The 56,269-nt window shown below is 55.2% G+C and carries 56 protein-coding genes (2 of these 56 running past the window's edge); 35 read left to right on the forward strand and 21 right to left on the reverse strand.

The annotated features are described in order from the left end of the window. Window positions 1–113: the 3' portion of a pentapeptide repeat-containing protein gene (locus CQ011_RS01360; RefSeq protein ID WP_105673935.1), read on the forward strand. 553 nt of this gene lie to the left of the window's left edge; only the last 113 of its 666 coding nucleotides appear in the window; its start codon lies off the left edge, out of view; its stop codon occupies window positions 111–113. Between the two features lies 1 nt (window position 114). On the opposite strand, the gene CQ011_RS01365 is transcribed toward CQ011_RS01360, so the two are convergent. Continuing rightward, the gene (locus CQ011_RS01365) at window positions 115–1,050 is read right to left on the reverse strand and encodes a LysR family transcriptional regulator (RefSeq protein WP_105673937.1); all 936 of its coding nucleotides are present in this window, start codon (window positions 1,048–1,050) and stop codon (window positions 115–117) included. Between the two features lie 78 nt (window positions 1,051–1,128). Here CQ011_RS01365 and CQ011_RS01370 point away from each other — a divergent pair, with 78 nt between their 5' ends. Beyond that, window positions 1,129–2,868: an FAD-binding protein gene (locus CQ011_RS01370; protein WP_105673939.1), complete on the forward strand. Its 1,740-nt coding sequence runs from the start codon at window positions 1,129–1,131 to the stop codon at window positions 2,866–2,868. Window positions 2,869–2,948: 80 nt separating this feature from the next. Here CQ011_RS01370 and CQ011_RS01375 read toward each other — a convergent pair whose 3' ends face one another. After that, a complete protein-coding gene (locus CQ011_RS01375) occupies window positions 2,949–4,631 on the reverse strand; it encodes an ABC-F family ATP-binding cassette domain-containing protein (protein WP_105673941.1) in 1,683 nt (560 codons plus the stop codon). 374 nt (window positions 4,632–5,005) lie between these two features. Between CQ011_RS01375 and CQ011_RS01380 the strand changes: the two genes are divergently transcribed. The 3 genes from CQ011_RS01380 to CQ011_RS01390 all read left to right on the forward strand — a co-directional run bounded on the left by CQ011_RS01380 (window position 5,006) and on the right by CQ011_RS01390 (window position 9,572). After that, window positions 5,006–7,597: an esterase-like activity of phytase family protein gene (locus CQ011_RS01380; protein WP_286161040.1), complete on the forward strand. Its 2,592-nt coding sequence runs from the start codon at window positions 5,006–5,008 to the stop codon at window positions 7,595–7,597. Window positions 7,598–8,064: 467 nt separating this feature from the next. Further along, window positions 8,065–8,559, forward strand: coding sequence for a DUF1801 domain-containing protein (locus CQ011_RS01385; RefSeq protein ID WP_105673945.1), 495 nt, complete (start codon window positions 8,065–8,067; stop codon window positions 8,557–8,559). A gap of 281 nt (window positions 8,560–8,840) precedes the next feature. Next, window positions 8,841–9,572 carry a Type 1 glutamine amidotransferase-like domain-containing protein gene (locus CQ011_RS01390; RefSeq protein WP_105673947.1) on the forward strand — a complete coding sequence of 244 codons (732 nt, stop codon included), beginning with the start codon at window positions 8,841–8,843 and terminating at the stop codon, window positions 9,570–9,572. Between the two features lie 161 nt (window positions 9,573–9,733). Here the strand turns inward: CQ011_RS01390 and CQ011_RS01395 are convergent, their stop codons facing one another. Continuing rightward, window positions 9,734–10,093 (reverse strand): hypothetical protein, encoded by a 360-nt coding sequence (locus tag CQ011_RS01395; protein ID WP_105673949.1) that lies wholly within the window; start codon window positions 10,091–10,093, stop codon window positions 9,734–9,736. Between the two features lie 217 nt (window positions 10,094–10,310). Here CQ011_RS01395 and CQ011_RS01400 point away from each other — a divergent pair, with 217 nt between their 5' ends. Then, window positions 10,311–11,393 carry a PLP-dependent cysteine synthase family protein gene (locus CQ011_RS01400; RefSeq protein WP_286161041.1) on the forward strand — a complete coding sequence of 361 codons (1,083 nt, stop codon included), beginning with the start codon at window positions 10,311–10,313 and terminating at the stop codon, window positions 11,391–11,393. Here the strand turns inward: CQ011_RS01400 and CQ011_RS01405 are convergent. After that, entirely contained in the window at window positions 11,390–12,004 is a 615-nt protein-coding gene (locus CQ011_RS01405; protein WP_105673951.1) for a DUF2249 domain-containing protein, read from the reverse strand. The genes CQ011_RS01400 and CQ011_RS01405 overlap by 4 nt on opposite strands. Window positions 12,005–12,138: 134 nt before the next feature. Between CQ011_RS01405 and CQ011_RS01410 the strand changes: the two genes are divergently transcribed. From CQ011_RS01410 to CQ011_RS01455, 10 genes are all read left to right on the forward strand, one after another. Further along, complete coding sequence (locus CQ011_RS01410) at window positions 12,139–12,918, forward strand: YggS family pyridoxal phosphate-dependent enzyme (RefSeq protein WP_105673953.1); 780 nt, start codon at window positions 12,139–12,141, stop codon at window positions 12,916–12,918. Window positions 12,919–13,001: 83 nt separating this feature from the next. Further along, window positions 13,002–14,726: a ubiquinone-dependent pyruvate dehydrogenase gene (gene poxB / locus CQ011_RS01415; protein WP_105673955.1), complete on the forward strand. Its 1,725-nt coding sequence runs from the start codon at window positions 13,002–13,004 to the stop codon at window positions 14,724–14,726. Window positions 14,727–14,822: 96 nt separating this feature from the next. Continuing rightward, entirely contained in the window at window positions 14,823–15,572 is a 750-nt protein-coding gene (locus tag CQ011_RS01420; RefSeq protein WP_105673957.1) for a YggS family pyridoxal phosphate-dependent enzyme, read from the forward strand. Next, window positions 15,569–16,375, forward strand: a complete 807-nt coding sequence (locus CQ011_RS01425) for a PfkB family carbohydrate kinase (protein WP_105673959.1) — start codon at window positions 15,569–15,571, stop codon at window positions 16,373–16,375. Before CQ011_RS01420 ends, CQ011_RS01425 begins: the two co-directional genes overlap by 4 nt. A 444-nt stretch (window positions 16,376–16,819) precedes the next feature. Further along, window positions 16,820–17,050, forward strand: a complete 231-nt coding sequence (nrdH, locus tag CQ011_RS01430) for a glutaredoxin-like protein NrdH (RefSeq protein ID WP_096254696.1) — start codon at window positions 16,820–16,822, stop codon at window positions 17,048–17,050. Window positions 17,051–17,117: 67 nt separating this feature from the next. Then, a complete protein-coding gene (gene nrdI / locus CQ011_RS01435; protein WP_105673961.1) occupies window positions 17,118–17,600 on the forward strand; it encodes a class Ib ribonucleoside-diphosphate reductase assembly flavoprotein NrdI in 483 nt (160 codons plus the stop codon). 2 nt (window positions 17,601–17,602) lie between these two features. Continuing rightward, complete coding sequence (gene nrdE / locus CQ011_RS01440) at window positions 17,603–19,741, forward strand: class 1b ribonucleoside-diphosphate reductase subunit alpha (RefSeq protein WP_105673963.1); 2,139 nt, start codon at window positions 17,603–17,605, stop codon at window positions 19,739–19,741. Between the two features lie 213 nt (window positions 19,742–19,954). After that, window positions 19,955–20,929, forward strand: a complete 975-nt coding sequence (gene nrdF / locus CQ011_RS01445; protein ID WP_096254699.1) for a class 1b ribonucleoside-diphosphate reductase subunit beta — start codon at window positions 19,955–19,957, stop codon at window positions 20,927–20,929. A gap of 254 nt (window positions 20,930–21,183) precedes the next feature. Further along, the gene (locus CQ011_RS01450) at window positions 21,184–22,461 is read left to right on the forward strand and encodes an MFS transporter (protein WP_181147947.1); all 1,278 of its coding nucleotides are present in this window, start codon (window positions 21,184–21,186) and stop codon (window positions 22,459–22,461) included. A gap of 51 nt (window positions 22,462–22,512) precedes the next feature. Then, window positions 22,513–23,742, forward strand: a complete 1,230-nt coding sequence (locus CQ011_RS01455) for an FAD-dependent oxidoreductase (RefSeq protein WP_105673965.1) — start codon at window positions 22,513–22,515, stop codon at window positions 23,740–23,742. A 77-nt stretch (window positions 23,743–23,819) separates the two neighbouring features. Here CQ011_RS01455 and CQ011_RS01460 read toward each other — a convergent pair whose 3' ends face one another. The 3 genes from CQ011_RS01460 to CQ011_RS01470 all read right to left on the reverse strand — a co-directional run bounded on the left by CQ011_RS01460 (window position 23,820) and on the right by CQ011_RS01470 (window position 26,526). Then, window positions 23,820–24,023: a cold-shock protein gene (locus tag CQ011_RS01460; RefSeq protein ID WP_096254701.1), complete on the reverse strand. Its 204-nt coding sequence runs from the start codon at window positions 24,021–24,023 to the stop codon at window positions 23,820–23,822. A gap of 534 nt (window positions 24,024–24,557) precedes the next feature. Then, window positions 24,558–25,550, reverse strand: coding sequence for a MerR family transcriptional regulator (locus CQ011_RS01465; RefSeq protein ID WP_181147948.1), 993 nt, complete (start codon window positions 25,548–25,550; stop codon window positions 24,558–24,560). Between the two features lie 34 nt (window positions 25,551–25,584). Continuing rightward, the gene (locus CQ011_RS01470) at window positions 25,585–26,526 is read right to left on the reverse strand and encodes an NAD(P)/FAD-dependent oxidoreductase (protein ID WP_105673969.1); all 942 of its coding nucleotides are present in this window, start codon (window positions 26,524–26,526) and stop codon (window positions 25,585–25,587) included. A gap of 79 nt (window positions 26,527–26,605) precedes the next feature. On the opposite strand from CQ011_RS01470, the gene CQ011_RS01475 reads away from it, so the two are divergent. Then, window positions 26,606–27,187 carry a helix-turn-helix domain-containing protein gene (locus CQ011_RS01475; RefSeq protein WP_105674960.1) on the forward strand — a complete coding sequence of 194 codons (582 nt, stop codon included), beginning with the start codon at window positions 26,606–26,608 and terminating at the stop codon, window positions 27,185–27,187. Window positions 27,188–27,259: 72 nt separating this feature from the next. Continuing rightward, a complete protein-coding gene (locus CQ011_RS01480; RefSeq protein ID WP_105673972.1) occupies window positions 27,260–28,078 on the forward strand; it encodes a thioesterase family protein in 819 nt (272 codons plus the stop codon). Here the strand turns inward: CQ011_RS01480 and CQ011_RS01485 are convergent. Beyond that, entirely contained in the window at window positions 28,075–28,686 is a 612-nt protein-coding gene (locus CQ011_RS01485; protein WP_105674962.1) for a uridine kinase family protein, read from the reverse strand. The genes CQ011_RS01480 and CQ011_RS01485 overlap by 4 nt on opposite strands. Before the next feature lie 121 nt (window positions 28,687–28,807). Between CQ011_RS01485 and CQ011_RS01490 the strand changes: the two genes are divergently transcribed. Next, a complete protein-coding gene (locus CQ011_RS01490) occupies window positions 28,808–29,545 on the forward strand; it encodes a lipoate--protein ligase family protein (RefSeq protein WP_286161042.1) in 738 nt (245 codons plus the stop codon). Window positions 29,546–29,639: 94 nt separating this feature from the next. Here the strand turns inward: CQ011_RS01490 and CQ011_RS01495 are convergent, their stop codons facing one another. Then, window positions 29,640–29,918, reverse strand: a complete 279-nt coding sequence (locus tag CQ011_RS01495; protein WP_105673974.1) for a glutaredoxin domain-containing protein — start codon at window positions 29,916–29,918, stop codon at window positions 29,640–29,642. A 148-nt stretch (window positions 29,919–30,066) separates the two neighbouring features. Here CQ011_RS01495 and CQ011_RS01500 point away from each other — a divergent pair, with 148 nt between their 5' ends. Then, window positions 30,067–30,795 carry an SOS response-associated peptidase gene (locus CQ011_RS01500; protein WP_105673976.1) on the forward strand — a complete coding sequence of 243 codons (729 nt, stop codon included), beginning with the start codon at window positions 30,067–30,069 and terminating at the stop codon, window positions 30,793–30,795. Here CQ011_RS01500 and CQ011_RS01505 read toward each other — a convergent pair. The 4 genes from CQ011_RS01505 to CQ011_RS01520 form a co-directional block, all read right to left on the reverse strand. Further along, entirely contained in the window at window positions 30,792–31,331 is a 540-nt protein-coding gene (locus CQ011_RS01505) for a hypothetical protein (RefSeq protein ID WP_105673978.1), read from the reverse strand. The genes CQ011_RS01500 and CQ011_RS01505 overlap by 4 nt on opposite strands. A 108-nt stretch (window positions 31,332–31,439) precedes the next feature. Further along, window positions 31,440–32,069, reverse strand: a complete 630-nt coding sequence (locus CQ011_RS01510) for an MBL fold metallo-hydrolase (protein ID WP_181147949.1) — start codon at window positions 32,067–32,069, stop codon at window positions 31,440–31,442. Continuing rightward, window positions 32,069–33,154 carry an S-(hydroxymethyl)mycothiol dehydrogenase gene (locus tag CQ011_RS01515; RefSeq protein WP_105673982.1) on the reverse strand — a complete coding sequence of 362 codons (1,086 nt, stop codon included), beginning with the start codon at window positions 33,152–33,154 and terminating at the stop codon, window positions 32,069–32,071. The genes CQ011_RS01510 and CQ011_RS01515 overlap by 1 nt, the downstream gene beginning before the upstream one ends. 176 nt (window positions 33,155–33,330) lie before the next feature. Beyond that, window positions 33,331–33,774 carry an anthrone oxygenase family protein gene (locus tag CQ011_RS01520; RefSeq protein ID WP_105673984.1) on the reverse strand — a complete coding sequence of 148 codons (444 nt, stop codon included), beginning with the start codon at window positions 33,772–33,774 and terminating at the stop codon, window positions 33,331–33,333. A gap of 522 nt (window positions 33,775–34,296) precedes the next feature. Here CQ011_RS01520 and CQ011_RS01525 point away from each other — a divergent pair. Beyond that, window positions 34,297–34,605 carry a DUF6504 family protein gene (locus CQ011_RS01525; protein ID WP_286161043.1) on the forward strand — a complete coding sequence of 103 codons (309 nt, stop codon included), beginning with the start codon at window positions 34,297–34,299 and terminating at the stop codon, window positions 34,603–34,605. A 71-nt stretch (window positions 34,606–34,676) separates the two neighbouring features. Further along, entirely contained in the window at window positions 34,677–38,132 is a 3,456-nt protein-coding gene (locus CQ011_RS01530; protein WP_105673988.1) for a DNA polymerase III subunit alpha, read from the forward strand. Here CQ011_RS01530 and CQ011_RS01535 read toward each other — a convergent pair whose 3' ends face one another. From CQ011_RS01535 to CQ011_RS01540, 3 genes are read right to left on the reverse strand one after another with little or no spacing between them, the layout of a single operon-like run. Next, window positions 38,133–38,573, reverse strand: coding sequence for a VOC family protein (locus CQ011_RS01535; protein WP_105673990.1), 441 nt, complete (start codon window positions 38,571–38,573; stop codon window positions 38,133–38,135). A gap of 32 nt (window positions 38,574–38,605) precedes the next feature. Beyond that, window positions 38,606–38,782, reverse strand: a complete 177-nt coding sequence (locus CQ011_RS17735) for a hypothetical protein (protein ID WP_181147950.1) — start codon at window positions 38,780–38,782, stop codon at window positions 38,606–38,608. Then, window positions 38,779–40,173: an MFS transporter gene (locus CQ011_RS01540; RefSeq protein WP_105673992.1), complete on the reverse strand. Its 1,395-nt coding sequence runs from the start codon at window positions 40,171–40,173 to the stop codon at window positions 38,779–38,781. The genes CQ011_RS17735 and CQ011_RS01540 overlap by 4 nt, the downstream gene beginning before the upstream one ends. A gap of 80 nt (window positions 40,174–40,253) precedes the next feature. Between CQ011_RS01540 and CQ011_RS01545 the strand changes: the two genes are divergently transcribed. The 3 genes from CQ011_RS01545 to CQ011_RS01555 all read left to right on the forward strand — a co-directional run bounded on the left by CQ011_RS01545 (window position 40,254) and on the right by CQ011_RS01555 (window position 43,617). Next, window positions 40,254–40,889, forward strand: coding sequence for a winged helix-turn-helix domain-containing protein (locus CQ011_RS01545; protein WP_105673994.1), 636 nt, complete (start codon window positions 40,254–40,256; stop codon window positions 40,887–40,889). A 120-nt stretch (window positions 40,890–41,009) separates the two neighbouring features. Continuing rightward, window positions 41,010–43,022, forward strand: coding sequence for a threonine--tRNA ligase (gene thrS, locus CQ011_RS01550; protein ID WP_105673996.1), 2,013 nt, complete (start codon window positions 41,010–41,012; stop codon window positions 43,020–43,022). Between the two features lie 28 nt (window positions 43,023–43,050). Further along, on the forward strand, window positions 43,051–43,617 hold the full coding sequence (locus CQ011_RS01555) for an HIT family protein (RefSeq protein ID WP_105673998.1): 567 nt from the start codon (window positions 43,051–43,053) through the stop codon (window positions 43,615–43,617). A gap of 280 nt (window positions 43,618–43,897) precedes the next feature. On the opposite strand, the gene CQ011_RS01560 is transcribed toward CQ011_RS01555, so the two are convergent. Beyond that, window positions 43,898–44,116, reverse strand: coding sequence for a hypothetical protein (locus tag CQ011_RS01560; RefSeq protein WP_105674000.1), 219 nt, complete (start codon window positions 44,114–44,116; stop codon window positions 43,898–43,900). Here CQ011_RS01560 and CQ011_RS01565 point away from each other — a divergent pair. The 5 genes from CQ011_RS01565 (at window position 44,115) to CQ011_RS01585 (ending at window position 48,307) form a co-directional block, all read left to right on the forward strand. Beyond that, a complete protein-coding gene (locus tag CQ011_RS01565; protein ID WP_105674002.1) occupies window positions 44,115–44,462 on the forward strand; it encodes an LppP/LprE family lipoprotein in 348 nt (115 codons plus the stop codon). The genes CQ011_RS01560 and CQ011_RS01565 overlap by 2 nt on opposite strands. After that, window positions 44,459–45,055, forward strand: a complete 597-nt coding sequence (locus CQ011_RS01570; protein WP_105674004.1) for a hypothetical protein — start codon at window positions 44,459–44,461, stop codon at window positions 45,053–45,055. Before CQ011_RS01565 ends, CQ011_RS01570 begins: the two co-directional genes overlap by 4 nt. A 166-nt stretch (window positions 45,056–45,221) precedes the next feature. Next, complete coding sequence (gene pdxS / locus CQ011_RS01575) at window positions 45,222–46,130, forward strand: pyridoxal 5'-phosphate synthase lyase subunit PdxS (protein WP_096257802.1); 909 nt, start codon at window positions 45,222–45,224, stop codon at window positions 46,128–46,130. A gap of 415 nt (window positions 46,131–46,545) precedes the next feature. Further along, complete coding sequence (locus CQ011_RS01580; protein ID WP_105674006.1) at window positions 46,546–47,439, forward strand: class II glutamine amidotransferase; 894 nt, start codon at window positions 46,546–46,548, stop codon at window positions 47,437–47,439. 307 nt (window positions 47,440–47,746) lie between these two features. Then, the gene (locus CQ011_RS01585; protein WP_105674008.1) at window positions 47,747–48,307 is read left to right on the forward strand and encodes a dihydrofolate reductase family protein; all 561 of its coding nucleotides are present in this window, start codon (window positions 47,747–47,749) and stop codon (window positions 48,305–48,307) included. A gap of 46 nt (window positions 48,308–48,353) precedes the next feature. Here CQ011_RS01585 and CQ011_RS01590 read toward each other — a convergent pair whose 3' ends face one another. Further along, the gene (locus CQ011_RS01590; protein ID WP_105674010.1) at window positions 48,354–49,118 is read right to left on the reverse strand and encodes a GNAT family N-acetyltransferase; all 765 of its coding nucleotides are present in this window, start codon (window positions 49,116–49,118) and stop codon (window positions 48,354–48,356) included. After that, the gene (locus CQ011_RS01595) at window positions 49,118–51,130 is read right to left on the reverse strand and encodes a M3 family metallopeptidase (RefSeq protein WP_105674012.1); all 2,013 of its coding nucleotides are present in this window, start codon (window positions 51,128–51,130) and stop codon (window positions 49,118–49,120) included. Before CQ011_RS01595 ends, CQ011_RS01590 begins: the two co-directional genes overlap by 1 nt. A gap of 72 nt (window positions 51,131–51,202) precedes the next feature. Between CQ011_RS01595 and CQ011_RS01600 the strand changes: the two genes are divergently transcribed. Then, window positions 51,203–52,351 carry a CapA family protein gene (locus tag CQ011_RS01600; RefSeq protein WP_105674014.1) on the forward strand — a complete coding sequence of 383 codons (1,149 nt, stop codon included), beginning with the start codon at window positions 51,203–51,205 and terminating at the stop codon, window positions 52,349–52,351. Here CQ011_RS01600 and CQ011_RS01605 read toward each other — a convergent pair. Both CQ011_RS01605 and CQ011_RS01610 read right to left on the reverse strand, forming a co-directional pair. Then, on the reverse strand, window positions 52,348–52,995 hold the full coding sequence (locus CQ011_RS01605; RefSeq protein ID WP_105674016.1) for a DUF6226 family protein: 648 nt from the start codon (window positions 52,993–52,995) through the stop codon (window positions 52,348–52,350). The two genes, CQ011_RS01600 and CQ011_RS01605, sit on opposite strands and share 4 nt — an antisense overlap. Before the next feature lie 35 nt (window positions 52,996–53,030). Beyond that, on the reverse strand, window positions 53,031–53,864 hold the full coding sequence (locus CQ011_RS01610) for an aldo/keto reductase (RefSeq protein WP_105674018.1): 834 nt from the start codon (window positions 53,862–53,864) through the stop codon (window positions 53,031–53,033). Between the two features lie 133 nt (window positions 53,865–53,997). On the opposite strand from CQ011_RS01610, the gene pdxT reads away from it, so the two are divergent. The 4 genes from pdxT to ruvA all read left to right on the forward strand — a co-directional run. Next, a complete protein-coding gene (pdxT, locus tag CQ011_RS01615) occupies window positions 53,998–54,609 on the forward strand; it encodes a pyridoxal 5'-phosphate synthase glutaminase subunit PdxT (RefSeq protein ID WP_105674020.1) in 612 nt (203 codons plus the stop codon). A gap of 3 nt (window positions 54,610–54,612) precedes the next feature. Beyond that, the gene (locus tag CQ011_RS01620) at window positions 54,613–55,371 is read left to right on the forward strand and encodes a YebC/PmpR family DNA-binding transcriptional regulator (RefSeq protein WP_105674022.1); all 759 of its coding nucleotides are present in this window, start codon (window positions 54,613–54,615) and stop codon (window positions 55,369–55,371) included. 3 nt (window positions 55,372–55,374) lie between these two features. Then, on the forward strand, window positions 55,375–55,977 hold the full coding sequence (gene ruvC, locus CQ011_RS01625; protein ID WP_105674024.1) for a crossover junction endodeoxyribonuclease RuvC: 603 nt from the start codon (window positions 55,375–55,377) through the stop codon (window positions 55,975–55,977). Between the two features lie 61 nt (window positions 55,978–56,038). Further along, window positions 56,039–56,269: the start of a Holliday junction branch migration protein RuvA gene (gene ruvA, locus CQ011_RS01630; RefSeq protein ID WP_105674026.1), read on the forward strand. It continues 387 nt past the right edge of the window; only the first 231 of its 618 coding nucleotides appear in the window; the start codon lies at window positions 56,039–56,041; its stop codon lies beyond the right edge, outside the window.

A 56,269-nucleotide genomic window follows, 5' to 3' on the forward strand; every position in this document is an offset into this window, starting at 1 on the left:
TTGCTCAAGTCCAAGGCCTCGAAGGGTTACGTGGTGCGATGATCAGTGAACAGCAACTGATGTCACTATCTCACGAGTTTGCCGCCCACCTTGGGATAAAAGTTATGGGCTGAGTTAGTCACTGACCTGCAAACTAGTGATTCGCGATTGCCGTGAGGCGAGCTGGCTAGCGGTGTGAAGAATGATTTCCTGCATGGCCGCTGCCGCGCGAGTTAAGCTGACGTCCTTGCGATGGGCCAGCCCAATGGTTCGCGTCAATCGTGGATTTTGAAGCGCGACAGCGGTCAGCCCGGGACGGTCCACAAGTACCGTGGCTGGCACAATTGCCACCCCTAGCCCAACCTCAACAAAACGTAGTACCGCATCCATTTCGCCGCCCTCTAGTACCACGTTCGGGACGAGATTTCGTGAACGGTAGGCATCCATGGTGCTTGCTCGTAGGTCATAACTTTGCGAAAAAACGATCTGCGGTAGTTGTGACAGGGTTTTTAGATCAATGGATTCTTTCCCTAGAAGCCGTGGGTTGTTGCTGGAGTCGATGACAACTAATTCTTCGGCGAGTAACGGCAGGCTTTCCAAGTTTTTCTGTGCGACTGCGTGTTCCGAAGTGACGATCAGTGCAAGATCCAGTTGCCCACCGTCTAGCTCATCTAACAGGTTTTTTGAGCCTGCTTCGCTCAAATGAAGTTCAATGCCGGGGTACCGGCGATGAAATACGCCAAACACTTCGGCTACCAGCGACACACACAAAGTAGGCGGAGCGCCTAGTCGCACACGACCCTTGCGCAGACCGGCTAATTCAGCCATTTCCAAACGGACGTTTTCTTCATCTGCAAGCATTCGCCGTGCTAGTGGTAGTAACGCTTCACCGGCCGCGGTCAGCGAGATATTCCCTCGTGCTCGATGGAAGAGTTCAGATCCGAGATCCTGTTCGAGGCTCGCAATCTGGCGACTTAGGGAGGGTTGCGCCAGGTGCAATTCTTCGGCTGCGCGCGTGAAGTGCCCCACTTCGGCGATAGTAGCGAAGCCACGCAATTGCTCTAGATTCATAATGCATAGCGTACTGCTATCGAAACGATGATAATAATTCATTGGACGCATGATGCTTTCGCGCGGAAGCTTGAAAGCATGAACACATACACCAGCAAAGAACAGCAGATTTCGACCACAGTCTTGGTTATCGGCACCGGCGGATCCGGGTTACGTGCAGCCATCGAATTAGCCGAGATCGGCGTGGACGTGTTGGCAGTGGGCAAACGTCCGCGAAATGATGCCCACACCTCCCTGGCCGCAGGCGGAATCAACGCCGCATTAGGCACCATGGATGACGAGGACAGCTGGCAGCAGCACGCGGCTGACACCATCAAGGAAAGTTATTTCCTCGCAGATCCTCGCACCGTGCAAACGGTAGCCCAAGGCGCACAGCGAGGCATCGAAGATCTAGAGCGCTACGGCATGAACTTTGCCAGAGAAGAAGACGGTAGAATTTCTCAGCGCTTCTTTGGTGCGCATAAATTCCGACGCACCGCTTTTGCCGGCGATTACACCGGCTTAGAAATCCAACGCACCCTCATCCGGCGGGCCGAGCAACTCGACATCCCCATCTTGGACACCGTGTACATCACCAGATTGCTGGTCAAAGACAACCAAATTTTCGGCGCCTACGGGTTCGACCTCAACAACGGAACCCGATACCTCATCCATGCAGACTCGGTGATCTTGGCAGCCGGCGGGCACAACCGGATTTGGCGTCGCAGCTCCTCGCGCCGAGACGAAAACACCGGCGATTCATTCCGCTTGGCCGTTGAAGCCGGCGCCCGCTTACGCGATCCGGAATTGGTCCAATTTCATCCCTCGGGCATCATCGAACCAGAATCGGTGGCCGGAACATTGATCTCCGAGGCGGCTCGCGGCGAAGGGGGCATCTTGCGTAACGCCTTGGGCGAACGCTTCATGGAAAACTACGATCCGCAACGTATGGAACTATCCACTCGTGACAGGGTGGCATTGGCCGCCTATACAGAGATCCGCGAAGGCAGAGGAACTGCTAAGGGTGGTGTTTGGCTCGATGTTTCTCATCTGCCACGAGCTGTGATTATGGATCGTTTACCGAGGGTCTACCAAACAATGCTCGAAGAACAGATGCTCGATATTACCCGTGAACCCATTGAAATCGCACCTACCGCGCACTACTCAATGGGTGGGGTCTGGGTTGACCCCTATGATCATTCAAGCGAAGTGGAAGGCTTGTATGCCATTGGCGAGGCTTCTAGCGGGCTACACGGAGCCAACCGGCTAGGTGGTAACTCCTTGATTGAACTCTTAGTCTTTGGACGCATTGTGGGCCAGGCTGCCGCGAAGTACTCGCAGTCCCTAGAATCCCAGCCTCGAAGTCGTGAAGCTATCGATACCGCACGAGCGGACATTGATGAGCTGCTTGCCAGTGACGGAGTGGAAAACGTCCGCGCTTTACAGCGTGCCATCCGCGATCTGATGACTGAGCACGCTGGGGTAGTTCGTGACGAACAAGGCCTGCTCAGCGGCCTGAAAAAACTTGACGAGGTGGAAGCGCGCATGGCTAACGTAGGCATACATCCCGATATCGCCGGCTTTCAAGATCTTGCGCACGCATTCGATTTGAAGTCCTCAGCGCTTTCGGCTCGGGCCACTTTGGAAGCAGCCTTGGAACGGCGTGAAACTCGTGGATGCCATAACCGAAGCGACTTCCCAAATATGGATCCAGAATTGCAGGTCAATCTAGTTTGGTCAGCGAAGTCGGGAATAACTCGGGAACCCATCGTGGATGTCCCTGAGGAAATCGCCGAGCTCATCGAAGAGGTGTCCAGCGCCGGCAAACTGGTTGAGTGATCGATCCGCTTAAATAGTCGACCACGAATACCTGGAAGGTATTCGTGGTCGACTATTTTACGGGACCAACTAGTGGTGAACTAGCGATCTCGTTCTACACGCTTTTCGTCCCATACCGGGGTATCGGACTCGTAGACCTTGCCGTCGGAACCGAAGACGAGGAAGCGGTCGAAGGATCTCGCAAACCAGCGATCGTGTGTCACCGCCAGCACGGTGCCCTCAAATGAGTCGATGGCACGCTCCAGTGCCTCACCAGAGTGCAGGTCCAAGTTATCGGTCGGTTCATCGAGCAACAGTAAGGTCGCTCCGGAGAGTTGCAAGAGCAAAATCTGGAAGCGTGCCTGCTGTCCACCAGAGAGTGACTCAAATTTCTGCTCGGCTTGGCCAGCTAATCCATAACCATCCAACGCCCCCGAGGCAGCCTCACGGGCCATACCGGAACGGTGTTCGTCACCGCGATGTAAGATCTCCAGCAAAGTGCGGCCAAAAAGATCAGGTCGGGTATGAGTCTGAGCGAAATAGCCAGGGCGGATGCGAGCCCCAAGTTTGACCGAGCCTTCATGGGGTACCTCGGCTAGTTCGACGTCGGAAACGGGAAGGTGCTCGCGTTCCGGATCGGTACCGCCGGCCGCTAAGAGGCGCAGGAAGTGGGATTTTCCTGAACCGTTGGACCCCAGCACACCCACACGGTCACCGAACCAGATTTCATTGCTAAAGGGTTTCATCAAGCCGGTGAGTCCGAGCTTTTCGGCGACTACCGCGCGCTTGGCGGTACGGCCACCCTTCAAGCGCATCTGTACATTTTGTTCCAGTGGGATAGCTTGGGGTGGACCAGCCTCTAGGAATCTGTCCAACCGTGTTTGCGCAGCATGGTAACGGTTGGCCATGTCGGAGCGGAATGCGGCTTTGGTCTTGTACATGATGACCAATTCCTTGAGCTTGGAATGTTCTTCATCCCAGCGCTTGCGCAGTTCTTCGAAGCGCTCATTACGTTCCTTACGTGCCTCGACGTAGGAACCGAAAGAACCGCCATGGATCCACGCAGTGGCACCTCCATGACCTGGTTCTAAGGTAACGATTCGGGTGGCCGCGTTGTTCAGCAACTCGCGATCGTGGCTAATGAAGAGGACCGTTTTGGGGGAGCGAGCCATCATCGCTTCAAGCCATCGTTTACCCGGGACATCGAGGTAGTTGTCAGGCTCGTCAAGGAGTAGCAAATCGTCGTTGCCTTCAAAGAGGGCCTCTAAGACGAGACGTTTTTGTTCGCCGCCGGATAAGGTGCGTGCCAAGCGTTCTTCTGCCTTATCAAAAGGTATGCCAAGCGCTGCCATGCAGACTTTGTCCCACGTGGTTTCGAGTTCGTAACCACCGGCATCACCCCAGGCAATGATCGCTTCGGCGTAGCGCATATGAACTTTTTCATCATCGCTCACCAGCATCTTGGCTTCACAGGCCGAGACCTTGGCAGCGGCAGCGGCTAGCTCCGGAGCGGCCGTTGAAAGTAGTAGATCCTTGACCGTAGATTCATCGCGGACCTGCCCGACGAACTGACGCATGATGCCCATCGAACCCGAGCGGTTGATGGCACCTTCATCGGCCTTCAGATCACCGGAAATGATCTTGATCAAGGTAGTTTTGCCCGTACCGTTAGGGCCGATTAGCGCGGTTTTTGAACCTGCACTGACCTTGAAAGTGACTCCGCCCAGCAACTGTGTGCCATCGGAGAGGAAGTATTGGATTTCGGTAACGTCGATATGTGCCACCAAGCCATCCTAACCGTGTTTGGCTTCGGGGCTCATTTGAGCAACATCGATTAGTGCCTATCCTCCGAGCAGCGAATACAGGCTGACTCATCGGCCGCCACTGCGGATGGCCGCCGAGAGCAATGCCCAAGGAAAAGATGATTGGCTGTGCCTGGAGTCTGAAAGTTAACTGGAGACGAAAAATTGCTTGATCGTTCGGTGACGGATGTTTGGGCATCGCGGGGCTGGTGTCTGCCCGGTTCAGCTCAGTACCCCATTCTTGCTACCTATATGTTTGATTCGATTAACCTCGAATTCACCGTCTAGTGGTTATGGTTTGCCAATCTTATAAGGACATTACTAGCAAACTTTAAGCTTGATGAGGGAAGACTTTCGTGAATCGTTCCGCAAGAAAATCAGTGGGCGTATTGGCCGCCGCTATAGTGGTCGGCGCTGTCGGTATCGCACCATTAACTTTGGCGGACGCTGCAACCGCCGATACGGGAAGCTACTTTGAGCGCGTGGCGACCTATCCTGTTTATCAGAATCACCCGGACGGAGTAGCAGCCGAGACTGCCTCGGAAATCTCCACTGTTTCCGAGGACGGGAATACGCTGATCTACTCCGACGCACTATCGCGGCAAGTCGGGTTTATGGACATCTCGGATCCGTCCAACCCGAAGGGTCTGGGAACCGTTGGGCTACATAAGCTCGGTAGCCCCGAAGATGAACCGACGAGCGTTGCCGCGTACGGTGACTACGTTTTTGTCGTCGTAAATACCTCGGAAAGCTACGCAAACCCCTCTGGCAGGGTAGACGTACTGCGAATTGCCGATCGCACTCTGGTTCACAGTATTGACCTTGTCGGGCAACCTGACTCTATTGCTATTTCTAAGGACGGCGCCTTCGCCGCGATAGCCATTGAAAATGAACGTGATGAGGATGCAGGAGATGGGGGACTGCCCCAAGCGCCTGCAGGATCAGTTCAGATCATTGACTTGATCGGCGCGCAACCAAGTGGTTGGAACATTCGGGAAGTACCGCTCACTTCGGGAACCCGCGACGAACCAGTGGCCCTGCCTATCCTGAGTAATGCCGGACTTGATACCCCACAAGATCCGGAGCCCGAGTACGTCACCATCAACGCAAAGAACCAATTGGCGGTAACCCTCCAAGAAAATAATGGTGTGGTCTTAATCGACCTACCAACCGGTGAAATCACCAAGGCGTTCAGCGCCGGAAGCGTGAATTTGAAAGATGTGGATATTGCCGAGGACGGAAAATTAGATCCCACCGGGTCACTGCAAGACATCCCGCGCGAACCCGACGCTATCGACTGGATCCAGGATCGCTATTTGGCTACCGCCAACGAAGGCGATTGGAAAGGCGGAAGCCGCGGTTTCACAATTTTTGATTCCGAGACCGGAGAGGTCGCCTGGGATGCCGGAAACAGTTTTGAACATCTAGCTCTCTCGCAGGGCCTGTTCCCGGAAAAACGTGCCGGGAAAAAGGGAACCGAGCCAGAGGGTTTGGCCGTCGAGACCTTCAACGGCGTTGACTACGTATTTGTTGCTTCCGAGCGTGGCAACTTTGTCGCGGTCTATGATCTAAGCGATCCCGTGAACCCGAACTATGTTCAGACTTTGCCAACTACCAATGGGCCCGAGGGTATCCTGCCGATTCCCGGTCGTAATCTGCTGGCTGTAGCTTCAGAAACCGATGAGGCCGAAATCGGTGTGCGTTCAGCGATGACGCTTTTCAAATTTGGAGCCACCGAAGCGCAGTTCCCAACTCTGGAATCTGAGCGCGAAAATGTAGTTCCTTTTGGTGCACTCAGTGGGTTGAGTGCCAACCCAGCGCAACCTCACAAACTCTTTGCGGTCAGCGATAGCGCCTATGAACCGCTCATCTACACGATTGATGTCGAGAAATCTCCCGCGCTGGTCGAAAGCTCCATGCCTGTCACGAAAGACGGACTTGTAGCCGACTTAGATCTAGAGGGAATCTCGGCTCGTTCCGACGGTGGATTCTGGGCTGCCCACGAAGGCAAAGAGGGCGTAGAAAATGCGCTTATCCGAATCGATGACTCTGGTGCGGTTACCACCGAAGTGCCGTTACCGCCCGAGGTAGTCTCGGCCTTAGGCGGACAAGGACTTGAAGGAATTAGCGTTCGAGGCAGCGGCGAACGAGAAGAGGTTATCTTTGCTCTGCAACGTGAGGTTCCAGGCGAAGACTTTGTCCGGATCGGTAAGTACTCAACGGCCAGTGGAGAATTCACCTGGTATGGATATCGACTCGAACCGTCCGGAGACGATCAGTCATGGAACGGGCTGTCCGAAATTACCGAACTACCCGACGGAAAATTCGCTGTGATCGAGCGCGACAAACGAATTGGTGAAGACGCTCAGCTGAAAGCCATTTATCAGTTCGAACTGCCCGAAGCCGTGACTGAAGATGTCACCATGGTGGACAAGTCCTTGGCAGTTGATGTGTTACCCGTGCTCGAAGCTACTCATGGGCGTACGCAAGAAAAGCTTGAGGGGCTGAGTATTTCCGGAGCTGGTGATGTTTTTGTGGTGACCGACAATGACGCCGTGGATGATGCGAGCGGTGAAACCGTCTTTGCTAATTTGGGTTCCGTAAGCGAGGTATTCGGGGCAACCATGCAACCAACTGATTCGGCCTCCCCACAGCCGAGCGAGACTCCACAAGACACCGAGCAACCGACACAATCGCCGGTTCCAACTTCTTCCCCTGAGGCTACGCAAAGCCCGGAAGTTGTGGAGAGCGAAAGCGAGACATCACCGGCTGAAAGCTCGGAACCAGAACCTAGCTCGACTCCCTCTGACGAGCCAGCGAAACCGGAGAGCGAGCGTCTAGCCGATACCGGCATCAACAGCTTATGGCTGATCCCTGTCGGATTAGTGATGGCAGGCTTCGGTGTGGCCGCCGCGATGAAAACTTCGCGGGCACGCAGACAACGGTAGAAAGTAACCTAAAAATTAATCGCAAGGAACGCTCGGAGTAACCCTGAGCATTCCTTGCGATTGATCGATGAGTAGGACAAAAGAGAAGCTGCGCTGATTGCGGGAGCATTTTTCTGGTGGCTAACTTTTGAGCCCACTCAGCATTCTCGATAAGAGCTTTCGTTCGGACGATTACCACACCGATACTGACCCGGATATGGGCTAGCGGATGGGTGCGTCTGGTGGGTGGAACTGGCAGCTTTGCTAAGCTGCGCCGGAGCATTCTGATTAAAGGGAATTAAAGTAAGTCCTTTAAACTGGTCAGTAAAGGCGTGTAAATGAGGCGGTGGCACGGCGAAAGACCTGCTTACCTGTGGGAGTAGTTACTCGCATGCTTAACAAGGGGTATACGGACGCGCCTGCAATAGTAGGGGGAATTGGCCAGTTTAGGTCTTTGCTGGCGCCATGGGTAGGAGTACGCTTCCTGCATGACTAATACCGAGTCTGGCGAAAGCAAGAAGCTGAAACCAGCCACGAATGATGCACGGCAAGGTACTGACCCCGTGATCCTTCCCGCCGCGATGTCTGGCAAGGCCAGCCCCGCTAAGGCTGCGTTGGGTGATAAGCCCGTCTTCGCTTATATCGCTAGCCTGCCGCAGCCGCAACGGGGCATCGCCGAGGCAATTTATGCGTTGGCCGCCAAAACTTTGCCCCAATTGCAGCGTTCGGTGAAATGGGGCATGTCGTATTACGGCGTTGGTGACGGATGGTGTTTCAGCTGTGGGGGTTTCGCAGGCCACGTCAAGGTCATGTTCATCAATGGCATATCGCTTGACCCCAAACCTCCAGTCACGCCCGTAGCAATGGGCAAGGCCACACGAGGTGTGGAATTAGAGTCTTTGAACGACGTTGACGAGTCCCAACTTGTGTCCTGGATAAGGCAGGCTACCTCGGTCCCAGGTGTGGGCGGCAAAAAACGTTAGTACTCGTTTTTGCGCACACCGAGACAAAACCGGCGGGGCAGTGGACGCTTCTGTCCCGATGACGGTCTTCGGGTGCTATTACAGCAGCTCATGGCTGATCCCTGTCGGATTAGTGATGGCAGGCTTCGGCGTGGCCGCCGCCATGAAAACGTCGCGATCACGCAGGGAACACTAAGGCAAAATCTCACCATCAGTCCCATGCCCTGCGCAGACTTCCCCTGCGCAGGCTATGTGATTTTTTATTGTGCCCGGAAAGAAAGTAACTACGCTACGCTGAGCGCGTGAGCATTTTTCTAGTGGGCGGCGGCGTGCCTGATACGCCTGCATACGAGCCGATCTTGGACGCGTTTCTTCAGGATGTTCTCCAGAACAAGTCGCATGATGGTCAGCCAATTCTTGCGCTAGCCCTTGTTGATCATGCGGGCAGTGGTCAACATTATCTTCCGGCCTACGTGATACCCATAGAAGCACGTATGCCTTGTCAGATCCGGCCAATATATCTACGTCTCGATAAGCCCGCCGACCCTGTGAGCTTCGAGAATGTAGATGGAATTATTGTCTGCGGCGGACCCACGCCAGAGTATCTAACCAGGTTGCGCACTTGTGCGGACACTATTCGAGGAGCTGCAAACCGGGGGATTCCCTATCTGGGGTTCTCCGCTGGAGCGATGATCGCTTCCAAAAATGCACTGATTGGCGGATATTTTTCTGAAGGTATAGAAATCTGCCCGGAAGAATCTTCAGAGAATCTGAAGGAGATCACACTAGCGGACGGGCTTGGGCTGACCACTTTTACCGTCGAGGTGCATGCAGCCCAAGCGGGGACACTGGGACGAGCCGTAGCTACCGTTGAAAGAAATCTTACCGAGATGACTATTGCGATCGATGAAGATACCGCCGCTGTTGTTGAACTGGAGAATCCAGAGAATCTCAAAGTTTTGGGTGCCGGGCACGTCTGGATTGTGACACGCAATGCGGAGTCAATAAATGTGGAGCTGCGCACCGGTAGCTGAACTGGTGCTAAATTCGAAGCCAAAAACGTACTCAATACTGATCGTTCGCCGGTGAGGACAAATCACGATGAGATCGGCGTCGCAAGGCCCTGAACGCAAAAACCGTGGTCCTGAAAAATCAGAACCACGGTTATTGCGACGTTTAGGTCATGCAGACTTCGTTAGTGTGCGGCACTCTTCTTGGTGCTCGCAACGACTACAGCGACGATAGCAGCAACAATGGTGCCCACTAGCAGGAGCTTGCCACTCTTGCACGATGACTTCTGTGGAGCACCCAGTTTCTGCTGTGCGGTCTTCACTGCGCTTTCAACCGATGAACGGGTGCGCTTCGCGACCTTTGAATTGCCGGTGACGTTTTCGATCAGGCTGGCGCCTGCGTTGCCGATGGCTTCGCCGTTGACTCCGGAGATGGCGTTATTCCAAGACTCGCGAAGATCCTTCGGGAGTTCTGCCTTGGCTGACTTCGCTAGTTTGTTCAGCGATTTTTCAACTTCTTTGAAACTCTTAGCAGTCTTTGACATCTTAAACCTACTCTCGTCGAGGATCCCGGGGTTGTTACTTGTGGTAACTCGGGCCACTCAATCTACCCTAGCCAGCCTAAAGATAACTCTCAATAGCAGGGGGTTTAGCTCACCGCGAACTCACAGGAAAGTGGAGCTCACAGCGCGGCCCTGACGCCTCGGTTTCGTTCATGTCGGCGCTGAACGCAAGTCAATAGAGTAGCGATAGAGTAGGTGCGTGACTGAGCAGATAAGCAAACCAAATCATTGGGTCCGGAACGCTATTGCATTGCTTGACGCGGATGCCAACCGTAGCGCCGATACCCACCTTCACGTCTTTCCCCTCCCGAAAGAGTGGGGGATAGACCTCTACCTCAAAGACGAGTCGGTACATCCCACCGGGTCCCTTAAACACCGTTTGGCTCGTTCGTTGCTGCTCTATGGTTTGGTCAACGGAAGAATTGGTGAACACACCACGTTGGTGGAAGCCTCCAGCGGATCTACCGCGGTTTCTGAAGCTTATTTTGCTCGCATGCTTGGCCTGCCCTTTATCGCTGTGGTCCCAAGAAGTACCAGTAGCGAGAAAATTGAACTTATCGAGTTCTACGGGGGACACTGCCATCTGGTTGAAAAAGCAGGCGAAGTAGACCTTGCCGCCCGCCGGCTGGCCGAAGAATCTGAAGGTTACTACCTAGACCAGTTCACCTATGCCGAACGAGCAACTGATTGGCGCGGAAACAACAACATCGCGGAGTCGGTCTTCTCGCAGCTTTCCGCCGAGCGGCACCCGATCCCATCATGGATAGTTGTCGGTGCAGGTACCGGAGGCACCTCGGCAACCTTTGGCAGGTATGTGCGTTACCGCCAACATGATACCCAGGTGGCCGTGGCCGACCCGGAGAACTCATCTTTTTATGAAGGATGGCGTACCGGAAATATGAGCCACTCAACCGGTCTTGGCTCACGCATCGAGGGAATTGGGCGACCAAGTGTCGAACCCTCTTTTGTGCCCGGAGTCATCGACCATATGATCCAGGTACCTGACGCAGGATCGCTCGCTGCCATGTACCTGCTGCGGGCACATACCCGACACTGGACCGGTGGGTCCACCGGAACGAACCTCTACGCGGTCTTCCAAATTATTGCTGGCATGCTCGAACGCGGTGAACAAGGAAGCATTGTCACGCTCATTTGTGACTCCGGCGAGCGCTATGCGAACACCTATTACAACCAGCAATGGTTGGACGAACAAGGACTAGATCTTGCCCCGCACCGGATGAAGCTTGAACATTTTCTGGAAACTGGACGTTTCGAGGATTAGTCGTTCGTTGTTCGCAGCGTAGGCATTAGACCGAGCGTCTTCTTGCGCTGGTGAACGGAGAAGTATTTAAGTCCGTGGTCCCCTGCCACGAAGTGTCTCCGGGAACGCGCAGGGAGGTAGAGCACGTCACCGAGATTCAGTGAGATTGAATCGATTTCGGTGTGTAAGGTGCCGGTGCCTTCAAACACATGGATGAGCACATCGAGGTCGGGTCCGCGGTGTTCGCCGATTTCTTGGTGCGGTTGCAGTGCGATGATATTCGCGTCGAGGTCTCTGGCATCGGGTTCGAGCTTCCAGATGGCTCCGTCCAGCGTGTTTTCTTGTTCTCCGAGCCATGCGGTGTTTGTCATGATTCGTGGAGCCGGGGTGTTGGTGAGTTTGGTAATGATGATTTCCCAGTCACCGCCGATGCGTTCGGTGGCTTGCCAGGTGTAGGTGCCGGGCAGGTTCCGTTCGAACTCTTTACGCAGATTGACCGGTTCATGGTCGTTGAGCAGGCTCAGGTAGTCGCTGGCGGGGAGGGCGTTGTAGACCGCCATGATTTTCGGGTGGCGTTCTGCTTTCGGGATGTTTCGCACATCTACCACTTGCCCGCTGGTCTGCTCGTCCATCGATACCTCCAAAGTGCTGTGTCTGAGTTGTTGCTTGTCTTCAGCCTAGTAGCTCATCAGCCTTATCTGTCTAGGGGTATTACGATGAAGTGAGATTTAGAATTTACTTCGTTAGTACTAGGAGCAGTATCTTCATGAGCCAACCAGCCTCGAATTCAAGCGCAGCGAGTTCGGCTAGTACTGTCGAGGACTTCAAAGCTAACCTCGCCTCCATTCGCGGGCGGATCGCTACAGCTGAGAGCGCCGCCGGGCGAGCCGCCGGTAGTGTGCGTCTGCTGCCGGTGACCAAGACGGTACCGGAGGACCGACTGCGTCTGGCCATTGAAGCTGGGGTGCAGTGGTTGGGTGAAAACAAGGTGCAGGAAGCCGCCCGGAAGGCCGAGAACCTGGCCGATATTGCCGGACTCAAATATTCGGTAATTGGGCATCTGCAGACCAACAAGGCCAAGGACGTGGCCCGTTTTGCGCACGAGTTCCAAGCCCTGGATAACCTGCGCCAGGCTACCGCTTTGCAGAGGCGTCTTGAACTAGAAGATCGCAGCTTAGATGTTTTTGTTCAAGTGAACACCTCTGGTGAAGAAACAAAATTTGGTCTGGAACCCTCGGCGGTACCGACATTCCTGAAATCTCTACCGGGCCTTGACCGTCTGCGAGTCAAGGGGCTGATGACGCTGGCGATCTTCTCTACCGATCATCAAGCGGTGCGCACCTGCTTCACCATGTTGCGTGAATTACGTGATCAGCTGCGACAAGATGCACCCGAAGGAATTGGCCTGGAAGAATTATCCATGGGGATGAGTGGAGATTTTGAGCTGGCAATTGCCGAAGGTTCCACGGTGGTTCGTGTGGGGCAAGGAATCTTTGGTGCACGCGCGCTACCTGATTCGCATTATTGGCCAGGGTTTGCCGGATAGTCGCTAGCCAGCAGGGCGTTTTTTCTCGTAGGCTGGCGATATCAACCGGTAGTAACCGGATCCCTGTTTGCAGGAGGAAATTAATGCCTACCGTCGCCGAACACATGATCGATCAGTTCTACACCCAGGGCGTCAAACGTATTTACGGAGTCCCGGGCGATTCACTCAATGGGCTGACCGACGCACTGCGGGAAAATGGGCAGCTTGAATGGGTTCACCATCGCCATGAGGAAGGCGCGGCCTTCGCAGCTGCTGCCGAGGCCGAAATTACCGGAGAGCTCACCGTATGTGTGGGCTCCTGCGGCCCAGGAAACCTGCACCTGATCAATGGACTCTACGATGCCCAGCGCACTCGGGTCCCGGTACTGGCCATCGCGGCACAGATACCCACCGAAGAAATCGGGTCAAACTATTTTCAGGAAACCCATCCGGTAGAAATCTTCCGAGGCTGCTCCGTATATGCCGAACAAGTCTCGGATCCTAAGCAGCTTCCGCGGATGCTACGTATTGCGATGCGTGAAGCAATTGAAAAACGCGGTGTTGCAGTACTCGTCATTTCCGGTGATGTGGCTCTATCCCAGATGGACCGTGTACTCACCCAAGAAATCGTCAAAACAAACCCGCGAGTGGTGCCCAACGAGGTAGAACTCGAACGGGCCGCGCAACTCTTGCAATCCTCGGCTAAGGTCACCATCCTTGCCGGAGCAGGGACCGCCGGGGCGCACGCCGAAGTGATGGAGTTAGCCGACAAACTCGCCGCTCCTATTGTGCATTCGATGCGCGGTAAAGAACATATCGAATACGAGAACCCCTTCGATGTGGGAATGACCGGGTTGCTAGGCTTTGCCTCTGGTTTCCGGGCTATCGATGAGTGCGAGGTGCTCTTGATGCTTGGCACCGACTTTCCATACCAACAGTTCTACCCGCAGAACGCGAGCATCATTCAGGTTGATGTGCGCGGAGAACAGCTAGGCCGGCGGACCAAGGTCGATGTCCCCTTGGTGGGTACGGTCAAAGACACCGCAGCCGCGCTCGCCGCTATCTTGCCACGACAGAAGAAACGCAAGCACCTAGATGATGCGTTGGCGCACTATGCAAAGACTCGCATCAAACTCGATGAACTAGCCACCCCGTCCAAGGGTAAAGCGGCCATCCATCCGCAATATTTGGCGAGGCTAATCGATCAGGCAGCGGATCCCGACGCGATCTTTACCGCAGACGTGGGTTCCCCGGTAATTTGGGCTGCCCGTTATGTGGCGATGACCGAGCAACGCCGACTACTAGGTTCCTTCAACCATGGGTCGATGGCCAATGCGCTCTGCCACGCGCTGGGTGCTCAGGCTATCGACCGCAACCGTCAGGTGATCGCGTTCGCCGGCGACGGAGGACTGGCGATGATGCTTGGTGAGTTACTCACCGCGACGCAAAATAAGTTGCCCATCAAGATTGTCGTGTTCAACAACTCCTCGCTGAACTTCGTAGAACTTGAAATGAAGGCCGCAGGTTTTGTCACCTACGCGACAGATCTAGAAAATCCTGACTTCGGTGCGGTCGCCAACGCCGCCGGGCTGAAGGGATACCGGGTGGAGGACTCGAATCTGCTCGAAGCCACGGTTGCTGAATTCCTTGCCCATGATGGGCCTGCCCTCCTTGACGTGGTCACTGACAGGCAAGAAATGTCCATGCCGCCGAGCATCAAGGTGGAACAGGCCAAGGGATTCGCGCTCTACGCCATCCGAACGGTGCTTTCCGGGCGCGGCGACGAACTCTTTGACCTTGCCAAGACGAATTGGCGTCAAATGTTCTAGAACGTGAACTATGCCTATGCTTAAAGCCGGACTCGAGCTCTCGAGGCCGGCTTTTTGCAGGTAGTTTCACCAAACTGAAAGAGGCATAGGCGTTTTATGACTTCGCAACCGGCCGCAGCACAGGCGGCAACCACCGAGGATTTCTCCCGGAACTTGGCAACTGTGAATCAGAAGATCGCCGAGGCCGCATCGCGCAGTGGGCGTCAGGCCAGCGCCGTGCGACTGCTACCAGTAACCAAGACCATTGAACCTGAACGCCTGCGACTGGCTATCGCAGCCGGCGTGCAGACGCTGGGGGAGAACAAGGTTCAAGAAGCTTTGGCTAAATCAGAGGAGTTCGCCTCTGAATTTCCCACGCTACGCTACGCGGTTATTGGTCCCCTGCAGGCAAATAAGGCAAAGTTTGTGGCACGCTTTGCCCATGAATTTCATGCCCTGGATTCGCTGAAACTTGCCCAAACGCTACAACGCCGTCTTGAGCTTGAAGAGCGCACCCTAGAAGTTTTTATCCAAGTTAATACCTCCGGTGAGGACAGCAAGTCAGGCATCGCTGCCAGCGAGGTGGCCGGGCTGCTCGAAGCTATTGCACCGCTGGACCGGCTGGTCCCGCGCGGATTGATGACTATGGCTGCTAACACCACCGACGAATCAACTATTCGTGCCAGCTTCGCGTTGCTCCGCACTACGTTGGAAGATGTGAAGGTTTCTGGTGCACCCGTTGGATTTGATCAGCTCTCCATGGGTATGAGTGGTGACTTCGAGCTGGCTATTGAGGAAGGCGCCACCGTAGTGCGAGTAGGCCAGGGCATCTTCGGAGCGCGTAGCTACCCACAGGCATCGGCGTGAGCGGCTTCGAACTAGATACTCGCCCCGTAGCCGCCGTGGTGCTCAGCTCTCAGCTAGCCTACGGTGCGGTGGGAAATAACGTCATCGCCCGGATGATCGAGCGTGCAGGTCACCGCACGGTGGCTGTGCCTACCGTGCTCTTAAGCAACCTGCCGCATTACCCTACGGTTTCCGGTGGTGCGATCAGTGACCAGTGGCTTTCGGGCATCCTGACTGACCTGCTGAATCGCGAGGCCTTAACGCAAGCACGCTACGTTGTGGTCGGCTATCTTGGGTCACCAAGCCAAGCGCGGATTATTGCTCAGTGGTTCCTTGCTGCGCGCGATCGCTACCCGCAGCTTCGATTGATCCTGGATACCGCATTTGGGGATTCGGATGTTGGTCTTTATGCCAGTGAGGAAGTCGCAGCCAGCTACGGCGAGTATTTGATTGAGCATGCCTGGCTGATGACTCCCAATGCCTTCGAACTGGAGTTGCTCACCGAGTCAAAAATCCATGATGAGCAAGACGCTGCTAACGCGGCCCTGGATTTGATGGATGCCGGACCTGCCCACGTGATTGTCACCTCCGCTCCCACCGAGGACGCCGATTTTATCGGGTGCCTGTTAGTCCTCGATGAGGAGAACCTCGAACAGTTCGACACGGGCCGCGTCCAGACCGAGGCCAAGGGGGCAGGAGACTGCTTCCTGGGCATGCTTACCGGTGCCTTGCTCAATGATGTCTCACTGATCGATGCAGTGGCCCAGGCGGTCGCTGGGACCTCCGAAGCCCTGTCCGGGGTACACCCTGCCTTCACCGAATAGGTGTTACCCACAAATCGTGTTTAGTCGCCCCAAATGTCGGAAGGTGGGCGGACACTACATGTAGGGCACAAGAAATGTGGCCCGTCTAGCTAGACGAAGCTGAACACGCCGAGGAACATCTCACATGAAGAATTTTTAAACCACATTGACCATTCCCAAGGCTGTGGACAAGTTTTGGTCGTCCGCGGGAAATCGCGGTTTAAATGAGGGTTAATATCCACAGCTCCTGTGGACTGGCCGGTGGATGAATGACATACTTGTAATACATCATCTAGTGGCCACTTGACCGACCAAACACAAGATGTAGTATTGAACCCGTTGGTGAGTGAAACACCGAAAACACCCCAGAGACGATATTTTGGGGCATCCGCGAGGATGGCCGGAAGCGCCGAAAATGGCGCAGTCCGAGCCAAAACAGGGACTTTTAAAAGGGGAAACAGGGAAATGGCAATCACCGTTTACACGAAGCCGTCCTGCGTGCAGTGCAACGCTACATACCGCGCTTTGGACAAGCAGGGCGTCGAGTACAACAAGGTAGACATCTCGCAGGATGCCGCCGCCCTGGAGCACGTACGTGGCCTTGGCTACCAGCAAGCTCCGGTTGTTATCACCGACAACGATCACTGGTCGGGTTTTCGCCCAGACAAGATCGCTAGCTTGGCAGTAGCCAACTAGTCGGCAGTCGGACCCCACCATAGGTCCTAAGAATTATCTCGTCGAGCATCTCGCGGAGGCGACAAAAATGCCACCAACAGCAGTTGCCGATTATCGGCAAAACGCTGAGGCGAATGAAGTCACGGTGACCACCGATACCACGTTGATTTATTTCTCCTCGGTATCGGAAAACACCCGGCGCTTCGTTGAAAAACTAGATGTCACTGCGGCTCGTATCCCAGTTTTTGCAACTGAGCCGCAACTGATCGCCACAGCACCGTATGTATTGCTCATACCAACCTACGGTGGTGAACGCGGAAAGCGTTCGATCCTTCCCCAGATCATGAAGTTTCTGGGTCACGAAGCAAACCGCGCAAACCTGCGCGGAGTGATCGGCGCAGGGAACACGAACTTCGGCGAGTACTACTGCATCGCAGCTAAGAAAATTGCGGCCAAATGCAACGTACCCGTTTTATACACATTCGAACTTATGGGAACGCCAGAAGATGTTCTCAACGTCAATGAAGGGCTTGAAACCTTTTGGGCACCAGCGTCGCACAAGAAGAAGTAACGATGAGCGAAACTAAAGAGCTCCCCGCAAACATGCAGGGTCTGAGCTACAACGATCTGAACGCCATGCTGAACCTTTACGGTCCAGATGGCAAGATCCAGTTTGAGGTGGACCGCTACGCAGCCCGCCAGTACTTCTTGGATCATGTTAATAACAACACCGTCTTCTTCCATGACTTGGATGAGAAGCTCGAATACCTGGTCAAGCACGAATACTACGAGCGTGAAACTCTCGACCAGTACTCGATGAACTTCATCCGTGATCTTTTTAAGCGTGCCTTCGCTAAGAAGTTCCGCTTTGAAACCTTCCTCGGTGCCTTCAAGTTCTACACCTCCTACACGCTGAAGACCTTCGACGGTAAGCGTTACCTGGAGCGTTACGAAGACCGCGTATGCATGGTTGCCCTACACCTTGCACGTGGCGACGAGCAGTTGGCCACAAGCCTGGTTGATGAAATCATCGGTGGCCGCTTCCAGCCTGCTACCCCCACATTCCTCAACGCCGGCAAGGCACAGCGCGGAGAGCTCGTCTCCTGCTTCTTGCTTCGTATTGAAGACAACATGGAGTCCATTGCCCGTGCGGTGAACTCCTCGCTACAGCTGTCCAAGCGTGGTGGCGGCGTAGCATTGTCGCTGACTAACCTGCGTGAGCATGGCGCTCCGATCAAGCAGATCGAGAACCAGTCCTCCGGTGTCATCCCAGTGATGAAACTTCTCGAAGATTCCTTCTCCTACGCTAACCAGCTCGGTGCACGTCAGGGTGCCGGTGCGGTGTACTTGAACGCCCACCACCCAGATATCCACCGCTTCTTGGACACCAAGCGTGAGAATGCCGACGAGAAGATCCGCATCAAGACCCTTTCCCTTGGCGTGGTGATCCCGGACATCACCTTCGAGCTTGCCCGCAAGAACGAAGATATGTACCTCTTCAGCCCATACGACGTGCAGCGTGTCTATGGGGTGCCATTCAGCGAAATCTCCGTTACTGAAAAGTACGAGGAGATGGTCGATGATTCGCGCATCAAGAAGACGAAGATCAGCGCCCGTGAGTTCTTCCAGACTCTGGCCGAGATCCAGTTCGAATCCGGTTACCCGTACATCATGTTCGAGGACACCGTAAACCGTGAGAACCCAATTGAGGGTCGCATTACGATGTCGAACCTCTGCTCGGAAATCTTGCAGGTTTCTTCGGCTTCCGAATTTGCCGATGACTTGAGCTACTCCAAGGTTGGCAAGGACATCTCCTGCAACCTCGGCTCGATGAACATCGCTAAGGCTATGGACGGCAAGGACCTTGAAGGTTCAGTTGATATCGCGATTCGTGCCTTGAGCGCGGTCTCGGACATGTCCTACATCGGTTCGGTTCCATCGATTGCCGACGGAAACAAGAAGTCGCACGCCATCGGCTTGGGTCAGATGAACTTGCACGGCTTCCTAGCGCGTGAGCACATCTACTACGGCTCCGAAGAAGGCATCGACTTCACCAATATTTACTTCTACACGATTCTGTTCCACGCATTGACCGCGTCGAACAAGATCGCTAAGGAACGCGGCGAAACTTTCGATAACTTCGAAAATTCAAAATACGCATCCGGTGAATTCTTCGACAAGTACACCACTCAGCAGTGGGTTCCTGCCACCGCGCGAGTGAGTGAACTCTTTGACGGAATCCACATTCCTACCCAGGAAGACTGGAATGCCCTGAAGGATTCGGTCATGAAGTACGGCATCTACAACCAGAACCTGCAGGCCGTACCTCCAACCGGTTCGATCTCGTACATCAACAACTCGACTTCCTCGATCCACCCGGTCGCAGCGAAGATCGAGATCCGCAAGGAAGGTAAGATCGGCCGCGTGTACTACCCGGCTCCTTACATGAATAACGAGAACATCGATTTCTACGAAGATGCTTACGAAATCGGTTACGAGAAGATCATTGACACCTACGCCGCTGCAACCCAGCACGTAGATCAGGGCCTGTCCCTGACCCTGTTCTTCAAGGACACCGTGACTACTCGTGACATCAATAAGGCGCAGATCTACGCATGGCGTAAGGGCATCAAGAGCCTGTACTACATCCGCCTACGCCAGCTCGCGTTGGAAGGCACCGAGGTTGAAGGTTGCGTCTCCTGCGCACTGTAATACCTCTAGTTTGTGACCGATTAGCTGGTCATTAACGTCACGCAACAGCTGCCGCTTGGTCTGACTAAACGGCAGCTGTTGCGTATGAAATACCACGTCAGATCGTTACTGATCTGATAATAACTTTATGCTTCGCTGCATCTGTAAAGTTCGAAAGAACGGTAGAGTTGTAAGCAAAGTTCTTAACACGATTTAGCGTTTCGATGAGGGGCAATGACCGAGAAGATTAAGCTCGCCAACAAGGTTGAAGCAATCAACTGGAACCGCATCCAGGATGATAAAGACGTAGAGGTTTGGAACCGTCTCGTTAACAACTTCTGGCTACCGGAGAAGATCCCGCTGTCCAACGACATTCCGTCTTGGGGGACTCTGACCGAGGCCGAGAAGCTGCTCACCATGCGCGTTTTCACCGGTCTGACTTTGCTTGACACCCTGCAGGGTACCGTCGGCGCTGTATCGCTGATCCCGGATGCACTAACCCCTCACGAAGAAGCCGTGTACACCAACATCGCCTTCATGGAATCGGTGCACGCAAAGAGCTACTCTTCGATCTTCTCCACCTTGGCTTCCACCAAGGAAATCGATGAAGCTTTCCGCTGGTCCACGGAGAACGTGAACCTGCAGAAGAAGGCTCAGATCATTGAGAGCTACTACCACGGCGAAGATCCACTCAAGCGCAAGATTGCTTCGACCCTGCTCGAATCTTTCTTGTTCTACTCCGGCTTCTACCTGCCGATGCACTGGTCCTCACACGCGAAGCTGACCAACACCGCGGATCTGATCCGTCTGATCATTCGCGATGAAGCCGTTCACGGTTACTACATCGGCTACAAGTTCCAGAAGGGACTTGAAGGAGCCAGCGAAGAACGCAAGCAGGAGCTGAAGGATTACACCTTCGAGCTCATGTACGAGCTGTATGAAAACGAAGTTCAGTACACCCATGATCTTTATGATCCGGTTGGTCTGTCCGAGGACGTCAAGAAGTTCTTGCACTACAACGCTAACAAAGCCCTGATGAACCTGGGCTACGAGGCAATGTTCCCGGCTACCGTGACCGACGTATCGCCAGCGATTTTGGCTGCGTTGAGCCCGAACGCCGACGAGAACCATGACTTCTTCTCCGGCTCCGGCTCCTCATACGTTATCGGTAAGGCAGTAAACACCGAAGATGAGGACTGGGACTTCTAGGAAATTCTCCTAATCGTCTAGCTGAAAAGACTTGATGAGGCTCGGATCCCCGCGAAAATGCGTGGGGATCCGAGCCTTTACCTGTGTTATTGGCTAATCGCTCTAGCATGATCTGGCCTTCATAGTCTTTGCCGAGGATTATCCGCTGTAAACTTGCGCCAACTTAGAGTGTCAAGGCAATGGGTGTCGCCTGATTGGCGACGGATCGACGATACTTGAAAAAGTACTGCTACTAATAGGCAATGATCGCGGGGATGAAAGTGCAACTTCAGTCATCGAAGAATGACTTCAGCGCATTGGGCGAAGAACAAGTCCAACGTATTCGGCGCAAGTCAATTTCGGTGCTTGCTGCCGGACAGATCCTCGGTGGATTGGGTAGCGGTGCCACACTAACTCTCGGCTCATTACTTATCGTCAGCATCTCAGGTTTAGACTCCTTGGCAGGAATGGCTGCCACCATGAATACGCTTGGTGCGGCAGTCATGGCCATTCCGTTAGCTTTAATGGCTCAGAAGCATGGTCGCCGGGTTTCACTTTCTAGCGGTGCAATATTGGCCGCCAGCGGCATTGTGGTGATTATTTCCGCAGCGATATTGAGCTTTTGGCCATTGCTGATGCTTGGAATGTTAGTACTTGGCACTGGGTCGGCGATGAACCTCCAGTCACGTTTCGCGGCCACCGATCTATCCAGCAAAACCACTCGAGGCCGAGACCTTTCGGTGGTCGTCTGGTCAACAACCATTGGTGCAGTGATCGGGCCAAACCTCTTTGAACCAGGCGAAGTTGTTGCCCAATACCTCGATCTTCCAGTCTTTACCGGTGGCTTTCTTATAGCGATGGTAGCTCAGTTAGCTGGGGCTCTAGTTTATTTCTTTGGCTTACGTCCTGACCCATTACGTGTGGCGCAATATCGGGCATCCGCTCATGTAAAAGCTGGCCAGCTTCGTCGCCGAGGTTGGAATATTTTGCGCAACACACCTATGGCCAGGCGTGCGGTGTTGACCGTTGCGCTATCCCATATGTATATGGTCGCAATGATGTCGATGACCCCGATTCACATGCAACACCACGGAGCAGAACTAACCCTCATCGGGTTTACCATTTCTATGCATGTGGCCGGAATGTACGCTTTATCTCCAGTATTTGGTTGGCTTACCGATAAATTCGGTGCCCGACCGATCATTCTTCTCGGGCAAGCGTTGCTGATCTCGGCGAGTCTTTTAGTTTGGGTCAATCCATCAGACCATACGATGACAACCATCGCACTGCTTTGTTTGGGCCTCGGGTGGTCAGCGTCAACGGTGGCCGGTTCCACCATGATTTCCGGAGCAGTCGAAGTCTCCGAGCGGCCACAACTACAGGGAACTTCCGATTTATGCATGAGTTTAGCTGGGGTCATTGGTGGGCTTAGCGCTGGCCCAATTCTCGCTGCTGTCGACTTTAAAGGCTTGGCGGTGGCCTTATTGGCTCTCGCAATAATTATGATTGGGCTCAATTTGCGGGCAACCAAAACTGAGACTATCCGCGCCTGAGAAATAGTGCCAAGCTGAAAGTAGCTAGAAGCTTCCTAAGGAATGGTAATTATGGACTCATCGACTCGATGCATCATCGTTGGTGGCGGCCCTGCAGGCATGGTGGCCGGTTTGCTTCTGGCACGGTGCGGAATCCCTGTGACTGTTTTTGAGAAGCACGGCGATTTCCTCCGAGATTTCCGCGGAGATACCATTCATCCATCAACGCTTCAGTTATTAGATGAACTGGGACTGATGGGTGAATTTGAAAAAATAAACTACTCCAAAGTGACACATGCTGAATTCCCTTGCAAAGACGGAACACTGAGCACCGTGGTAGATCTGTCCAGGCTCAAGCACCCCTATCCTTATATTGCTATGGCGCCGCAATGGGATTTCCTAGACCTCTTAGCGCGCGCTGGTGCCAACGAAGACTGCTTTGAACTTCGCATGAACTGCGAGGTGACTGATTTACTCATTGAGGGTGATCGTGTCGTTGGGGTTCGCTATTCCGGGCCCGAGGGTAAAGGGCAGATGCGAGCATTGCTGACGATCGCTGCTGATGGCCGCTGGTCGAAAGTTCGCGAAGTTGCAGGGATATCCATGAAAGCGTTTCGTGTGCCACTAGACGTTTGGTGGTTCAAAGTTCCGGGCCAGCTGAAGGTTGAAAACGTGCTTGCGCCAGCGTTTGCGAAAAATCGTGCATTCGTTCTTATTCCGCGTAACGGTTATGTCCAAACCGCAATGCTTCTATCCAAGGGCGCGGACGCACAGTTGCGTGCTATGGGTGCCGAAGTTTGGCATCAGGCGATTGTCGCTGCAGCCCCTGAGTTACACGATGGTGTCTCAGGATTAAAGCTGGAGGATGCAAAACTGCTGGATATAAAAGTCAACCAGGCAATACGTTGGTGGCGCCGAGGACTGCTGTGTATCGGCGATTCTGCTCATGCTATGAGTCCAGTAGGGGGAGTCGGTGTAAATCTCGCGGTTCAAGATGCGGTGGCGACCGCCCGCATTCTCGCAGGGCCACTAAAATCAGGGACTATTTCGGATCGCGACGTGGCCGCCGTACAGAACCGCCGAATTATCCCTACGTTGTTGGTTCAGAGTACTCAGCGGCTGATGCATTTGGGCTTGGAACGCCTGATGAAAAGCAATCAAGAAGTTGCTATGCCTGTACCCGTGGCAAAATTCTTGAAAGCGTTTCCTAGTCTAACTTCGATTCCGGCCAGGCTACTTGGGGTAGGTATTCTGCAGGAACGACCGCCGGCAGCGGCGCGGAGCAGGATAATAAAAAAGTAAAGTGGGGGTTAAACACCAATGGTGCAATACCATCCGAATCGGACGGTATTGCACCAGAAGTTTGGCAGTGCTAAAGCTTAGCGAGCCTGGATGTTGGTTGCCTGTGGGCCCTTTGGACCGGCTTCCAAGGTGTATTCTACGTTCTGGCCCTCTTCGAGGCTACGGAAACCGAAGCTCTGGATTGCGGAGTAGTGTGCGAACACATCTGCCGATCCATCAGAAGGAGCGATGAAGCCGAAGCCCTTTTCAGCGTTGAACCATTTAACAGTGCCAGTAGCCATGTTGTTATTTCCTTATTTATTCATTGGCCACTACGTGACCTTGTTGCCGAGTCGAAATCCGAAACGGAAAATTAGTGGTTACCTCGAGCAGTACTATATTTGGCGAATTCCATGCCGTCGGTATCAGCTATCGAATGCTGATTTTGCCGATACCGGCCAAAACGGAGGTCGCTACGCACGCTAGATGTCCTTGCGGTCCATAGACATGACTGTGGAAATGCCAGAGTCAGTGGAGTAGAATTTGGAAGCCGCATCGTGGAAACGCTGAGAAGCGTCTGGACGAGCTGTAAGCGGTGAAGAAGAGAAGATGAAAATTCGTTTCGATAGGAGTTCGCTAATTCCGAAGAATCATTGAACCGATTTGCTGCACAGACGATTTGCTTGTCTTGCCACAAATCTAACTGCTAACGTTTGCTGGCGGATGACTCACACCTGCAAGCGTCGAGGTAACAAAATAAGCGTACCATCATTTTTACTGCTTTGCCTACCGCCGGTCTCTCAGGCAGAGCCCGGCGGTAAAAAAGACACCAAAATCTATAGATGCGAGTGCCAGTGCGCGAACGGATTGGTGGTTTTCTCTAAGTCGTCCTCATCGTCCTCAATTCGAAGGATGGATTCATCAATCACGCCGCCCTGGTAAGCAATAAAATCACCGCCATACCGCTCGTTTTGCCCGTGCCGCACAAAGAAAGGTCCACTGGGCAGGGCACCTTGTTCATACATTTCATGATGAACATGCTGGACCATTTGGGTCCAGTCGGAAGTGCCGAAAGCTGAGAATTCGGGTACGGCAAAACCAATCTCAATGTTTCCAAAATTATTTTTCACGGATCCAGGAATAGCCGGTAAGTTTTCGCTCTCTTCTAGTCCTGCATGCATTAAGAAGGGGGCCTCGTCCGGATCTTCGGTGGTCTCAACCCAGTACCAAACCTGTTGCATCAACTCTTCGCTAAGTGCTTCTGAAAGAAGTCTCTTCTCAAGTCGCTGGGTTGCTTGCTTGAGGTTGGCGGAGCTTCTTGACGCGAGAGGGGTTGAAATGCTCAGTAAATTGCGCGCGGGTCCATGCTCTGAAGCAAAGCTCTCAATTCCTGGTGGCGGTAGCAACATGCCGTTCATGAGTGATGGAGGTGGCGCTAGATCATAACTAACCGAGGTTATTTGTTTGTGCATTTCTGCAAATTTTGAGAGTTCGTCAGGCTCCTCGAGTTGCGCGGCAAGCGCTCTATAGGTTTCTAAGTCCTTGAAAATGCGACTGGCTAAGACACGCTGACTATTTCTCAGGATGGCCTCATAAGTGTCATCATCGACGTCATCAACAATGACACGTTTAATGCCTGCCAGAGTGAGTCCCAGAGCGCGATACTGACGAATCAGCATCACCGTTCCAAACTGGGCCGAACTATATTTGCGGTATCCGGTGAGCCGATCAACCCGAACTGGTTTGAGTAGCTCAATTTTTTCATAGTGGTGAAGCGCCTTCACCGTCACGTTCATTAACGTGGCAAATTCCCCAATGCTGTATTCCATATGGTTATCGTATGGTCTGTCCCTAGGGGAGAGTTCAAGCCTGTACCTCATTTTGTGCCATTTTTTTCTTCGCTGTTTCCATGGCTAACTCAGCATTAATGAACGCACCGGACATGGTGCCGGCAGCAGCTGATGCGCCAACCATCGCGCCGATACTAGCTACGTTTCCTGCAGCATAGACTCCTGGGATTCCAGCGGCTCCCGTCTGTTCGGCTGAAATGAACGTGCCCATAGGGTTTTCGCTGAGTTCGCCACCCAGCTCCAAATACATTGAGGCGTTCGCAGTGACTTGGCTAGCTACTACTACCGCTTGAACTTCCAACTCCGTACCATTTTCCAAGCTCAGTGAGCTGACCTGGCCACTATCATTGACCGCTAGCCTGGTCACTGGGGAATCAATCACCTCCACTTCGAGAGCGTTTAGTAGCTCACGATTTTCAGTACTGAGTTTTTCTGAAGCGTGGTTGACGAAGGTGACTTTGTCGCTGAGTTGACTGAAAAGCAGAGCCTGATGGGTGCTCATTTCGCTAACTCCAAGGATTGCAATTTGCTGATCGCGCACTTCCCACCCGTGACAGTAGGGGCAATGTAGCGCGGAGACGCCCCATGCTTGTTGAAGTCCGGGAATCTCGGGCAAGATATCGCGTGCGCCTGTTGCCAAAACGATGCGTCGGGCGGTCCACTGTGAAGAGTGAGTAGATATCTTGAATCCCTCGTCAAGCGAGCCTTGAACCGATTCGATGTGCGCAGAAACGAATTCGACACCGTAGCTAACAGCCTCGGCGCGCCCCAGGGCGATCAAGTCTTGCGGGCTAATTCCCTCGTGTCCAAGAACGTTGTGAGCATGTGCTGAAACGGCGTTGCGTGGATTACCTTCATCAACCACGAGCACTTTTCGCCGTGAGCGGCCCAATGCTATGGAAGCTGCCAGACCTGCGCTGCCGCCGCCGATGATGACTACGTCAAAATTTTCCATGGTGCTCTCCTTGCGTTGTGATTACTTCTTCAAGATCCAAACTATCGACTTCTTGCATGGATCGTGTATCTTTTTGCGTATGACGCAAGAATTGGATTTAGACTCGGTAATTCGACAACGCATACGCGCGTTGCGGCAAAGCAATGGCTGGTCTTTGGACTCGCTGGCCAAAAGGGCAGGTCTCAGCGTCTCAACGCTCAGCCGGATCGAAACTGGGAACAGACGCATAGCCCTAGACCAATTAGTTCCTATTGCTAAATCATTGGGCACAACCTTGGACGAATTGGTAGCCCCAGCCGATGGGAAAGGCGTAATTATTGGTCCTGAGCCCATCGCGGTTCCAGGTATGACGATGTGGAAGCTTTCTGATGACGACGCCGTTAACGGGGTGGTGGTCACGAAGATCCGTTTCGATCCGGAGCAACATATCGCACCAACTGAAGCGCGAGTGCACCCGGGCAAGGAATGGTTCACGGTACTGTCAGGCGAAATTCAGCTCACCTTGGGGGATCGGGTCTTCCATGTGAGGTCCGGGCAGGCGGCACAATTTGACACCATGACTCCGCACGTCATTCGCGCTATCGGGGGTGTCGCCGAGGTGCTGAGCATGATGGATAGTGCCGGGACTAGAGCACACCACGACGACGGGCGAGAAAGCTAGGCCACTTCTCTGTCCAAGTTTGGTTAGGCTGTGAGCTAGGACCCATAAGTTTGTAGATCGGGAGATTGATTCATGACACACCAGCTCGAAGAGGAACTGGATAAGATCCTCGCCAACGGCGACTTCTACTTTGAAACGCTAGGAGAAGGCCGTTATCGCTCGTCGTGGCATACACAAGGCGCGTGGAACGCACACGAGCAGCATATGGCCCCTGCCTCGGGAATCCTGACCCATGCTTTAGAAAACTTCCAACCTCGAGATGACATGCGTATCGCCCGGCTGAGTTTTGAAATTCATGGGTTGATTCACGCAGGTGAATTTGAAATCACGACTCGGATGATCAGGCCAGGACGCACCATTGAACTGATCGAAGCGGAGATGACCGCTAAGGGGCGCACCAGCATCGTCGCTCGAGCTTGGCGCGTCATCACAGCTGACTCCACCGCTGTCGCGGGAATCGAAGATGCGACAGTTGTAGGACCTGAGGAAAGTGAAGTGCAGGACCTCTCTGCACAGTGGCCCGGTGGCTATATTCGTTCCATTGAAATGCGTGCCGCACCAGGACACCGCCCCGGTAAAGGGATCGCCTGGCTACGTACCCCGTATGCATTGGTCGACAGCGTGCAAGCGTCGCGCTTATCCAGCCTGATTGGTTTAGTAGATACCGCCAATGGCGTGGCGCCACGCGCTGAGCCTGGAAACGGAAACTGGATGTTCCCCAATTTGGATCTACAGATCCACATGTACAGGGAACCTGAAGGCCAATGGTTGGGGCTGGAAGTGCAACAAAGCTACGGGACCGACGGCATTGGGCTAACCTCCACCGTGTTACACGACGCTTCGGGACCTTTTGGCCGCGCCGAGCAGATTCTGACTGTTCGCCAGCTCTAGTGTGAGGTTTCAGCGAGCTGCGCTAAGAGCTTCTTTAACTGTGCTTTTGGCATGATGGTGAAGCCCTTAGCGCGGTAAGTTTCACGATCCGCTCCGTGCGCCCTAAATAGGGCGTAGCCGCGCTTGATTAAAAACAGGACCGGCTTGCGACGCTGGGAAACATCTCGGATAAAACGCCGGACTGAGGTCAAGAGCGCTGGCTCATCTACGTAGTACGCCTGAACATTGATGCCCTTGGCTCGCAACGGTTCCAGTACCTCGGACAGGAATATCCCCTCGGCGATAATCGGGCCGCCGGTTCCGTGCACTTCACGGTGTCCGGTGTAGCTGGAGGTAGCGATCGAGTAGTTCGGCACCATGGTGTGGCCTTGAGCTAAGAGTTCGCCCACCGCGTTCAGTGCTGCCTGCATATTCCAGGTGTCGGGATGATCCCAATCAATTTCGCCATACCCGGTGCGCGGGAATTCTTCCGGGTGCCCATCCTCGCTGATCTGTCGATAGAACTCATCCAAGGGAAGATGCGGATTGCCAAACCGGTTGGCAAGGTATGACTTACCCGAGCCGGAAGGCCCGCCGAGAAGGATCACAGGAGTGGAAGAAAGAGGCACCAGATTATTATCACGCAGAACCTTGGGTAATTCGAATCGGGCGATTGACGTCACGGCTCTCACGGGTCGAGTTAAGCCGCGGTGGACGGGCATGTGTAGCGAACTGAATTAGACTCGGAACATGACCCTTTGGAATCCCGAATCGAGCGCGCCGCTGTCCTATCAGTTTGAGGATGCTAGTGGGGATCCCGAAGCTGACTTGGAACGTGGTGTACAACTACTGCGTGAAGTTCAGGCCGGTAGTAGGGGCGCGCTATTACGGTTTTATCGACCCGATCCAACGCTAGCCTTTGGACAGCGTGATATCCGGCTGCCGGGATTTGAACGTGCAGCCCAAGCAGCCCAGACAGCTGGCTATGCTCCACTGGTACGCAAGGCCGGGGGACGTGCAGCTGCCTACCACCGAGGCACATTGATCGTGGATCATATCGAACCACATTCCGAAGCGATTATTGGGCAGCAACAGCGTTTTAAAGTATTCGCAGATCTTTATGCGCGAGCTTTTCGAAAGTTGAACGTCGATGCCCATGTGGGCCCGATCGATGGTGAATACTGCCCGGGGGACTACTCAGTACATGGGATCCCTACAGACCGCTCGCGTGCCAATTCCGCAGTCAAACTTATCGGCACCGCTCAACGCGTGATCTCCGGTGCCTGGCTATTTAGCAGCGTGTTTGTCATTGAAGACTCCGCCCCGCTGCGTTCGGTACTGGACACGGTCTATCGGGCCTTGGAAATCCCCATGGATCCATCCACCGTTGGTGCCGCCGATGACTTGGTTGCGGGCATTACCGTAGAAGACTTCGTTCTGGCGTTGCTAGAGGTCTATCGCGAACATACAGAACTTATCGACGCCTAACAGCTTTCTCACGCAGAACTTAAAGAAGCCTGATACCTCCCCTTGAAGGGAAGGTATCAGGCTTCAAAATTTTGTGCGGACTGTAGCTAGGAAGTTAGGCGCCCACGCGCTCGACAACTTCTTCGATTCGTGGGTTGGTGGCTGAGGTACCATCTGGGAAAATCAGGGTCGGTACGGTCTGGTTTCCGCCGTTAAAGGATTCCACGATCTCGGCGGTGCCCTCAACCTCTTCGATATTGACCTCGGTGTACGCCACACCCTTCTGATCCATCAGACGCTTGAGGTTACGGCAGTAACCGCACCAGCTAGTGGTAAACATGGTGACCCCGCCAGCAGCAGGAACATACTTTTCAAGATTTAATTCGTTGCTCATACTTCATGTAACCATGTGAACTTGCTGTTTGTTCCGCTTTACCCGGCGCAAGCCAGATGAATTTTCTTAGCTGAGCGAGGAACGCGCCAACAACTCTCATGCGGACTACACTGGTGCCCAACGACCATGGGCGACAGGAAGTGAAAACATGTGTGGACGATATGTGATGGCCAAAGCCATTGGTGATCTGGTCGCGGAGGCAGAAGCGGAAGCGGATGACAATTTGCAGCTACGCCACTCATGGAATGTCGCACCGACTACAGATGTGCCGATAGTGCTCGAAAGGCTCATTGATGACCAGCTACACCGCCAAATCCATGTAGCACGGTGGGGTCTAGTGCCTGGATGGGCTAAAGAACTATCGGTGGGTGTACGCGCCTTCAACGCACGCAGTGAAACTGCTGCCAGCAAACCAACTTTTCGTGCGGCCGTCAAAAAGCGCAGGGCGGCTGTGCCTATGCAAGGGTACTACGAGTGGAAGAAGGAAGGCAGCAAAAAACGGCCGTTTTTCGTTCACCGTGAAGATGACAAGCTGATGTTTTTCGCCGGCCTCTACGAATGGTGGAAAGACGAGAACGGCGACTGGATCTTATCGACCTCGATCCTCACCATGGAGTCACCTTCCGCCGAAGAGCCCGGTGTATTAGGTGAACTTGCCGAACTCCATGACAGGTTACCCATACCGTTGGATCACCAGATGATGACCCGCTGGCTGAACCCGGAGGAACAAGACGGCGAAGGGCTAATCGAAGAAGTCCGCGCACAAGCCTATGACGTGGCGTCCACCTGGACCATGTATGAGGTCGACTCGGCCGTGGGTAACGTGCGAAATAATTCAGCAGAACTCATCGAAGAGCACACTAACGCGCTCTTCTAAGCCAAGCGCTCGCCGGTTTGTTCACGCCGGCCCCAGGCTAGGCCACGGCCAACACCCAAGCCAAGAAAACCGAGCCCCAAAGCGATCTTGCCAAAAATTGGGGCTGCGCTCGCCGTCAGCTCTCCTCGAAGCTCCGCATTGCTCAACGGTGCGTAAGCAAACCAGCCGAACTCCTTGACCTGGTAACTATCCCACCACAGCAGGCCAATTCCGAGGAGCAAAAACAGCACGCCGAGCCCGATGATCAGCGCAGTGGAAATCTGCCGTATATGTGCTCGCTTGGAGTAGCTGAAACCCGCGGCTACACCGCAGGCCGCGATTCCGAGCCCGATCAACAGCTGACCCAGGATCATGGTGAGGCTGGGTCCGAAATGGAACGTGTCCTCACGTAGTGAGACGTAAGAGCCAGCGTAAAGCGTGACCATCTGCCTGCTATCCCACCACACCAGCAAGATCCCTGCGAGCAATAATAAAACTCCGAAGCCCAAAGCGCTGCGCAGTATTCTTCGCGAAGGCTGACCAATACGTTCTGACATGGGAACTATCTTGCCACGTATTAGGTAGCTGGCGGTGAGAGCGAGGAAATAAAAACGGCCGGTTTACTCCCAAGGAGTTAACCGGCCGTTAGTAGAGCAACCGCGGGGTTAGTGCCCGCGCTTGATCCATTCATCTAAATTAGGTGCCTCGGCACCAATAGTGGTCGCATCGCCGTGACCGGTGTTCACCACTGTCGCTTCTGGCAAGACCAGTAGCTTGGTCCGAATCGACTCGACGATTGTCTCGAAGCTCGAGTAGCTGCGCCCGGTGGCACCTGGGCCACCGTTGAACAGCGTATCGCCACTGAACAGTACGCCGAGGTCCGGAGCATAGAAGCAGATGGAACCTGGCGAGTGCCCTGGGGTGTGGATTGCGGTCAGGGTAGTGTCACCGATGGTGAAGGTGTCGCCTTCCTTGATTTCTGCATCGACCTTGCGCTCTGGGTAGATGGCGTCCCAGAGCATTGAGTCGGCAGGGTTCAGGTACAACGGTGCTTCGACTTCGTCAGAGAATTCAGCAGCCGCACGAATGTGATCATCATGCCCGTGGGTGAGCAGTACCGCCATCACTTCGCGGTCACCTACCACCTCAAGGATTTTTGCCACATCGTGGGCCGGGTCAATAACCATAACTTCGGAATCATCACCGATGACCCAGACGTTATTATCAACATCCCAAGTGCCACCGTCTAGGGAGAAAGTCCCCGAGGTGACGACGTTTTCAATCTGCACAGTCATTAGAGCTCCACTACTGATCGCAGTACGGTGCCTTCATGCATCTTGTCGAAGGCTGCTTCGATTTCGTCCAGCTTGATGCGCTCGGTGACAAATGCGTCCAAGTCGAGGTTTCCCTGCTTGTACTGCTCGACGAGCATTGGGAAGTCGCGGCTTGGTAGGCAGTCGCCGTACCACGAGGACTTCAGCGAACCGCCATGTCCAAAGACATCAAGTAGCGGCAGTTCTAGCTTCATCTCCGGGGTTGGCACACCCACTAGGACTACACGGCCTGCAAGGTCGCGAGCGTAGAAAGCCTGCTTGTAGGTTTCTGGGCGGCCGACCGCGTCGATGACAACGTCCGCGCCGAAGCCACCGGTGAGTTCCTTGATGGCTTCGACCGGATCACTCTTCGAAGAATCGATGGTGTGAGTAGCGCCCAGCTGCTTTGCGGTCTCCAGCTTTGTTGGGTTTAGGTCTACGGCGATGATGGTGGTTGCACCTGCCAGCTTGGCGCCGGCGATGGCTGCTACGCCTACGCCGCCACAGCCAATAACTGCCACGGATTCTCCGCGCTTAACTTCGCCGGTGTTGATCGCCGCACCGATGCCTGCCATCACACCACAGCCGAGTAGGCCTACTGCTGCAGCATCTGCATCCTCGTCCACCTTGGTGCACTGACCGGCTGCTACGAGGGTCTTCTCTGCGAAGGATCCAATGCCCAAGGCAGGGGAAAGCTCGGTGCCATCTTCCAAAGTCATCTTCTGGGTGGCGTTAGCGGTGTTGAAGCAGTACTGAGCCTGACCCTTAGCGCAAGCGCGGCACTGGCCACACACTGCACGCCAGTTCAGGATCACTCGGTCACCCACAGCTACGTTGGTCACGTTCTCGCCGATCTGGCTGACTACCGCGGTGGACTCGTGGCCCAACAGGTATGGGTAGTCGTTGCCGATTCCGCCGAGCTTGTAGTGCAGGTCGGTGTGGCAAACACCGGCGGTTAGTACGTCGACGATAACCTCTCCCGGGCCTGGATCGGGAACGATAATGTTCACTACCTCTACCGGTGCGTCTTTGGCGCGGGAAATTACGGCTTTGACCTTATGTGGCATGGATTTACTCCTGAGTTTATTTGTACGTATGTCTCGATGCTATCGGGGTGCTCGGTGCTAATCGAGTATTAGGGCCACCGTGACGTAAGAAGTTTCGCGCAGAGCCAACTTAGGGGTGTGACCGGCACCTTTTCTTGAGATCAATTCTGAGGGCTCAGGTGGTTCGAACTTCGTGCTCAAACGTCGGTGAGCAATAAAATTACGCCGGTTAAGGAGGCTATGGCACGTAAATTATTTGCGCGGATCCAACGGTCTCGATAATGCTTCCAAGATATTTTTTGCTGATCCAAGGCGCGGTTCAGTGGAACATTGACACAAATCGTCAGCAGTCCGCCACCCAATACTAGTGACGCACCAATGTAATGGACCGTCGCACCATGCGTGATCGCCTGTGTGAGGTACCCGATGCTGCCGAGCAACCCGAGAAAGAACAGGCCCAAAAATGGTGCTCGTTCGGCGTATTTATTGACTTTGACCATGAAATCGCTCGCATCAGAGTCCTTCGTCGCGGTCAGTGCAGGGAAGATCACTAAGGAAAACGCTGCATAAAAACCGCCGAGGAGCGCGCAGAGGATGAGAGTGAGAGGGAGTAACGCGGTGATAACCCACTGGATGATCATGGTCTCTATTCAACTCGACAAAATATGCGATGTCGTCCAAATTGTTGTCATGTTTCCTCAATATTCGTTTCCCTCCGAGCAATGTGTGAGCACAGCCTTCCTCGGCAGTCTTTGCTACGTCTAGTTACAGGGTGGAATATGAGCGAGTTTCTTTGGAAGTCTTCGTAACCATACGGCAACCGGCAGTGCCCCTTGATGACGTAGCGGCCAGTCTTGCCGGTCATATTGACGATGTTGATTTCTGCACCGCTGGCTACGAAGGGGTGGCGTTCTAAATGGGTGACTCGGCCGGGCTTAAATTTATGAGTTTGGCGACTTCACGAACGGTGAATCCATCGTGGCCTACTCCCAAGATCGCTTGTTCGAATGATTTCGGAGGGAGTTTTTGGAAGCGTGCCAAAGGGCGTTAGTCCGGTATATCGTCCTCAGCCTAAACTGTCCGTCGGCCTGACTAGCGTAACTGTTGTTCGAATACGTGTTCGAATATAATGGTTTTAGTGAGATGGAGGGGTACGCGTGGGCATGTTTACCGAATCAATCCAGGTTTCCTGCGCACCCAACGGGGTGCCATTGAGGGTTTCGTGGAACGGGTGCGACTATCGACTGGTCGCTGAGCCGCAACGCTGGTTCGAGCGCCGCAAGTGGTGGGATGAAAACCTGCGCATTCCTCGTGGAATTGGCGCCGGACTAGTGGATTATGAAATTTGGCGACTTGAAATCACTCCCGCCATGAGCCGTGGGCCTATGCAGAGTATCGATGTAAGTTTTGATCCGCAATCAACTCACTGGCGCTTGATTCGCGTTAATCAAGAAATGGCCATTGGTGCTTGAGTAGGGGTAAGTGCTTAATCTTCGAAACTTTGTTCTAATAGTATTTCGCGTAGTTTCGAAGGACCCCGACCATGAGCTTCACCCACCTAAACGTCACCTCCTCCTATAGTGCACACTATGGGGTCTCCAGCCCCTCCCAGCTAGCGGCGACTGCTCGTGCGCAAGGGGCAGACGCTTTAGCGCTCACCGACCGTGATGGCCTATTCGGCGCGGTGAAACATGTTGGTGCTTGCCTGGCCGAAGGGATCCGGCCAATCCTCGGAGTCAACCTAGCGGTACTTGATGATGCGGGAAAACCAAACGGTCGCATCATCTTGTTAGCACGCGGAAATGCGCAGGGTCACGGGTATGCGGCTCTGTGCCGTGCGGTATCTGCCGCTCACCAAAATCCGCGCGGAATCATTGGACTGAGTCGAACAGAGTTAGCAACGCGGCTAGCGAGCGGCCAGCTCATGCTCTTGGTTGGGGCCGAATCAGACGTGTCCCGGGCTATCGAGCGTCACAAGCACCAGCACGCTAGAAACTTGCTTGCAGGATGGAAAAAACTTGCAGGATCTGCCCTGCGCGCGGAAATCACCACCCACCTCTCCGAGCCAGGTAAGCGTTACAGCCTAGGGTTCGCCAGCAAATTACTGCGCTTCGCCGCGGAGCTGAACATTACTCCGGTGATGAGTAACGCGGTACGTTATGCAGATCCTGACGGGGCGGTCACCGCAGATATTTTGGATTCTGCGCGGGTGCTACACAGCCTGAAAGCGTTAGAGGAACTACAACCTACGGGGCAAGGGTGGCTGAAAACCTCGGCTCAAATGCACCAACTAGCCCAAGACCTCTCCCGAGTGACCTCACGTTCATGGGCGCGCAAACTCCTACACAACACCGAGCTGCTCGCCCACTGGGCAGCCTTGGACGCCCACTCAGATTTAGGCTGGAAGCAACCAGTTATCCCCGAAGCTAAGGTTATTGGCCTATACCGCCCAGCCCAGCAGGAGCTGACCGAACGAGTCTTCTCTGCCGTTCCGCGTCTGTTGCCAGATGCCAATCACAGTGCAGTTGAAAAACAGCTCGCACTAGAACTTGGGGTCATCGACAGGCTGGGCTTCGCCGGTTACTTCCTGACCGTCGCACAAACCGTGAAGCTGATTACCGATATGGGAGTACGCGTCGCCGCCCGAGGCTCCGGAGCCTCCTCGCTAGTGAACTTCCTGCTAGGCATCAGCCAAGTCAACCCGCTCCAACACGACTTAGTCTTCGAACGCTTCCTCTCCGATACCCGCACCACCTTGCCCGACATCGACATCGACGTGGAATCCGCACGCCGTCACGAGATTTACCACAAGATCTTTGACACCTACGGCTTAGAACGAGTGAGCCTAATGAGCATGCAAAATGCTTATCGCGCACGTGGGGCGGTGCGCGACGCCGGGGCAGCACTCGGAATTGAACAAGAGCAGGTAGACGAGATCGCCAAACAGCTCTGGCGCTTCTCTGCCTCATCCTTCCGCGAAGCCTTAGAACAGAAACCAGAACTCGCACCCTTAGCCAAACGCATTACCCAAGACGGGCAGCTAGACGTACTCATTGACGCGACCGAACGCCTAGACCGGTTACCCCGACATATCTCCATGCACCCATGCGGAGTGATCCTCTCCGACGCGAGCCTGCTGGACCGTACCCCTGTCCAGCCCTCCGGCATCGGATTACAGATGAGCCAGTACGACAAGCACGACATGGATGTCATGGGGCTAATCAAACTCGATGTGCTGGGGGTACGTATGCAATCGGCGATCGCCTACACACTAGAGGAAATCAAGCGCCTGCACCCTACCGCTCAAGGAGTCGCACGAGCCGGCGGACACCAGAATACGCAGTACATCGAAGAAGACGGACATATCGATTTTTCTAAGGTGCCACTAGATGATGCGATCACCTATGAGCTGATCCGCTCCACTCACACCCTGGGCTGCTTCCAAATCGAATCTCCAGGGCAACGCGAGCTCATCGGCAAACTCGCACCACGCGAATTTAACGACCTCATTATCGACATCTCACTCTTCCGTCCAGGACCCATGCAATCCAATATGGTCAAGCCCTACCTAGAGCACCGACATGGCTTCGCGCCCGAACAATACCTGCACCCAGACCTGAAACCTGCGCTCGCCGAAACTCACGGGGTCACCGTCTTCCATGAGCAGGTACTACGCATGCTTCACGTGATGACAGGCTGCAGCCTTGGCATGGCAGATGTGTACCGCCGCCACCTAGGAAACCCAGAGAAAGAAGAAGCCCTGGCCAGCTTCTTCCGTACCAGTGCTACCGCGCGGGGGTATAGCCAAGAAACTATCGACAAGGTCTGGGAAGTGCTCTCCGGCTTCGGCTCCTTCGGCTTCTGCAAAGCCCACGGGGCAGCCTTTGCCGTACCCACCTATCATTCGGCCTGGCTCAAGGCCCATCACCCGGAAGCATTCCTTGCAGGAATCTGGGAACATGACCCGGGAATGTATCCCAAACGCTTACTGGTCTCCGAAGCCAGACGGATGAACATTCCTATCCTTGGCTTAGACATCAACCGCTCCACGGGGCACTACCGAGTAGAACGCGTATTCGAATCAGCTATACGCCCAGCACCGGTGATTCCACGCGCCGCCGGAACTATTCGCCCCGGCCAATACGGCATCCGCCTCGCCTTCCGCGACATTCACCAGCTGAGCGAACGCGAAGTGAACCGTCTAGTCGCCGGACAGCCCTATGAATCCCTCGCGGATGTCCGCCAACGCGCTGGTCTCTCCAGACGCAGCTACCAAAACCTCGCGGCCCTAGGGGTCTTCGACTCATTGCTAACCGGAACCTCTAGAGCAGACACCATTGCCCATACCCAATCGATGGCGCATACCCACTTACCAGCCAAATACCGTCCCGGCCCTGGACAGCTCGCCCTACCCCTAGGTGAGATCGAACCGATCAAGGTCACCGGAGCGCAACTAAGCGCCGAAGAAGTAGTGCGCACGGAACTAGACCTACTGCACCTAGACGTGAGCGAACACCTAATCACCTCATACCGTCAACGGCTGGCACATCTACCCATCACCCAAGCGGCCGAACTACTCCGCCTACGCAACGGCACCGAGGTCCTCGTCGCGGGGGTACGTATTGCTACACAGACCCCGCCCATGCGCGGAGGCAAACGTGTCGTGTTCATTTCCCTAGACGACGGCAGTGGCTGTATTGACGCCACCTTCTTTGACGACACCCAGCAACGAACCGGGCCACTACTGTTCTCCACCCGGATGCTACTCATTCACGGGGTAACCCGGCGCACCGGACCACGCGGTATCTCGTTACAAGCGCTACATGCTTGGGACCTGCACCAACCAGAGTTGCTGCCGACCGCCGGATATCTGGACGACGCGAACCGGCCACAACCCACCTATAGACCCAAACTTGGACAAGCAGTCCCTGGGGGAGAAAGCATCGCAGACCTCGCCAAGCGCATGAACGCCGAAGGGCTCGATCAGCGTGGAGCCTAGCTATACCGAGGAGACTCGACCATCGGCTTCAATCACAAACGTTGGGTTATGCACAAAATCCCAACGAAACCCGTCAGGATCAGCCACACACGCACTCATCCCACCCCAGGACTGCTTCGTCGGCTCATTAACCGAACTAGCACCGGCATTCAGCGCTCGCCGGTAGTAGATTTCAACTTCTTCATCGCTTCGCACATTGTGTCCGAGCGAGATTGGGGGAGCGAGTTTCGAATGGCCAACCTCGCCATACTCCCTGGGCATCTGGGCTACGTCCCAGAGCGCGAGCATCAGTCCATGTCCTGCGCGGACAAAAGCGATCTCGGGATGTGCCGGTTGCACCAACTCGAACCCGATGCCCTCGGTGTAGAACTTGAGCGAAACGCCGACATCACGCACGCCGAGGGTGATTGCATTCACTGTTGGTGGGGCTGGCTTACTCATGGCTCTAGCGTAGAAGCCCCTGAACGGGAAAGCTACAGGTAAATCCATTGCCCGTTGTTCAGCGTAGAGCGCGCGGCTTCGATGCTTCCGCGACTGCTTTCAGGGCTAATGAAAGGAGAAGGGACATAACGAGATTTGCTGCTGAAAACTTGACGTAATAGCGAGGGTTTGTTTAGCGACGGACGGCTCTGTTCTGGTGTCGATTTCATTTCTGGTTCTCCTTAGTAGCTTGGTCAACTAACATGCTGGACTCTGCGTCTCGGGAGGTTTTTGAGTCGAAAATTTCACACTCGGCGGGTTCTTCAAGCCAGTGATCGGGATGCGGAATACCGCGAACCTGTGGGGATAGCCAAGCGGCCAGCATGGCCAATACGACCAATGATCCAAAGAACATCAGAGTCGGACCCATGCCAAACCCTTCCAGCCCGAAGCCGGTGGCTAATGGTGCCAGTGGCATAGCCGCCAATGCCATAAACGTGATCAGGGAGTTGGCCCGGCCGGCCATTTCTTGCGGGATGATGGTCATAAAGTAGCCGCCGATAGACGCGTTAAGCGCAGGGACGCTAAGGAAGCTGACCAAAAGCATGACACCCATCCACAGCAGGTGCGTGTTCAAGCCGATGAGAATCATTGCGCCACCCAACACGCTGAGGCACGTGCAGGCCAGCAGGCCGGTACGGAATTTATCGATCAGAGACGTTGCCAGCAGTGAACCGATCAACATTCCTGCTCCCATAAATGTTGAAACCAATCCAATGACCCAGGCATCTTCTCCGCGCTGCTGCAACCCGTAAATCAAGGTTGTCATCAATCCGTTAACACCGATGTTGACGGCCATGATCAAGAGCAGTAGTGCGCGCAGTCGCGGTCGAGAAAAGCACCAACGCATGCCGGCAAGAATCCCATGGTCCACCGTCTGATCTGCACTGGCAGGATCATCACGGCGTTTCTTGGTGCTTTCTTCGGCGGCTCGCAAGGGTTTACGTAATGCAAAACCGGTAAAGGAGGCGATAAGATTCAATGCGCTTACCACCAGCAAAGCAACACCGCCGCCCAAGCCAAGTAATAAACCACCCAAGGGCGCGGAACCGAGCATCAGCACGGAATCCCGGCCTTGATTCGCCGCGAGTGCTCGCCCCAATTGCTTCGGATGAACGATGTCTTTTAAGGCAGCATTAGTTGTGGAGCCAAAATATCCTCCGCGCAGTTCCATCAAGATATGTGCAACGCAAAGAACTGTGGCGGAGAGCGAACCCATAGTGCTGCCCAGCGCTAAAGCCGCAGTGAAGAGCGCACCGCAAAGCCCACCTATGAGCATCATCCGAGCTCTGTCGGATCGATCTGCCATGGCGCCACCTGCCAGCGTGAGGCTAGCTCGGGCGGCTAATCCTAAGGCCGCCAAGGTTCCGGCCAAGACTGGAGAATTAGTCGTTGCCAGCAAAATGAGCGGGAGGATGAACCCGTAGATGCCGCCGGCGAGTAACGCTGAAGAATCTGCCAGCCACCAAATCCGGTAGTTGCGTTGCGCGCGAAGCGTCGGCAACTGCGTCACTGAATTGGTCCCTGAGGCTGGCGAACCGGTGGGCTGGGAGGTGTTCATGAAAACAACTGTAAACCCGCAAATAAAATTGCGCAATAGAATTTGCGCAATTAAAACTGTGGGATTGTTATGCTGAGCTTATGACCCAAGCGAAGCCACAAGTCACATTCACCTCGCCGATGCTCAAAGCTATAGCTAATCCATTGCGCAGGCAGATTTTTGATGCGCTCGGGGCAATGAGAACTGGCCGCGCAGCTGATCTGGGGGAGTTGCTGGGGATTGCGCCTAATAAGGTGAGTTTCCACTTGCGTGAACTTGCCAAGGCTGAGCTGATCGAAGAAGCTCCCGAATTGGCTCGCGATAAACGAGACCGAGTCTGGAAGCCTGCAGCCGGCGCTTTCACCACCGGGCCACCGGCCGAGCGCGCTGCGGATGAATCACCCAGTGCCATTAACGCCTATCTAGCTCAGGCCGTCCACGAGGAGCAAATGCGGCTCTCGGCGATGCTCGCACATGCGCAGCACTGGTATGCGAAGGGTGAAAACCCCGGAAACTTAGCAGAGATGAGTACCAGTAATCTATTGCTGACCGATGATGAACAGGCGGAATTACTACGCCGTTTCGCACAGGTCATCCCAGAATTCCGCGAGGACCAGCAGAATGGAAAAATCGAATCTTCACAACCGGCCTCCGCGCGGAAGCTATGGCATTATGCTGGATTGCTTTCGGCCGAAGAGCTGTTGAATTTGCCACACCCGGGCGATGAATCTTCGTAAAACCAGTAGTAGACAACGACTTGCACGCTTCGCTGAACTAAACTGGACTCTGGCTGGCTGTGGCCAAGGTATGCCACAAGCTATGAAGCCATCACAGATTGAAAGGCAGAACCCGATCTTATGAGCGAGCAGCGCACTCTCACCATCGACGGCGAGCAGGTCCAGGTCGACGCGGGAACCACCGGTTTGCAGTTTTACGCCAAGGATAAAGACGTGGTTGTTATGCACGTCGACGGCGTACTTCGCGACTTGGCCCGTGAACTTGAAGAAGGCACCACCGTCACCCGTGTAACCATCAGCGATCCGGAAGGTCTGGAGGTGCTGCGCCACTCAACAGCCCACGTGATGGCTCAGGCTGTGCAACAGCTACGCCCAGATTCCAAGCTTGGAATCGGCCCGTACATCACCGACGGTTTCTACTTCGACTTCGACGTTGAAGAACCGTTCACTCCGGAAGACTTGAAGCAGCTGGAAAAGATGATGCAGAAAATCATCAACCAGAACCAGCTCTTTGCCCGTCGCGAAGTAACCCCAGATGAGGCCAAGGCTGAAATGGCCGACGAGCCATACAAATGCGAGCTACTAGCTAAGGCTGACTCCGCTGACACCTCAGGCGAGGGAGTCAACGTTGAGGTTGCCGCCGGCGAAACCACCATCTATGACAACGTTGACCGCAAGAGTGGCGACACCGTCTGGAAGGACCTGTGCCGCGGCCCGCACCTGCCAAACACCAAGCTGATCAAGAACGCCTTCGCGTTGACTCGTTCGGCTGCCGCCTACTGGTTGGGCAGTGAGAAGAACAAGCAGCTGCAGCGCATCTACGGCACCGCATGGCCAACCAAAGAAGACCTCAAGGCCTACCAGGAGCGTTTGGCCGAGGCTGAGCGCCGCGACCACCGCAAGCTCGGTGCCGAACTTGACCTCTTCTCCTTCCCCGACGAGTTGGGCTCCGGACTGCCGGTGTTCCACCCTAAGGGCGGCATCATCAAGCGTGAGATGGAAGACTACGTGCGCGACCGCCACGTCGAAGAGGGCTTCCAGTACGTTGGTACCCCGCACATCTCCAAGGACGGGCTCTTCCACACCTCGGGCCACCTGCCGTACTACGCAGACACCATGTTCCCGGCGCTACACATCGATGAAGAGCGCGATGAAGACGGCAACATCACCAAGCAGGGCCAGGAATACCGGCTGAAGGCAATGAACTGCCCGATGCACAACCTGATCTTCCGCGGTCGTGGACGCTCTTATCGCGAACTACCACTGCGCCTCTTCGAATTCGGCCACGTGTACCGCTATGAGAAGTCGGGCGTGGTTCACGGTCTGACTCGCGTACGCGGTTTTGCCCAGGATGACTCGCACTCTTACGTCACCAAGGAACAGGCACCAGCCGAAGTTGAGCACCTGCTGAACTTCATGCTCTCCCTGCTCAAGGACTTCGGCATGGATGACTTCTACCTGGAGCTGTCTACCCGCGATGAGTCTGACAAGTTCATCGGTTCGAACGAACAGTGGGACGAGGCTACCGCGGTACTCGAGCGCGTAGCTACTGAATCCGGTGTTGAGCTTGTCGCCGATCCGGGTGGCGCGGCCTTCTATGGCCCGAAGATCTCGGTTCAGGCTAAGGACGCTATCGGCCGTACCTGGCAGATGGGCACCGTGCAGTACGACTTTAACCAGCCTGCCCGCTTCGGTCTGGAGTACCAGGCAGCCGACGGAACCCGTCAGGAGCCGGTGATGATTCACGCGGCTAAATTCGGTTCCATCGAACGCTTCTTGGGTGTGCTCACCGAGCACTATGCCGGCGCTTTCCCAGCGTGGTTGTCCCCGGTTCAGGTTCGTGCAATTCCAGTGGCCGAGGCCTTCAACGATTACCTTGCAGAGGTTGTAGCGAAGCTCAAGGCACAGGGCGTACGCGTAGAACTAGATGACTCCTCGGACCGTTTCCCGAAGAAGATCCGCAACGCGTCCAAGGATAAGATCCCGTTCACGCTCATTGCCGGTGGTGAGGATGCCGACGCAAATGCGGTCTCCTTCCGCTTCCGCGATGGTAGCCAGGAGAACCAGGTTCCGGTTGACGACGCGGTAGCCCGCATCGTTGAAGCTATCAAGAGCCGCAACAACAACAACTAGGTCCGCCGGAAAATAGGAGTCCACCAACATGCAATATCCGCAGGACGAAAACGTCACCGACGACTTTGAACTCGCCGGTGTGCCAGATTCGTTCCAACGTTTGTGGACCCCTTACCGGATGGCCTACATCAAGGGCGGTCAGGCGCAGGTGACGGACGAGGCAAGTTGCCCGTTCTGCGCCGGACCGAACCGCACCGATGAAGAGGCACTGCTGGTACACCGCGGTAAAACTTGTTACGTGATCCTGAACTTGTTCCCATACAACCCTGGTCACCTGCTCGTTTGCCCGTACCGACACGTGCCGAACTATACGGATATCACGGTGGAGGAAACCGCAGAGATGGCTGCGCTCGCGCAGCAATCGATGCGGGTACTGCGCAAGGTATCTAACGCCGCCGGCTTCAACTTGGGTATGAACCAGGGTGAGGCTGGGGGAGCGGGTATTGCCGCGCACCTGCATCAGCACATTGTGCCGCGCTGGAATGGGGATGGAAATTTCTTCCCCATCATCGCGCAGACAAAAGCGATCCCGCAGACCCTCTCTGAGGTACGTCAAGTGATCGCCGATGCGTGGGATAGCGAAAATCCGAGCTAGATTCATCAATGCTTAAATCAGGGTGGTAGGAACATTTAGTTGTTCTTGCCGCCCTGACTGCTTTAACCCGATCTATCGCTATCTCACATTGTGATTTCTTAGCTCAAAGTACGGCGTGACATGGTTAGACTAAAGCCAAATACCTAAGACTTATACGATTTTACGGAGGAACCGTGACAGGAAGTGTTGGTTATGGCTTCAAGGCCCTTTCCTTGTCTGCTGCTTTGACGCTACTGCTTGGCGCGTGCTCAGCACCCGTGAGCCCGCAAGCGCAACCCACTCACTCCGAAGTGGCGGTAAGCTCCTCGGCTACGGCCAGCACTAGTGCCACGCCAACTCCAAAAGAAGCAAAAAGCGTGGCACCCACCAAGCCAGCTCCCACCGTCACAAAATCTAGCAAACCTGCCCAGCCCACCTGTGGACCAAAGCTAACTTCTAGTGCATTGGCTAAACTTGCGAACAAGTTGCCGGCGCCAAAGATTTCCACCGGAGAGATCATGGATTGGAAGTGGGACGCGGACTCTGCGGATCCGTCTACTTATGATGAATGCGCCGCACTGTCATGGGTCACCTTTCCCATTGAGGGAGCCACCGGCTCATCGCCCTACATCATTGCCCTCTTCCATGAAGGCAAATACCTCGGAGTCGCCACTCGTACGACATTCGGTTTTTTCCCACAGGTAGTACGCGTTGACGATGGGCAACTGAAGGTAACTTATACCTATGCCAAAGAAGGGGATTCCAACGCGGGAGCCTCAGGCCGAGCGGTCTCCACCTACTCTTGGAACTTGAATACTGAGTCCGTCAAACATCAAGGCGCATTCCCACCGGGATACGCGCAGTGAATCCCCTTAGTACGCTCGAAGAAATCCGTGCTTGGATCATCAGCGGAACCGAGCATGAAATCCGCTTTGCAGTTCAGGGCGCGGCCGGCTATTCGATAGGTAAGGTCAACCAGATTCTCGAGGAGCTGAGCTTCGAGCATGACGAAAATTGTGAGTCCTTTCTGCTCGGATGGCTCAAGGAGCTTTCCCCATTGGAACGTCTTGCTGCGGCGGTGGCCACCGAACACCACTATCAGTTGGGTCTGGTCGCTATCGAGCGTGCGGCAGACCAAGAAGTCCTACAGGTGATGGAATCTGTCAAACCCGCCTTAGCGGAACTGGCGCAGAGTTTCCAGGAGGCTCACTCCCGAGCCAGCGACCCAGACCCTTCCTACACCAAGCGTTTTACCGTACGCCTGCTCGCTTACGCCGAGCAGCTGCGTTCGGTAGCCGAGGACATCAACAATGATGTGCCATTGCTGCAATTAATGTCCGATGAGGTAGCGAAGATCGAAGCGGCCAGCCCCGAAGGTTACGGCCATCCGGCAAAATATCAAGTGGAAGCTGCTTTAGCTCTAAACCCTAAATTCACAGATAAAAAGTCTCTTGACTAGCGTGTTCATCGAGATCGACAATGTTACGCATTAACCCCCGACTAAGGGATAAATCCACTATCGGTCAATTGTGACGAAACACCGGAGGTAATAAAGCAAACCAATTCTACGATTACTGGCAGAGCACCACTGTGCTTGCCAGTGTTTGAAAGGAATAACCCCCAACATGTCTTCTGCAGATCAGCGTCAGGACAACGTCGTCGGCTCCGAACGCGTAAAGCGCGGGATGGCCGAAATGCTCAAGGGCGGCGTCATCATGGACGTTGTCACTCCGGAACAAGCCCGCATCGCTGAAGATGCCGGCGCCGTAGCCGTTATGGCTCTAGAGCGCGTACCGGCCGACATTCGTGCCCAGGGCGGCGTCTCGCGCATGAGCGATCCGGACATGATTGATAGCATCATCGCCGAAGTCTCCATCCCAGTGATGGCCAAAGCTCGCATCGGTCACTTCGTCGAGGCACAGATCCTGCAGTCACTCGGTGTGGACTACATCGACGAGTCTGAGGTGCTTTCCCCAGCAGACTACGAGAACCACATCGACAAGTGGCCATTCACCGTGCCATTCGTTTGTGGCGCCACCAACCTAGGTGAGGCGCTACGCCGCATCAACGAGGGTGCTGCAATGATCCGCTCCAAGGGTGAAGCAGGAACCGGCGACGTTTCCAACGCGACCGGACACATGCGCAAGATCCGCGCAGAAATCGCCAAGCTTGCTGCCCTGCCAAAGGACGAGCTGTACGTGGCTGCCAAGGAGCTTCAGGCTCCATACGAGCTGGTCAAGGAAATCGCTGCGACCGGTAAGCTTCCGGTCGTGCTGTTCACCGCCGGTGGCATTGCCACCCCGGCAGATGCAGCCATGATGATGCAGCTGGGCGCCGATGGCGTGTTCGTCGGCTCGGGCATCTTCAAGTCCGGAAACCCGGTACAGCGTGCCGAAGCCATCGTGAAGGCCACTACCTTCTTCGACAACCCGGATGAACTGGCCAAGATCTCCCGCGGCTTGGGTGAAGCAATGGTCGGCATCAACGTCAACGAGTTGCCAGAACCACACCGCCTTTCCGAGCGCGGCTGGTAAAAATCTCTAAATGAGAAGTAGCGGTCACGCTGCCAAACATTGGCAGCGTGACCCCTACTTCGTTAACGCTCATTCACGAGAGTGCAAAATCCACTGAAGACTCATTGCTCCCTTCGTCCAAGGCAATACGATCACAAATGGCCACGGCTACTAGTTGAGCCGAGGAACGGCATTTTCATGATTTGCCTACTAATCAACACGCGCGTTGGCTCGTCAAGAATGATCACGATCTCTCGCAGTACCAACTATTCTTGCCAACCCAGACAACGGAGATTATCAACGCTGAGCCTGAGAGAATTCCGCTGCCCTTCTCAAAGCGTGACTAGGACACTATTTAAACGAATGCTTGTCCACCCTTGAGTCACAGGTCTAGTGTGAGCATCAGGAGTCTTCGCCACGAGATGGGGATCAAAAAATGTGCCGTTGGCTAGCTTATCTTGGCTCACCGATAGAGATCGCAGACATTCTGGTGCGGCCAAATCATTCGCTGATTGATCAAAGCTTGCACGCTAGGGAGCTGTACCTGCCCAATGATCCGCTGGCTGCACAATTCACGAACCACGCATTTCCCACCAATGGCGATGGCTTTGGAATGGCTTGGGCCGGACGCGCAGAAACCTTAGGACAGTACCGACAAGTTGGTCCGGCTTGGGATAGTCAAAACCTGAAGCATCTCGCGCAACAACTTGAGTCCGGATGCTTCCTCGCTCATGTGCGTGCGGCACCCGGTGGAACGATTGCGGAACAGAACTGCCATCCATTTGCGGATCACGGCTGGATGTTTCAGCACAACGGGTCGATCCCTAACTTTCGTGAACTCAAACGCGAGCTGACCTTCGACGTGGCCGCGCCACTATATCCGTCGATTCTGGGCAACGCAGATACCGAGCTTTGCTTCTATCTGGCGCTGACCTATGGGCTGGAGCAGGATCCCGTCACGGCACTTACCCGTATGGTAGCTCGGGTTGAACAGTCCAGGCGCGAACATCAAGTTCGGGCTCCCTTTCGAGCGACCATGTGTGCTTCAGATGGCAGACGTTTAGTGGTCTTGCGCTGGGTAAGCCCAGATGCGTTAGGTGCAGTTGCGCCGAGCCTATATCACGCGACCGGGTCAACAATTCTGCACGATGTTGCTGGTGAAAAACTCTCGTTGCCGGCCGATGCGCAGCTGGTCGTCTCCGAACCGCTTTCTCTCCATTGGAGCAGGCATACCTGGGTCGAAGTCCCATCGGGAACCATTGGAGTATTCGAGCAGGGCCAACCACCAAAAATTGAACCGCTGAAGCTGGAGCAGAGAAGGCAGTACTAGCCATCCAGCATCTGACTGGCTGACATCAAGTTGGTGGCTTACGCGCTCTAAACCTAGATTATTTGAAGAGGGGCGATGGTTCGTGGTGCCAGAACTGGATGTATTTTGGACCCGATATTTCCGCCGCCGAGCGTTTGCTTATGTCCGAAGAGCAACGGGGTGCTTGAAGAGAATTTACTGCGCGAGCCAAACTTCAAGTGCATTCGAAAGTCTTGCGGAAAGGGTACCTTCTCAAAGGGTCTGAAGGATCTTGCGCACAGCATCAGCGATTTAGCGACAGGCGAGAAATCGATGGGAAACTTGAATTATGAGTGAAATAATTTTCGACGCAGCGGTATCTCTAAACGGCTTCTTGGCCGATGAGAGCCATAGCCTGCAATGGCTTTTTGATGTTCCAGGAGCCCAAGAGCCAGACCCTAATCTGCTGCCGAAAAATGTCGGTGTGCACGTGGAAGGCGCAAACACCTACCAGTGGATGTTGGAGCACGAAAACCTCATTGCCGAACCCGAAAAATGGCAACAGTTCTACCCAAACATCACCACCTTCGTCTTTACCCACCGCAATCTTCCGGTACCCAAAGGCGCCGATGTGCGCTTCGTTTCCGGAGCCCTGCAAGGACATCTAAAAACAATTCGTGATGTCGCCGGTCCAAAGAACATTTGGGTGCTCGGGGGAGGAGAACTACTGGGCCAATTCCTCGACGCCAACGCCCTGGACACCCTGGCGCTCACCATCGCCCCGGTGACCTTAGAGACGGGGGCTCCGCTACTGCCACGCAACATCGGAAGCGACCGATTGGAACTACGCGAAGCCCATCAAGCCGGTCCATTCGCACGACTGATCTACAAGGTGAGATCAGCAGATTAAAAAGCAGCGACGGGACCCGGAAGGATCCCGCCACTAACTGTTGACGTTAAGACCAAGAACGCAGAATCATATGCCGTCCGCGTCCGAGCAACCGCAGCCCATTGGCGCTGAAGAAGTCCGCACTGCTCGGCGGGGACGCCGCGAGCAGTTCCTGGGTTGCATCCTCATCCGGTGGATCTAATGGATTGATCAGCGACCGAGACAGCCCGTGCAATAGCGCCGTGCCGACGCCCTGACGGCGGTGACCCTTGCCCACCGCCAGCGAGTGCACCATCGCCTGACCATTTAGGCCTTGCTGCACAAAACCTCGACCGACGATGTCGCCTTCCTCGGTGCGTGCCAGGGCATGCTCTACCCGGCGCAAGGCCGGGTGACCGCTGGAAAGTTGCGAAGAAGGATCACGCCACAGATTTGTGACCTTCAGTTCTGCGGCATCGGCTCCTGTGGCTTCTGGAACATTATTGCCCAGCCGGATCTTCCCCTCCCAACGTTCCATCGGAATCGCAAGGCGTCCTGCATGCCAGGCGATCTGCGCATTGTCGGTAAAACCTGCGTCTTTGAGTCCAGTGGCATCGGAACCCGAATTCACCCAGGCTTCCACGCGGCGTGCGCCCAAGCGCATACCCTCGGCAAACGCCGGGCGTAGGCCCGCGGAATCTGCATGCTCCGGAAAGAGCAGGATCAGGCGCTTACGCACCGGCTGCCAAGCCCAGGAGCATCCGTGGGTGGTAAAGATCTTGCCACCTGTAGCTACCGCGAGGGCCTGCTGCCAATGGCTAAGAGCTTCTTGCGCGGAGGCAATTGTCGTCATTATTCTGCGTTCACCAATCCTCGACGGCGCAACAACGGTTCAACCCGTGCGCTGCGTCCGCGGAACATTTCGTAAGACTCTAGTGGATCGCGCGTATTTCCGCGCGAGAGCAGTTCCTGACGGAACCGCATTCCATTTTCTCGCATTAAGCCACCATTTTCCTCGAACCACTGCACAGTGTCGGCATCTAGCACCTCACTCCAGATGTAGGAGTAGTAGCCGGCAGAGTAACCATTGGCGAAAATATGCTGGAAATACGCGGTTCGATACCGTGGTGGGATCAGCTCCGGAGTGAAACCAAAGTTGGATAAGGTCTCCCGTTCAAATGATTCCGGGTCCTCGATGCTGGTTCCCGGATCGATGGTATGCCAAGCCCAATCCAACACACTGGCCGCCAAATATTCGGTGGTCGCAAATCCCTGACCCCACAGCTCCGCCGCCCGGATCTTCTCGATGGTTTCCTCGGGTAGCGTCTGGCCAGTTTCATAGTGTTTGGCATAACCGCCAACCACATCCGGGTGCAATACCCACATCTCGTTGACCTGAGAAGGGAACTCGACAAAGTCTCGTGGCACCGACGTTCCAGAGAGAGTCGCATATTTTCCATTGGAGAGCAGCCCATGCAACGCGTGGCCAAACTCGTGGAACAACGTGTTCGTCTCGTCTAAGGTCAGAAGGATCGGTTGCCCCTCGCCTGGAGCCGCGATATTGAGCGTATTTGTCACGATGGGACGCTCGTCTAGATCAGCGGCGAAATCGCGCATGGAAGTCATCCAGGCGCCGCCCTTTTTCGTTTCGCGCGCCAAGAAATCGCCACTGTATAGGCCCATGGCCGAGCCATCCGCGTCAAAAACTTCCCACACGCGCACCGCTGGGTGGTAGGTCGGAAGGTCAAAACGTTCGGTGAAGCTGAGGCCATAAAGGGTCTGTGCGGTGGCAAAGACACCGTCATGCAGCACCGAGTCCAGCTCAAAGTAGGGGCGCAGGGCTGCGGAGTCCACAGCAAAACGCTCGCGCAACACCTGATTGGAGTAGTAAGACCAATCCCAGGCATTGAGCTCACCGCCGGCCAGTTCGCGTAGCGTGTCCGCCTCAGCGATTGCGTTACGAACCGCGGCTTCGGTCAGTTCCTTCAGCCGGGTGGCTACCGCTTCGGTTGAGGGTGCCGTTGCATCGGCCAAAACGGTTTCGGCATGGTTCGCAAATCCAAGCAGTGCTGCCCGATCCGCGCGCAGTGCCGCCATCTGTGCGGCCAACGGTAGCGTGGAATTCTCCGCGGACCCACGGCTCAACGAAGCTTCAAAAACCTTGCGCCGTGACTCCGAGCGAGTCAAGGAAGCGAGCACTGGTTGCCCGGTAGGGGAGACCAGCGGAAGCAGATAGCCGGTGCTGTGCCCGGCGGTTTCAGCGGCTGCCCGTGCCGAAGCAATCCGAGCCTCGTCGAGGCCTTCGAGCTCAGTCACGTCGGCAAAGAGCACCGCGTGGGCATTCTGATTTTCTAACGCCTTGGTGGAGAACTGTGTGGACAGCTCGGAAAGCTGCGCGTTCAGCGCCTTCAGCTTCTCTTTAGCCCCTGCATCCAAGCGGGCGCCGGCAAGCTCAAAGGACTTTAATGTCTCGCTCGCTAGCCGGGCGTCTTCGCCTTCTAGCTCACCCAGATCCACCTCGCGCAGCCGTGCATAAAGTTCCGGATTCAGCTGAATCTCGTCACTCTGTGCGGTCATGATCCCACTGAGTTCGGACTGGATCTCACGCAATTGCTCGGTGCCGTGTGCCGAAAGCACACTGAAATAGGCCATCAGCGTGCGGCGCAACAGTTGACCACTGCGTTCGAGCGCGAGGAAGGTGTTCGCAAAAGTCGCCGGCGTTGCATCGGCCACGATGGTGGCGATCTGCGCAAGATGCTCCTGCGCGCCCGCGCGGGCTGCCTGCAGGTAATCATCGGCGGTGATGTGGGCGAAATCTGGCCACTGGTAGGGCAGTTCGCTGGGTTTCAGAAGCGGGTTTGGCATAGTGCCAGATAACCACAGGACACGTGATTTTGCTTGCATTAACACGAGGTATCAGCCGATAGGGTAGAACCCATGAAGTCACGTGCGCTGCCCGCGGTCCTCGCATTACTACTGCTCACGGGATGTTCTGCGGCCGGACAAGAGACTACGGCGGAACCTACGCCCAGCCCAGTGCAGACCCAGCAGGACTCACTAAGTCCTAGCCCTACACCGAGCCAAACGCCGGCGCCAAAAGAACTCTCCTTGATGGCCACTGGCGATGTGCTGCTGCACCCACAACTACTCAAGGAAGCTAAAACTTCCAAGGGCTACGATTTCCAGCCGTTGTTGGATGGACTCAGACCCTATGTCCAGGACGCCGACGCGGCATTATGCAACCTCGAAACACCGATCGGTACACCGCCCTACTCCGGATACCCAACCTTCGCCGTGCCGGCTCAGATTGTCGCGGACCTGGCAACCATCGGCTACGACGGCTGCACCACCGCCACCAACCACACCGTGGATATTGGCACCACCGGAGTCAAACGCACGCTGGACACGCTAGAAAAGTACAAACTCTTTGCCACCGGGTCCTACCGCACCCAGACCGAGGCGCAGGCGCCACCGCTGATGGACGTCGAGGGTATCAAATTCGGTGTCATCGCCAGCACCTACTCACTCAACGGTATGCGCGCCGACACCGACTGGCGGGTAGATACCGGGGTGGACGCGAAAAAACTAATCACCCGCGCCAAGGCCGCACGGAAATCTGGCGCGGAAATAGTGGTCGCGGCCATTCATGACGGCACCGAATACAGCACCCGTCCCAGCGACGCACAGCGCAAGCTCGGCCAAAAGTTGGCCGAATCCGGTGCCTTCGATTTCATCTACATGCATCACACCCACTCGGTGCTGCCCATTGAAAAGCATGAGGGCACCTGGATCGTCTACGGTCTGGGTAACTCGGTAGCTAAGCACGCCACCCCGACGATCCTGAACCGTGAAGGAATCAGTATCAAGGCCACCTTCACCCGCACCGGAAAAGATCACTGGAAGGTGGGGGAGCTGGCCTGGGTTCCGCATCAGTTGAGTTCCTCACCGGTCAGATGGTGTCAGGTATTCACCGCCGATGACTGCCTGCCGGCGGCCGATGCCAAAGCCTCGCTGGCGCGCACCAGCAAAACCGTCAACGCCTATGGCGCCTTCGACGATGGCCTGAAACCCTGGGAAATGGACTAGGCCCCGCGTACCGGCCACGGTGCCCACGCACCACCGTTCGGAAGCATGGCACGCGCCCTGGCCAAGCGCTCCGGTGAAATCTCCTCCACGCCATCGGAGATTTCGCGACCAGCTATTCCGTCCGGATCAAAACGGTGTGTGAGCAGGCCGGCTCCGGACTCATCAAGTATTTCGGTGAAGTGCCCGGTCACGACCGTTGCGATCTGTTCCTCTAAATCGTCCAAAAGCTCGTCGACAGAATCGTCGCACGCATCACAACCGCAGATCGGAAAACGCCACTGATATAGCGCACCAACCGATAAGAGCACCCCGGGAAAATCAGTGAACACTAAACCCAATGGTGCACAGGCACGATCAACCGGAATTAGCCGTACCGACTGAACCACCGGCTGCGTTGTATAACCCAGCTCGGCGGCTAATCCCGGGTCTTGAAGACACCGCACATCGAAGCGTGCAAGCAGCCAATCCATGAGTGCCTGCGCCACGGTATGTAATGGTGCAAAACGTTGTGGGTGGACGGTCACCGAATAACTTTCCTCCGCGGGCTGCCCAGGCCACCGCTGACCATGGCAGATGAGTGAACCTTCGTCATCAAAGTAATCTTGCCTGGCGATGACGGGGCGCCGGTAACCTTCTAACTGCATGTGGTGTTCCTTCCGTCCATTGGCAAGAGTGCCGGCTAGTGCCCGAACTCATCCGAATCGGTAAATGGACCGGCACCGGTATCCAGTGCCTCGATGTCTGCCATCTGCGTGGTGCTCAGTTCAAAGTCGAAGATATCGAGATTCTGCGCCTGCCTTGAAGGGTTTGCCGATTTCGGCGCCGCCGCTCGCCCAGACTGTACATGCCAACGCAAGGTCACCTGCGCAGGCGTCTTCATGTGCGCCTCGGCAATCTGCACCAGTGTCGGATGCTGCAAAAATTCAGATTTCCCCCGACCCAGCGGTGAATAGGCCTCGGTGAGTACCCCATGCTCGGTGTTATACGCCTGCCACGAGGCACTGCGCCGCTCGGGATCCAGCTGAATCTGATTAACCGCCGGGGTGAATCCCGCATCAAGCAAAACCTGCAATTGTGCGGGCTTAAAGTTTGAGACGCCCGCGGCGCGAATCAGCCCCTCGGCCACAAGCTTTTGCATCTCGGCAAAGGCCTGAACAAAAGTGCCCTGCTCCGGGTTGGGCCAGTGAATAAGAAATAGGTCCAGATAGTCCAGACCTAAACGATTCAGCGAATTTTCCAACGCTTGGCGCACCCCGGCGGCCGAATGCCACTGCTTGTTAAACTTCGTGGTCACAAAAACTTCATCGCGAGGCACCCCACTAGTTCGAAGCCCCAGACCCACCGCTTGCTCATTTTGATAGTTTTCCGCCGTGTCGATCCGGCGGTAACCAATATTGAGGGCCGAGGTGACCGCGTCACTTGCTTCGGACTCGCGCATCGGCCAAGTTCCTAAGCCGATCGCGGGCATCAAAAGATCACCGGGCAATTTAAAGGCTGAAATATCTGCACTCATAGGCCTGAACCTATCAAGCCCGGCAAACTTCTGGCGACACACCGAGAAATAAAACTGCACAGCGCGCCCTACCGGTATTAACGTTATTTCGGCGCTTCCTGCGCCAACCATCCACAAACTGTGAAGGCTCAAGATGAGCGAATTTGGTGTGCTCGCACTACAGGGCGACTTCCGTGAACACCTTGCCGCGCTCGATGGCTTGGGAGTCAAAGCCCGCATGGTGCGTACGCTCGATGAGTTGAAGGCCGTGGATGCGCTGATCATTCCCGGCGGCGAGTCTTCGGTGATTGATCGGCTCACCCGCAACTATGGTCTGGCGCAGCCGATCAAGGAGCGCATCGCTGCTGGCATGCCCACTTACGGCTCCTGTGCCGGAATGATTATGTTGGCCGATCGGCTGGAAAACCCCGCGGTCACCAGTACCGGCGAGCAACAGCAAACGCTGGGCGGAATCGACATGTTGGTGCGCCGCAACGCGTTCGGGCGACAGGTAGATTCCTTCGAACACACGCTCAAATTTGTCGGCCAGGACCTCACCGCGGTGTTCATTCGAGCTCCCGAAGCAGTTCAAATAGGCCCCGACGTGGCTGTGCTTAGTACGGTGCCTGCGCCCGATAGCCGTGCACAAGGTAGAATCGTTGCAGTACGTCAGGGAAATTTGTTGGCCACTAGCTTTCATCCGGAAGTTACCGGAAGCAGGGCCATCCACGATTTTTTTGTTAATCTCACGCGAGGAGACGCTTAAAGCATGTCAGGCCACTCCAAATGGGCAACCACCAAGCATAAGAAGGCAGCCATTGACGCCAAGCGCGCCAAGGCCTTCGCTAAATACATCAAGGGCATCGAAGTTGCCGCTCGCGCCGGCGGCGCCGACCTGGCCGGTAACCCGGCACTGGAACTCGCCGTCAGCAAGGCGAAGAAGAACTCCGTGCCGATCAACAACATTGATCGCGCTGTTAAGCGCGGCGCCGGACTTGACGGCGAAGTTGTCGACTACACCGAGATCATCTACGAGGCCCGCGGCCCGCAGGGTTCGGCACTGCTCATCGAGTGCCTCACCGACAACAAGAACCGCGCAGCTTCCGAGGTCCGCGTAGGCATCACCCGCAACGGTGGAACCGTCGCCGATCCGGGCTCCGTGTCCTACCTCTTCGCCCGCCAGGGCGTAGTACGTCTACCCAAAGGCGAGCTGACCGAGGACGACCTGTTGATGGTTGTACTCGATGCCGGCGCCGATGAAATCCTCGACGAAGGCGAAACCTTCGCCATTGTCTGCGACCCTTCGGACCTGCGTGCGGTAGCTGCCGCACTGGACGAAGCTGAAATCGCCTACGAAACCGACGAAATGGAATTCATTCCGTCGATGAAGGTTGATTTGGACGTTGAGGGTGCACGTAAGTTCTTGCACCTGTACGACGCGTTGGAAGAACTCGACGACGTGCAGGGCATTTACACCAACGCCGATCTATCCGACGAGGTCCGTGCGGCCCTCGACGAAGAGCAGTAGGACTTGGCCCTACGTGTCGTAGGCGTCGACCCCGGACTGACCCGCTGTGGTTTGTCCGTGGTCGACGTCGCACCCAACCGCAAGGTTGAGCTAATCGATGTCACCGTCGCCGGCACCCCACCGGGCACCCCGCTCGACGCGCGGTTGCTGACCATCGCCGATGCGATCGACGCATGGCTTGATAAACATCAGCCCGACGTACTCGCCCTAGAGCGGGTCTTCGCCTCGGCCAACGTTTCTACGGTCATCGGTACCGCCCAGGTCACCGGCGTCATTATTCTGGCAGCCGCCCGGCGCAACATCCCGGTGGCGCTACATACCCCCACCGAGGTTAAAGCCGCGGTCACCGGTAGTGGACAGGCCACCAAGGCTGCCATCGGTAAGATGGTCGCCAAGATATGCCGGCTCGATGAGCCACCTAAACCCGCCGATGCCGCCGATGCGGTGGCCTTGGCCATCGCCCACGGATGGCGTGGCGCAGCAGTTGGCTCCAACGCTTCGGCCTCAGCGTCCGCCGCACGCACCGGTTCCCAGCAACTCACCGCCGCACAGCAGGCATGGATTGCCGCCGAAGCCTCCTCGAAGCATCGTGCGGCCCGTCGCTAATCGCCATTCGTAACTATCTTCGATAAGCTAGAAGCGTTCGAACATACTTTTGAGGAGTGGCATGATCAGCTCATTGACCGGCACGGTCCAGGCCGTAACCCTAAACACCGCGGTTATCAACGTCAACGGCTTCGGCATGCTTATCCAAGCTACCCCCGGCACGCTCTCCACTTTGCACGTGGGCCGTGAAGCCACCGTGCACACCTCGATGGTGGTGCGCGAAGATTCGATGACGCTCTTTGGCTTCGCTACCCCCGACGAACGCGAGGTATTCGAAGTAGTTATCGGCGTC

This window comes from Arthrobacter sp. MYb213, from assembly GCF_002979915.1.
GTDB lineage: Bacteria > Actinomycetota > Actinomycetes > Actinomycetales > Micrococcaceae > Glutamicibacter.

What these genes read in the sequence shown, in the direction of transcription:
- CQ011_RS17735 (WP_181147950.1), bottom strand. Translation starts at nt 38,782, where the DNA reads ATGAAATCGACACCAGAACAGAGCCGTCCGTCGCTAAACAAACCCTCG.
- pdxS (WP_096257802.1), top strand. Translation starts at nt 45,222, where the DNA reads ATGTCTTCTGCAGATCAGCGTCAGGACAACGTCGTCGGCTCCGAACGC.
- CQ011_RS01595 (WP_105674012.1), bottom strand. Translation starts at nt 51,130, where the DNA reads ATGCCAAACCCGCTTCTGAAACCCAGCGAACTGCCCTACCAGTGGCCA.
- CQ011_RS01465 (WP_181147948.1), bottom strand. Translation starts at nt 25,550, where the DNA reads ATGGAATACAGCATTGGGGAATTTGCCACGTTAATGAACGTGACGGTG.
- CQ011_RS01395 (WP_105673949.1), bottom strand. Translation starts at nt 10,093, where the DNA reads ATGTCAAAGACTGCTAAGAGTTTCAAAGAAGTTGAAAAATCGCTGAAC.
- CQ011_RS01470 (WP_105673969.1), bottom strand. Translation starts at nt 26,526, where the DNA reads ATGGAAAATTTTGACGTAGTCATCATCGGCGGCGGCAGCGCAGGTCTG.
- nrdE (WP_105673963.1), top strand. Translation starts at nt 17,603, where the DNA reads ATGAGCGAAACTAAAGAGCTCCCCGCAAACATGCAGGGTCTGAGCTAC.
- CQ011_RS01535 (WP_105673990.1), bottom strand. Translation starts at nt 38,573, where the DNA reads ATGAGTAAGCCAGCCCCACCAACAGTGAATGCAATCACCCTCGGCGTG.
- CQ011_RS01500 (WP_105673976.1), top strand. Translation starts at nt 30,067, where the DNA reads ATGTGTGGACGATATGTGATGGCCAAAGCCATTGGTGATCTGGTCGCG.
- CQ011_RS01460 (WP_096254701.1), bottom strand. Translation starts at nt 24,023, where the DNA reads ATGGCTACTGGCACTGTTAAATGGTTCAACGCTGAAAAGGGCTTCGGC.
- nrdI (WP_105673961.1), top strand. Translation starts at nt 17,118, where the DNA reads ATGCCACCAACAGCAGTTGCCGATTATCGGCAAAACGCTGAGGCGAAT.
- CQ011_RS01530 (WP_105673988.1), top strand. Translation starts at nt 34,677, where the DNA reads ATGAGCTTCACCCACCTAAACGTCACCTCCTCCTATAGTGCACACTAT.
- CQ011_RS01545 (WP_105673994.1), top strand. Translation starts at nt 40,254, where the DNA reads ATGACCCAAGCGAAGCCACAAGTCACATTCACCTCGCCGATGCTCAAA.
- CQ011_RS01620 (WP_105674022.1), top strand. Translation starts at nt 54,613, where the DNA reads ATGTCAGGCCACTCCAAATGGGCAACCACCAAGCATAAGAAGGCAGCC.
- CQ011_RS01480 (WP_105673972.1), top strand. Translation starts at nt 27,260, where the DNA reads ATGACACACCAGCTCGAAGAGGAACTGGATAAGATCCTCGCCAACGGC.
- CQ011_RS01555 (WP_105673998.1), top strand. Translation starts at nt 43,051, where the DNA reads ATGCAATATCCGCAGGACGAAAACGTCACCGACGACTTTGAACTCGCC.
- CQ011_RS01540 (WP_105673992.1), bottom strand. Translation starts at nt 40,173, where the DNA reads ATGAACACCTCCCAGCCCACCGGTTCGCCAGCCTCAGGGACCAATTCA.
- nrdF (WP_096254699.1), top strand. Translation starts at nt 19,955, where the DNA reads ATGACCGAGAAGATTAAGCTCGCCAACAAGGTTGAAGCAATCAACTGG.
- CQ011_RS01405 (WP_105673951.1), bottom strand. Translation starts at nt 12,004, where the DNA reads ATGGACGAGCAGACCAGCGGGCAAGTGGTAGATGTGCGAAACATCCCG.
- CQ011_RS01490 (WP_286161042.1), top strand. Translation starts at nt 28,808, where the DNA reads ATGACCCTTTGGAATCCCGAATCGAGCGCGCCGCTGTCCTATCAGTTT.
- CQ011_RS01450 (WP_181147947.1), top strand. Translation starts at nt 21,184, where the DNA reads ATGAAAGTGCAACTTCAGTCATCGAAGAATGACTTCAGCGCATTGGGC.
- CQ011_RS01510 (WP_181147949.1), bottom strand. Translation starts at nt 32,069, where the DNA reads ATGACTGTGCAGATTGAAAACGTCGTCACCTCGGGGACTTTCTCCCTA.
- CQ011_RS01605 (WP_105674016.1), bottom strand. Translation starts at nt 52,995, where the DNA reads ATGCAGTTAGAAGGTTACCGGCGCCCCGTCATCGCCAGGCAAGATTAC.
- CQ011_RS01475 (WP_105674960.1), top strand. Translation starts at nt 26,606, where the DNA reads ATGACGCAAGAATTGGATTTAGACTCGGTAATTCGACAACGCATACGC.
- pdxT (WP_105674020.1), top strand. Translation starts at nt 53,998, where the DNA reads ATGAGCGAATTTGGTGTGCTCGCACTACAGGGCGACTTCCGTGAACAC.
- CQ011_RS01365 (WP_105673937.1), bottom strand. Translation starts at nt 1,050, where the DNA reads ATGAATCTAGAGCAATTGCGTGGCTTCGCTACTATCGCCGAAGTGGGG.
- CQ011_RS01495 (WP_105673974.1), bottom strand. Translation starts at nt 29,918, where the DNA reads ATGAGCAACGAATTAAATCTTGAAAAGTATGTTCCTGCTGCTGGCGGG.
- CQ011_RS01505 (WP_105673978.1), bottom strand. Translation starts at nt 31,331, where the DNA reads ATGTCAGAACGTATTGGTCAGCCTTCGCGAAGAATACTGCGCAGCGCT.
- CQ011_RS01600 (WP_105674014.1), top strand. Translation starts at nt 51,203, where the DNA reads ATGAAGTCACGTGCGCTGCCCGCGGTCCTCGCATTACTACTGCTCACG.
- CQ011_RS01520 (WP_105673984.1), bottom strand. Translation starts at nt 33,774, where the DNA reads ATGATCATCCAGTGGGTTATCACCGCGTTACTCCCTCTCACTCTCATC.
- CQ011_RS01560 (WP_105674000.1), bottom strand. Translation starts at nt 44,116, where the DNA reads ATGATCTCTCCGGTGGAAATCTTTGGCGCCGGCAACTTGTTCGCAAGT.
- CQ011_RS01515 (WP_105673982.1), bottom strand. Translation starts at nt 33,154, where the DNA reads ATGCCACATAAGGTCAAAGCCGTAATTTCCCGCGCCAAAGACGCACCG.
- CQ011_RS01590 (WP_105674010.1), bottom strand. Translation starts at nt 49,118, where the DNA reads ATGACGACAATTGCCTCCGCGCAAGAAGCTCTTAGCCATTGGCAGCAG.
- nrdH (WP_096254696.1), top strand. Translation starts at nt 16,820, where the DNA reads ATGGCAATCACCGTTTACACGAAGCCGTCCTGCGTGCAGTGCAACGCT.
- CQ011_RS01420 (WP_105673957.1), top strand. Translation starts at nt 14,823, where the DNA reads ATGACTTCGCAACCGGCCGCAGCACAGGCGGCAACCACCGAGGATTTC.
- CQ011_RS01565 (WP_105674002.1), top strand. Translation starts at nt 44,115, where the DNA reads ATGGATTGGAAGTGGGACGCGGACTCTGCGGATCCGTCTACTTATGAT.
- CQ011_RS01585 (WP_105674008.1), top strand. Translation starts at nt 47,747, where the DNA reads ATGAGTGAAATAATTTTCGACGCAGCGGTATCTCTAAACGGCTTCTTG.
- CQ011_RS01580 (WP_105674006.1), top strand. Translation starts at nt 46,546, where the DNA reads ATGTGCCGTTGGCTAGCTTATCTTGGCTCACCGATAGAGATCGCAGAC.
- poxB (WP_105673955.1), top strand. Translation starts at nt 13,002, where the DNA reads ATGCCTACCGTCGCCGAACACATGATCGATCAGTTCTACACCCAGGGC.
- CQ011_RS01385 (WP_105673945.1), top strand. Translation starts at nt 8,065, where the DNA reads ATGACTAATACCGAGTCTGGCGAAAGCAAGAAGCTGAAACCAGCCACG.
- thrS (WP_105673996.1), top strand. Translation starts at nt 41,010, where the DNA reads ATGAGCGAGCAGCGCACTCTCACCATCGACGGCGAGCAGGTCCAGGTC.
- CQ011_RS01455 (WP_105673965.1), top strand. Translation starts at nt 22,513, where the DNA reads ATGGACTCATCGACTCGATGCATCATCGTTGGTGGCGGCCCTGCAGGC.
- CQ011_RS01370 (WP_105673939.1), top strand. Translation starts at nt 1,129, where the DNA reads ATGAACACATACACCAGCAAAGAACAGCAGATTTCGACCACAGTCTTG.
- CQ011_RS01410 (WP_105673953.1), top strand. Translation starts at nt 12,139, where the DNA reads ATGAGCCAACCAGCCTCGAATTCAAGCGCAGCGAGTTCGGCTAGTACT.
- CQ011_RS01525 (WP_286161043.1), top strand. Translation starts at nt 34,297, where the DNA reads ATGTTTACCGAATCAATCCAGGTTTCCTGCGCACCCAACGGGGTGCCA.
- CQ011_RS01610 (WP_105674018.1), bottom strand. Translation starts at nt 53,864, where the DNA reads ATGAGTGCAGATATTTCAGCCTTTAAATTGCCCGGTGATCTTTTGATG.